Consider the following 57671-nt stretch of genomic DNA (forward strand, 5'->3'; position numbering starts at 1 on the left):
TCGGCACGGTGACGGGCGCATTGGGCGGCATCGGCGGCGGCTCGAACCCGCTGGCACCGGTACAAGGCGTCGTGAACCAGGTCACGGGCACGCTCGGTAGCGGCAACCCGGCCGGCGCACTGACCGGTGCACTCGGCACGGTCACTGGCGCACTGGGCGGCATCGGCGGCGGCTCGAACCCGCTGGCGCCGATCCAGAGCGTCGTCGACCAGGTCACGGGTACGCTCGGCAGCGGCAACCCGGCCGGCGCACTGAGCAACGCGGTCAACACGATCACGGGCACGCTCGGCAACGTCGGCGGCGCGGGAAGTCCGCTGGCTCCGGTGCAGGGCGTCGTCACGCAGCTCGCCGGCACGCTCGGCGGCGCGGGAAGCCCGCTGGCGCCGGTGCAAGGCGTCGTGAACCAGGTCGTCGGCACGCTGTCCGGCGCCGGTGGCGGTAGCCCGATCACGCCGATCACGAACCTCGTCAACGGCCTGCAGAACGCGCTGCCGACGGGCGGCAACGCAGCCGGCGCGCTGACCGGCGCACTGGGCTCGGTGACGGGCGCACTCGGCAACCTCGGCGGCTCGAACCCGCTGGCGCCGGTGCAGGGCGTCGTGAACCAGGTGGTCGGCACGCTCGGCAACAGCAACGCGGTCGGCACGGCCACGAATGCCCTGGGCAACGCGGTCGGCTCCGTCGTGGGCGCGCTCGGCAACCTCGGTGGCTCGAGCCCGCTGGCGCCGGTACAGGGCGTCGTGAACCAGGTGGTCGGTACGCTCGGCAACCTCGGCGGCTCGAACCCGCTGGCGCCGGTGCAAGGCGTCGTGAACCAGGTCGTCGGCACGCTGTCGGGCGCGGCGGGCAGCAACCCGATCGCACCGATCACGAACCTCGTGAGCGGCCTGACGGGCGGCAGCAACCCGGCCGGCGCACTGACCGGTGCGCTCGGTTCGGTGACGGGCGCACTCGCGAGCGGTCCGGCGGCCCTCGGGCAGGCGGCCGGCGCGCTGTCGGGCGCGGCCGGTTCGACGGCAGCGGCGGGCGGCAGCCTGCTCGGCTCGGGCGCGAACGCGGCCGGCGGCACGGCGGGCGCAGTCGGCTCGCTGCTGACGACGGGCGCCAACGCGACGGCGACGGTCGTCAACGCGGTCGGCACGACGGTGGGCACGACGCTCGGCTCCGCGCCGGGCCTGTCGGTCACGCCGCACTCGGGCAACAGCGCGCCGGGCAACCCGCTCGCGCCGGTGTCATCGCTGCTCCAGTCGCTGACGGGCGCACTGCCGAAGTAACCGGCCGCGCACGCACGGCGGAGCCGGATCGGCCGCCGTGCGCGACGGGCCGCACAACGCGGCATGACAGCGATGTCATGCCGCGTTGTCTTTTGGCGTCCCTTTTTTCTTTCGTCGCACGAATGGCTTCCGCCGCCGAAGACGACGCTCGCCGGCCGGCGTGGAATAACCGGTCGCCTCCATCCGTTTACATACCGAATCCCGGCAGCGCCGGCCGGCGGGATAATGGTCGAGACGAAGCCGATCATCCCGGCCGGTGCCGCCGTGTCGCGATGCCGTGTCAAGGAGAAAGGGCATGAAACGGATACTCGTCGCCGCCGCGCTGACGGCGTCAATCGTGCGGCCGGCCGCCGCGGAACCCCCGCGCGCCGGCGACGGAAAGCTGGTCGACGAAGATCACATGACGCTGTACGTGTTCGATCGCGATGCGCCCGGCAAGAGCGCGTGCGACAGCGGGTGCGCGGCGAACTGGCCGCCTGCGCTTGCCGACGCGTACGACAAGGCAACCGGCGCGCTGAGCCTCGTCGCGCGTGACGACGGCAGCAAGCAATGGGCATACCGCGGGCGCCCGCTGTATCGCTGGAAGCTGGATCACAAGCCCGGCGACGCGGGTGGCGACGGGGTCGGCGGCATGTGGCACGTCGCGCGTCCGTGACGACGGGCGGTGGGGTGGTGCGCGAGGCATCCTGATGAGCTACGAATCGGATCTGCTGGTGTGGTTGCCGCATCTCACGCGTTATGCGCGTGCGCTGACGGGTGACCGGGCCTGGGCAGACGATCTCGTGCAGGACACACTCGAGCGTGCGCTGAACCGCCCGCCGCGCGACGGCGGCAACCTGCGCGCATGGCTGCTGACGCTGCTGCGGCACCGCTTCATCGACCAGTTGCGCGCACGGCACGAGATCGCGGTCGACGATGCGACGGCGCCGTGGCAGACGATGGCCGCACCGGCCGGCGAAATCGGCGGGCTGGTGCTGCGCGACGTGCAGCGCGCGCTGTACCGGCTGCCGGTCGAACAGCGCGAGGTGCTGTTGCTGGTCGCGCTCGAGGAATTGAGCTATCGCGATGCCGCGGAGGTGCTCGGCGTCCCGGTGGGGACGGTGATGTCGCGGCTTGCACGGGCGCGCGGGCAGATGCGCGCGCTGTTGTCCGACGAGCCGCCGGCGCACGGCATGGCTGCATTACGGGTGATCGGGAAGACATGATGGACGATCCGCACAAGCCTTCGAACGAGCGGGACGACGATGCGTCGGCGCAGCTGCTGTCCGCGTTGCTGGACGGCGAGCTGTCCGGGCACGAGCGTCGCGAGGTGCTCGAGCGCGTGCTGGCCGATCCGGAGGAGGCCGAACGATTCGCGCACTATCGGGCGCAGCGCGACGCGCTGCAGGCACTGTTCCCGCTGCCGGCCGCCGCGCCCGCGCTGTTCGTGCAACGCCGTGCGCCGCGCCGGCGCGGGATCGCCTATGCGTTCGCGGGGCTCGCGGCCGGGCTGCTGATCGGTGTCGCGCTGCATGCGGGCTGGGTGGCGTTCGGCGGTGAACCGGCGTTCGCCGCACGCGCGGATGTCGCCTATGCGACGTACGTGGCCGACCGCGACCATCCGGTCGAGGTCGGTGCGGGCGATCCTGACCATCTCGTCGCGTGGCTGTCCGCGCGTCTCGGGCGGCCCGTGCATGCGCCGTCGCTCGACGAATACGGTTACCAGTTGCTCGGCGGCCGGCTGCTTCCCGGCGAAGCGGGGCCGGCCGCGCAACTCATGTACCAGCGCGCGGACGGCGCGCGCGTGACGCTGTACATGACGGCCTACGACACACGACGTCTCGCGCCGCAGGCGATGTCGGCCGGCGACCGCTACACGTATTTCTGGTCGGATCGCGGGATGGGTTACGCATTGTCCGGCCAGGGCGACGAACGGCGCCTGCGCGAACTCGCGATCGACGCATGCGGCGAACTCGGCGGCCCGACCGACGCGTGGAAGGGGTGACGCGCGCGCCGCCGCCGGCAGGGAGCAGGTGATGAAGACGACGATGACGAAGCGGCGCGTGCCGATGCTGGTGCTGGCGGCGCTCGCCGCGGGCACCGCGCTTGCTCAGGCGGACGGCGATGCGCCGCTGCGCGTGCCGGTCGACGCCGACGGCGTGCAACGGGTGGCGATCGTCGGCGGCAGCTATTTCTTCCGACCGAACCACGTGATCGTGCGGGCACACGTGCCGGTCGAGCTGACCGTGTCGGCCGAGCCCGGCCTGGTGCCGCACAGTTTCGAAATCGATGCGCCGCAGGCCGGCATCGCGGTGCGCACCGAACTCGGCACGACGCCGAAGACGTTTCGGTTCACGCCGGCGCAGCCGGGCCGGTTCGCCTACTATTGCACGCATCGGCTGCTGTTTTTCAGCAGCCATCGCGAGCGCGGGATGGCAGGCGTGCTCGATGTCGAGGCGGCGCCGTGATCGCCGCGTTGCTGGCCGCGAGCCTGATAGGAGCGAGCATGACCGCCGATCCCGTGACCGTTGCGCAGGCGCATTTCGACCACGTCCGCTCGTACCGCGCGACGATCCGCTCGTCCGCGCGCGGCGGCGAGCATACCGAAATCCATTACGCGTACTTGAAACCCGGCTTCGTCCGGATGGATTTCGTGTCGCCGCATCACGGCGCGGTGCTCGCGTACGATCCCGGCGACGGCAAGGTGCGGTTGCGTCCGTTCGGCGTGCATGCGCCGCCCGCGCTGACGCTGTCGCCGTCCAATCCGCTCGTGCGCGACCGCAGCGGCCATCGGGTCGACCGGTCGGACGTCGGCGAGCTGCTGCGCAACGTTCATGCGCTGCAGGAAGGCGGCGCGACGGTGACCGAAGGCGAGGAGGCCGTCGGCGGCCGGACCGCGCTGCGCGTGTCGGTCACGGGCGCGCCCGCGCACGCGGTCGACGGCGTGCATCGCTACCGGCTGTGGCTCGATACCGAGGACGGCTTTCCGCTGAAGGTCGTCAGCTTCGCGGACGATGACGACGTGCCGCTCGAAACCGTGACGCTCGACGACATCGAAATCGATGTCGCGTTTCCCGAACGCTTCTTCGCGCCCTGAGTGGTGTGCTGACTCGTGCCCGTGACGGGCATGCCGGAGGCTGCATGGCGGAATACCGGTTCTCGACGACCTGGCGCGTGGACGCGCCGCTCGCGGCGGTGTGGGACGCGATCTACCAGGTCGACCGCTGGCCCGCCTGGTGGAAGGGTGCCGTGAGCACCGTCGAGATCGAGCCGGGCGACGCGCGTGGCGTCGGCGCGCTGCACCGTTATACATGGAAGGGGGCGCTGCCGTACCGGTTGACCTTCGACATGCGCGTGCGGCGCGTCGAGCCGCCGCATGTGCTCGAAGGCCGTGCGAGCGGCGCGATCGAAGGCGACGGATGCTGGTCGTTCGTCGCCGACGGCGCACGGACGATCGTGCGCTACGACTGGCACATCCGCACGCACGTGCGTTGGATGAACCGGCTGGAGCCGCTCGGTCGCCCGCTGTTCCGCTGGAACCACGACGTCGTGATGCGCGAAGGCGCGAAGGGGCTCGCGCGGCTGCTGGGCGCGACGGTCGAGACGGAGGGCCGGATCTTCCGGCCGTTGTCGGAGGCGGGCTGCGCCGATGCCTGAACGTGGGTGAACGCGAGTAAGCGCGAGTAAGCGCGAGTAAGCGCGCGTCGCGACGGCCCGCGCCGCTCAGCGCGCATACGCCATCACCGCGCCATCCACCACCAGCGCGACACGTTCGCCGACGGCCGGACACCGGTGTCCCGGCACGCGTGCGCGCACGCGTACGTCGCCATCGGCATCGAGGCGCACGAGCACGTCGGCGTCCTGGCCCGCGAACTGCGCGGCTTCGACACGCGCCGTATGGCCGCGCGCCGCGTCGCCGTGCGTGACCGGCACGATGCCGATCTGCTCGGGACGCAGCATTGCGTCGGCCGGCCCGTCGGGCAGCGGCGCGACGAGCGGCAGGTCGCCGAGCGCGCAGGCGATGCGCAGGTTGCTCACGCGGCCGGCGAGCAGCACCGCCTGCCCGACGAACGACGCGACGTCGCGCGTGACGGGTTGCCGGTACAGCGTCTGCGGCGCGGCCGTCTGCACGAGCCGGCCGTGCCACATCACCGCCACTTCGTCGCCGAGTGTCATCGCCTCGGGCTGGTCGTGCGTGACGAGCACCGAAGTCGCGCCTGCCGCGGCGAGCGCATCGGCGACCGCGCTACGCGTTTCGTGGCGCAGCGACGTGTCGAGCGCGGAGAACGGTTCGTCGAGGATCACGAGCGACGGCTCGGGCGCGAGCGCACGAGCGAGCGCGACGCGCTGCTGCTGTCCGCCGGACAGTTGCTGCGGCGCACGGCTCGCATACGACGCGGGCAGCCCGACCATCTCGAGCAGTTCGTCGACGCGATGATGGCGCCGCCGCGCCGCGCGCGGCAGCCCGAACGCGATGTTGTCGGCCACCGACAGATGCGGAAACAGCGCGCCTTCCTGCGGCACGTAGCCGATCCGGCGCTGTTCGGGCGGCAGGTGCAAGTCGGGCGCGGCCACGCGGCGGCCATCGATTTCGACGGTGCCGCGCTCGGCGCGCTCGAAGCCGCACAGCACGCGCAGCAGGGTGGTCTTGCCGCTGCCGGACGGGCCGAGCAGCGCGAGGCGCGAGCCACGCCGCACCGTGAGATCGACGTCGTGCAGGACGGTATGCGATCCGAACGATTTCGACAGGCCGTGGATGCGTAGTTCGCTCATGGGCGGTTCCGGGGAAAAAGGGCGGCGCTCAGTCGCGCACCGACGCGCGGCCGAGCAGCAGGAACAGCAGTCCCGACGCGCCGAGCGACAGCGCGACGAGCAGTGCCGCGTAGGGCGCCGCGGCGGCGAACGCAAGCGTCGCCGTATCGCTCCACACCTGCGTCGCGAGCGTGCGGGTGCCGATCGGCGACAGCAGCAGCGTCGCGTTGAGTTCCGTCACGACCGAGATGAACACCATCGTCGCGGCCGCGCCGAGGCCGGGCGCCGCGAGCGGCAGCACCACGCGCGTGAGCGTCGCGCGCCAGCCGAGCCCAAGCGAGCGGGCGGTTTCCTCGAGCCGGACCTGCACGTGCGACAGCGCGGCGCGCACGCTGACGACCGCGAGCGGCAGGAACAGGATCGCGTACGCGGCGACGAGCGCCGGTGCGCTCTGGTAGAGCGGCTGCAGCAGCCGCACGGTGATCGACACGATCGCCAGCGCGACGACGATGCCCGGCACGCCCTGCACGGTCATCGCGGTGCGCTCGAGGAGCGTCGCGACGCGGCCCGGATAGCGAACCAGCAGGAACGCGAGCGGCAGCGCGAGCAGCGACGTGACGGCTGCCGCCATCAGGCCGTAGCCGGACGACGCGAGCGTGGCCTGCCACAGCAGTTCGGGCGACACGTCGGCCGGCGTGACGGCGGCCGCGCCCTGTTGCGTGAGCCAGTAGCCGATCATCGCGAGCGGCACGCCGAGCGTCGCCGCCGCGAGCGCGGCGAACGCGACCGTGACGGGGCCGCGCAGACGGCCGAGCGGATAACGCATCGCGACGCGGCGCGCGGCGCGGTGCGTATGACCGTAGCGCGCATGGCCGCGAGCGCGAGCCTCGATCGCGAGGCACAGCAGGCACAGCGCGATCAGCACGCAGCCGAGCAGCGATGCGCCGCCGCCGTCGAACGCGGTGCGGTATTCCGCATAGATCTCGGTCGTGAAGGTGCGAAAGCGCAGCAACTGGAATGCGCCGAACTCGGACAGCACGCCGAGCGCGACGAGCAGCATCCCGCCGCACAGCGCGGGGCGCAGCTGCGGCAGCACGACGCGGAAGAAGGTATGCCACGGCGAGCAGCCGAGCGTGCGTGCGCTTTCCTCCAGCGCGGGGTCGAGTTCGCGCAGCGCGGCGGCCACCGGCAGGTAGACGAGCGGGAAGTACGCGGAGCTCAGCACGATCAGCGCGCCGAGGAAATCCTGCAGGTCGAGGCTCAGCGACACCCACGCATAGCTCGTGATGAACGGCGGCACCGCGAGCGGCGCGGCCGCGAGCGCGGTCCACAGCGGCCGGGCGGGCAGGTCGGTGCGCTCGATGAACCACGCGAGCGCCGTGCCGAGCAGCGTGCACGCGAGGGTCGCGGCGAGCGTGATCGACAACGTGTTGACCAGCAGTTCGCCGACGAGCGGGCGCCACAGCAGCGCGATCGCATCGTCGACGCCGAAGGTGGCCGCGCGGTACAGCGTGAAGCCGAGCGGCAGCAGGATCGCGAGCGGCCCGCACGCGGCCGCGGCGACGAGCGCGCGTGACGGGCGGCGCCGTGTCGCGGTGGGCTCGCCGTCGCGTGCGGTGCTCGCCGTGCGCGACACGGCGTCGCTCATGGTCAGAGCAGGCCTGCCTGGCGCAGCAGCTTGCCGGCCTGGCTGTCGTCGCCGAGCTGTTCGAACGACAGCGCCGGCGGGCTCAGTTCGTTGAACGGCTTCAGGATCGGATCGGGCGCGACGCCCGGATGCAGCGGATACTCGAAGCTGATATGGCCGCCGGCCATCAGTTTCTGCGCGCGCTCGCTGACGAGATACGCGACGAACTTCTGCGCTTCCGGCTGGTGCTTCGAGGCCTTCAGCACCGCGGCGCCCGACACGTTGACGGCCCCGCCGACGTCGCCCTTGCCGAAGTGATGGATCGCGCTGCGGGTCGACTTGTCGCCGAGCTCGGCGTGCAGGCGGTCCCAGTAGTAGTTGTTGATGATGCCGGTCAGCACGCCGCCGCGGTTGACGGCTGCCGTCACGCCTTCGTCGTCGTCGAAGATCTGCGCGTTGGCCTTCAGGCCCTTCAGCCATTGCAGCGTCGCGGCTTCGCCGTGCAGCGCGAGCACCGCGCTCACGAGCGGCAGGAAGTCCGCGTCGCTCGGCGCGACGCCGACCTTGCCCTTCCATTCCGGCTTCGCGAGATCGAGCAGCGAAGCGGGCAGCTGCTGCGGCTGGATTTTCGCGGTGTTGTAGACGAGCACGTTCTCGCGCGCGAGCACGCCGACCCAGTTGCCGTCGGCCGGGTTGAAGCGCGCGGGCACCGACTGCAGCGTGGCGGCGTCGGTCTTCGCGAACAGGCCCTTGCGATCGAGCAGCACGAGCTCCGGCGAGTTCTCGGTGAAGTACACGTCGGCCGGCGTGCGGTCGCCTTCCGCGACGAGCTGCGCGGCGAGCGCCGGGCCTTCGCCCGAGCGCACCTTCACGGTAATGCCGCTCTGCGCTTCGAAGTCCTTGACGAGCTGGTTGACGACCTGCTCGTGCTGCGCGTTGTACAGCGTGAGCGTCGCGGCATGTGCACGCGCGGCGTGCAGCGCGCCGGTCAGCATCAGCGCGGCGGCCGCCGCGGAAATCAGGTGCCGCAGCGGGCGGCTAACGGGTGAAGTGTTCATGTGGTTTTCAGCAGGTTGCATCCGGCCGGGCCGGGAAGGTGTGCGTTGGCTTGCGTGGCGTGTCGTCATGCCTCGAACAGCGCGGCGCCGATGTACGAACCCGGTTGCGCGCCCGGCGGGCACGCGAAGATCGCGCTGCCGACGTGCGTCGTGAACTGGTTCATGATGTCCAGCTTCGCGAGCTTCTCGTTGATCGGAATGAAGCCCTTGCGCGGGTCGCGCTGGTGCGCGACGAACATCAGCCCCGCGTCGTACTCGGTCTGCTGGCGCCACGGCGGCCAGCGCTCGATGTAGAAGTTCGTGCTGTCGTTGTACGAGTACGCGCGGCGCAGGATCTGCGCGCCGTTGTTCAACTGCGGCGACGCGAGGCGCGCGTGCGCGTTGTCGGGGATCACCGGGTTGCCGTCCTTGTCGGCCGCGTCGAGATCGAGTGCCTCGAACTCGTGCTTCTGGCCGAGCGGCGCGCCGCTGTACTTGTGACGACCGACCACCTGCTCCTGGAAGCCGAGCTCCGTGTTGTCCCAGTGCTCGAGCGTGATGCGGATCCGGCGCACGACCGTGTAGGTGCCGCCGTTCATCCATGCCGGGCCTTCGCTGCCGGCCCATACGAATTCATCCATCGCGGCCGGGTCGGACATCGGCGGATTCATCGTGCCGTCCTTGAAGCCCATCAGGTTGCGCGGCGTCTCGCCGGGCTTGCCCGACGTGAAGCCGGCCTGGCCCCAGCGCATCTGCGCGGCTTTCGCGCCGAGGCGCACGAGCTGGCGCACCGCGTGGAACGCGACCTGCGCGTCGTCCGCACACGCCTGGATGAACAGGTCGCCGCCGGTCTTTTCCGGCAGCAACTGGTCGCCGTTGAAGCGCGGCAGGTCGACGAGCGCGGCGGGCCGATGCTTCGCGAGGCCGTAGCGGTCCTTGCCCGCCAGCGCGAACATGCCGGGGCCGAAGCCGAACGTGATCGTCAGGCGCGCGGGGCCGAGGCCGAGCGCGTCGCCTCCGTCCGCCGGCGCGACGTCGTCGGCGCCCGTCGCGGCGAGCGGCAGTGCGGTATCACCGCGCGTCATGCGCGCGGCGGCGTCGGTCCACGTTTTCAGCAGCGTGATGACATCCGCGCGCTGGGCCGTCGTCAGGTCGAGCGCCGCGAAATACGCGTGGCGCTGCTGCGGCGTCGCGATGCCGCTCTGGTGCTTGCCGTAGAACGGCTCGACGCCGTCGTGCGTGGAAGCGGGCGCGGGTTCGGCGGCGGGCGCACCCGCGGCCTGCGCGGCCGGGATCGACGCCGCCGCGAGGCCGGCGGCCACCGCGGCGCTGCCCGCCTTCAGGAAGCTGCGCCGCGCGGGGCGTGGTGGCTGGTTGGAATCGTCTGCCATGATGGGCTCCCTTACTTCGCGAGCAGCAGCGTGTTGACGTCGTCCGCGACGTAGTAGAAGCCGTCGCCTTCAGGCGTCATGGCGATGCCGAACAGGTTGCCGTTTCCGGGGGGCGATTGCGCCTTGTCGGTATTGATCCAGCGCGCGTAGATCTGCTTGCCGGCGACCGGATCGATCTCGACGACCTGGCCGTTCTGCGCGTTGGTCGCGAGCAGGTGGCCGTTCGGCGCCGTCGCGAGTGCGAGCGGGCGGCGCAGGAAGCCGTCGGCGGTGACTTGACGGCCGACGCCCGCGCTGGTGTCGCGCGTGAGCGGGTCGTCGATCTCGACGATGCGGTTGCCGATCGCGTCCGACACGTACAGCTTCTTCTGGTCGCCCGACAGCGCGAGGCCGGTCGGGCCGACCAGGAACACGCCCTTGTCGGCCTGCGCGCCGAGGCCGCTCGCGACGACCGTTTCCTGCTTGATCACGGGCGGCTTGCCGGCCGGCACGTCGAGGTCGAGACGCAGTACCGTCGCCTGCTTGTAGACGGGCGGATTGCCGTCCGCGCCGCCGACGCCGAAGCCGGCCATGCTGACGAACAGCGTCGCGCTGTCGCCGCGGTCGACCACGGCCATGTTGCCCCACGGGTCGTTGATGTTCGAGGTCGACCACGTCGACGCGATCTTGCCTTGCGGATCGAGCACGATCAGGCAGCCGGCGCCCTTGGTGTTGGTCGTGCCGTCGTTGCTCGGCGTGCTGCCGACGATCACCCAGCCGGATTTCAGCATCGTCATCGCCGTCGACAGGCCGACGCCGCCCGGGCAGGCCTTCAGATCGCGCGGAATCGACGCGAACAGGCTCAGCTGCTTCGTCGACGGGCGGTAGTCGACGATCGTGCTGCCGGTGCCCTGCAGGTTCGCCGCGTTGTTGAAGTTGTCGACGAGCACGTCGCCCGCCTGGATCGTGCCGGCCGACACCGGCGCGACCGCGATCGCGTACGGGTTCTGGTCGCCGTTGTCCGGCACCGTGTTGACGAGCGTGGTGTGGCGATGCACGGTCTCGAGGAAACCTTGCGGCTCGGCGAGTGCGCCGGCGGCGGCCGTCAGCGCGGCTGCGGCCAGTGCGCCCGTCGCGAGACGGCGAAGCGGGGCGGATGGATTCATGTGGGGCTCCTGGGGAGCGCGCCGTCCGGGCGGCGCGCGAAAATGGTCGGCGTGGGCGCGTCGCTCAGAACGTGATCGTCGTCCGCGCGCCGAGCACGAACGTGTTGCGCAGCGGCTGGGTCGGGTCGCTCGGGTTCTGGCCGGCGCCGGCATTGAACGTGTACTGCGCATCGGCCTGGACGATCCACCACGGGTTGACCTGGTACTGGTAGGTCGCCTCGAGCGTCGTCTCGCGCGTGCGCACGCCGTACGGGCCGGTCGCGAACGTCCGCGCGCTCTGGTCGAGGTCGGTCACGTGGTTGCCGACCTGGATGTACGTGACGCCGAGGCCGACGCTGTCGTTGTCGCGGCCTGCGAACGGCGCCTTCAGCACGATCCCCGCGTTGGCGGAGAAGCTCACCAGGTTGCGGTCGCCCGGCGCGCCCATCACGCGCGCAAACACGCCGAGGCTGCGCGGGCCGGTCGGGTCGGGGCGCCAGATCATCTGGTCGGCCACCGCGTAGAAGCTGTAGTTGCCGTGACGCTGCTGCGCGTCACCGTTCGACGCGGGATCCGCGAGCGACAGCCCGTCGGTGCCGACGTTCTGGTCCGCGAAGCGGCCGTTGTGATACCAGACGCCGATCTTGTAGGTACCCGGCAGCCCGTTCGAGCGGCCGGTGTCCATTTCGCCGTCGGACGGCTGATTCAGCGCGTACTGCAACTCGCCGATATAGAGCGCGCCGTTGTGCAGGTTGAAGTTGGTGCCGCTCAGGTTGCTCGGGTTGTTGCCGAGCGGATCGCCGTCGAACACGCCCGCGAGCGCGGTGAGTTTCGGCGTGATCTGCGCGCGTACGCGCACGCCGAGGCCCGCGAGCGGATACGCGGGGCCGCCGTTCGGCAGGTCGTAGGACGGCAGCGCGGGCCAGCCGAACATCGTGTTGACGAACGTGTTCGCATACGTGCTGACCATGAATTCCTGGTCCAGGCTCTGCTGGCCGATCTTCACGTCGACGCGCTTGTCGAGGAACGACTGCTGGTACCACAGCTCCCACAGGCGCGTCGTGCCCTGCGCCTCGATGCCGCTCGCGGTGTTGAGCGTGCCGAGGTTTCTCGTGCTGAGGTTGGTGCCGTGGATCTGCAGCGCGCTGACGTTGAACGTGCCGCCCGGCAGGCCGATCGCCTTCTGCGTGTCGACCGTCAGGGTGGCCGTCGTCAGTCCGTTGTACGCGCCGCCGCGGTTCAGGCCGCCGCGCAGGTTCGCCAGGTATTCGCTGGTTTCGGTGATCTGCAGCGTCGCACCGTACTTGCCGAGCCACGGGCGGATGCCGCCCATGTCGCCGAGCAGGCTCTGGCGCGTCCAGATGCCGGTCCACATGTTGGTCGGCTTCGCCTGGATCGCCAGGTCGGCCTCGGGGGCTTCCGGTTGTGCGTCGACCGGCACGTCGGCGAACGCCGCGCCGCTCGCGAGCGATGCGTACGCGAGGATGGCCGCGCAGGCGGCGGGGCGCATCCGGGCACGGGCGCTGTCTCCCTGGAACGATGCAAACTTCATATCAAATCCCTGGTTCTAATTAGTGTGGAGTCCTGCTTGTCGGTCGCTGTCCGGACGCTCGGCACCGATCGGCCAGGGCATGAAGATGAACGCAACGCGGCGCATCGTAGGAGTGTCGAATGGGAATGTCAATGTAAACGAGAATGATTCGCATCTATATTACTGAATGTAATCCACCTCCTTACGGATGGGGCCTGACACGTGTTTAGTGCCGAGGTAAACCGTAAATATCGCTGTAATGAAAATGAATGCTTCGATGCGAATCGATGAATCCTCGGGGCGGGGCGCAGGCGGCAACCGGCGGGCGCCGGATGGCGTGTGCCGGCGGACGGAATCGACGCCGCTACGGAATTTATCGAGTGATGCCGCCGATCGCAGGAACTCCGTGCTTTCCCGGTGTCCAAACGGGGCTGGATGGGATTCCGGGGCCGCGCGGCCCCGCCGGCAAGGCCGGGTGGCGCTTGTCGGGGTTTGTTTTCAAAGGGTTTTTTGTCGGATCCACGTGCTTTTTGCGCCTCGTCCCCGCCCCGAAAATTCGTCCGGTTCCCCTTCTTGAATTTGTCAAAACCCGTCCATATAATTAGCACTCGCTGCACGAGAGTGCTAACAATTCTCTGCCGGGCGATAAGCCGGGCAGATTCCCTAAGCGTTCTTCAATCTCAGTCAAGAGAGGAGTGAATATGAACCTTCGTCCTTTGCACGATCGCGTGATCGTCAAGCGCCTGGATCAGGAAACCAAGACCGCCTCGGGCATCGTGATCCCCGACGCCGCTGCTGAAAAGCCGGACCAGGGCGAAGTCCTGGCCGTCGGCCCGGGCAAGCGCGACGACAAGGGCGCCCCGATCGCGCTCGACGTGAAGGTCGGCGATCGCGTCCTGTTCGGCAAGTACGCAGGCCAGACCGTGAAGGTCGACGGCAGCGAACTGCTGGTCATGCGCGAAGAAGACATCATGGCCGTGGTCAACGCCAAGTAAGCGTCCACCGACGGTACATATTCCCAAGAATTCAAGGAGTTAGAAGATGGCAGCTAAAGACGTCGTATTCGGCGATTCCGCCCGTTCGAAGATGGTCGAAGGCGTGAACATTCTCGCCAACGCAGTCAAGGTCACGCTGGGTCCGAAGGGCCGCAACGTGGTGCTCGAGCGCAGCTTCGGCGGCCCGACGGTCACCAAGGACGGTGTGTCGGTCGCGAAGGAAATCGAGCTGAAGGACAAGCTCCAGAACATGGGCGCGCAAATGGTCAAGGAAGTCGCTTCCAAGACCAGCGACAACGCAGGCGACGGCACGACGACGGCAACCGTCCTCGCGCAATCGATCGTTCGCGAAGGCATGAAGTACGTCGCATCGGGCATGAACCCGATGGACCTGAAGCGCGGCATCGACAAGGCAGTCGCAGCGGCTGTCGAAGAGCTGAAGAAGATCAGCAAGCCGTGCACGACCAACAAGGAAATCGCACAGGTCGGCTCGATCTCGGCGAACAGCGACACGTCGATCGGCGATCGCATCGCTGAAGCGATGGACAAGGTCGGCAAGGAAGGCGTCATCACCGTCGAAGACGGCAAGTCGCTGGCTGACGAACTCGACGTCGTCGAAGGCATGCAATTCGACCGCGGCTACCTGTCGCCGTACTTCATCAACAACCCGGAAAAGCAAGTCGCCGTCCTCGACAACCCGTTCGTGCTGCTGCACGACAAGAAGGTGTCGAACATCCGTGATCTGCTGCCGGTGCTCGAGCAAGTCGCGAAGGCTGGCCGTCCGCTGCTGATCATCGCTGAAGACATCGAAGGCGAAGCGCTCGCAACGCTGGTCGTCAACAACATCCGCGGCATCCTGAAGACCGTTGCGGTCAAGGCGCCGGGCTTCGGCGACCGTCGCAAGGCGATGCTGGAAGACATCGCGATCCTGACCGGCGGCCAGGTGATCGCGGAAGAAACCGGCCTGACGCTCGAGAAGGCAACGCTGGCAGAACTGGGCCAGGCGAAGCGCATCGAAGTGGGCAAGGAAAACACGACGATCATCGACGGCGCAGGCGAAGCCGTGAACATCGAAGCACGCGTGAAGCAAGTGCGCGCGCAAATCGAAGAAGCGACGTCGGACTACGACCGTGAAAAGCTGCAAGAGCGCGTGGCCAAGCTGGCTGGCGGTGTTGCAGTGATCAAGGTTGGTGCCGCGACCGAAGTCGAAATGAAGGAAAAGAAGGCACGTGTCGAAGACGCACTGCACGCAACGCGCGCAGCTGTGGAAGAAGGCATCGTGGCAGGTGGTGGCGTTGCGCTGATCCGCGCTCGCACCGCGATCGCAGGCCTGACCGGCGCTAACGCCGATCAAAACGCCGGCATCAAGATCGTGCTGCGCGCAATGGAAGAGCCGCTGCGCCAGATCGTCACGAACGGCGGCGAAGAAGCCAGCGTCGTGGTGGCGGCAGTTGCTGCAGGCCAGGGCAACTACGGCTACAACGCAGCGACGGGCGAGTACGTCGACATGGTCGAAGCCGGTGTTGTCGACCCGACCAAGGTCACGCGTACCGCACTGCAGAACGCAGCGTCGGTTGCAGGCCTGCTGCTGACGACGGACGCAGCTGTTGCTGAACTGCCGAAGGAAGATGCACCGATGCCGGGCGGCATGCCGGGCGGCATGGGCGGCATGGGCATGGACATGTAATCGACTTCGGTCGATGGTGTCCGGAGCGCGCAGCGATGCGCGTTCCAGCCAAAGAAAAAGACCCGCAGCGATGCGGGTCTTTTTTTATGGGCGCGTGGATTTCGATGCAGGCTGAAAGCGGGCGGCTGATACTCGATGTGAGCCCGTCCCCTGTGCTATTCGCGCGCGATGACCAACGCGTAGTAGGGTCGCTCCTTCACGACGAAACGGGGATTGGCGGAGAGCGTATTCACTGCCGGGGCGTAGCGTGCGCGAGCTTGGGCCAGCTCTGCCGATGACGGTGGCCATTGATGTGCATTCCATAGCAGGTCGACGTAGCTGATGACCACGGCGCGGGCGCTGCGATCCGCGAGGGTGCGTTCGATGTTGCCGGCGAGCGTCGTCGTGTCGGACACGAACAGTGTCGAGATGGATGCGGGCCAGTGCGCCTGGGCCAGCGCAACGTTCTTGTCGCCGCCGATGTTGTAGGTGCGTGTATTGGATGCAGCGGCCAGATAGGCGGCGAGAAAGTCGTTGCCCTGGGGGAAAAACGCGGTGATGCCATCCTTCGGGGCATCCTGCCGGAAGTCGGCGACGATCGACTGGTCGAGCTGCGCGAACTGATCGCGGAAGCGCAGCGGCGCATGCAGCAGCACCTGATGTTCGTAATGGCGGACTTCGGAATACGCGAGCCCTGATTCCGGATTCGGGAGGTTGGACGCCATCACCAGGCCCAACAGCCACCACGCGGCCTTGTTTCTGTCGCGACGCGACAACTCCGCGATCAGCAAGACGAACAATGCCCAGAATGCCAGAACGGTCAGGGCGGACCATCGATACGACGCGCGCATGTTCCTGAAGCCCGGTACGTGCGTGGACAGATAGGCCGTTCCGGTGGGCGCGACTGCATACTCGGGCGGCATCGTGGCCTGGAAGTTGCCTGCAGCCCGGTCGGCATCGGGCCGCACGGAATGGACTTTCAATGACGGCCCGAGCGCGAGGTACGTTGCAAGCATGCCAAGCACCAGCAGCGGAACGCCATGGGTCTTGTTGTTCGACAGCGCGAATCCGGCCAAGCCTGCCATGGCGATGGGGGCGATGAACGTCGTGACCCACACGGAGGCGTCGCCGAAGTAGGCCGAATCGCTTCTCGGGGTGCTGACGCGGAGTACATCCCATATCCCCAGCAGTCCTTGGGTTGGCCGTACGAGCATGGTGATGTCGACGCCGAAGCCGCGGAATACGGACAGCGGATCTGCGGTGAAGCTCTGCGTGCCGACGAATTGACGGTAAAGCACGAACGCGAGTCCGAAGCCCGCAGCATAAATCGGCATGCCGACGCCAAGCAGGCGTACCCTGCGGCCACTCGAGCGCTTGAGGCCGCCCGCATACTGGACGAGTGCGCCGAAGGCGAACATGACGAACGTATAACCGTCGGTAAAGACAGCTAGGCATGCGACTGCCACAAGGGCGAGCGCCGATATCGCGATCGTCCGTGTGCGTTGTGCGTCGATCGCTTCGCAAAGCCGGTGCGTCGTCCACAGATAAAGCGGCAACAGCGCGATCCCGATCGACAGCATCGAATAGCCGGAGTGCGCCCATATGACCGGCATGGTCGCCCACACCACGGCCAACGCCAGCGCGTATCGCGCGGGGGCGCCCAGAGCCGATGCATAGCGTTTCGAGCCCCACATCGCGAGCGCCAAGAACAGCAACGTGGTCGTGCTGTAGGCGTCGGCGGGGTTCAGCGGCGTGGCCGCAAGCACGGCGCTTTCCACCAGCGCGCCTGATAGGCCGAACGCAATCGGCGCGGGGGCGGGGAGGCCGAAATTGTGGGCGAAGATCGATGGCCAGCCGCTGTTCACGAAGGATTGGGCGAACGACGAAATCCACAATGCCTGACCGAGTGTCGGAAGGGCGATGAATGGCACGGCCCCGTAGATGACGGCGACAATCGATAGTGCGACTGCGAACGGCAGCGACTCGCGCACGGTTGATCCAAACGGACGCTGGCTTGTTGGAGTGGTACGCATATCCGGGTCAGTGCGGGGGCCTGGGCGCCAGGGCGGCGCCGACAAAGAACATCAAGTCGCCGGCTACCGTCACCAAGCGGCCGAGGACGATAGCGGTGATGAGGTCCGCTTGTCCGACGACACCATGCATCAGCCAGTACAGGACGGCTTCGCGAACGCCCACGCCCGCGGGTGCGCCGGGAGTGACAAGCCCGGCGAGCCAGGCAATGACGTAGGCACCGCATACGGGCAACCAGAATGCGGCACCGTGCGTGTCGATCTTCGCGTGCTGCATCGTGATCGCCAGCAGGGCGCTGAAGATCAGCCCGGACACGAGCAGAAACACTGCATACAGCGATACCGCCCGGGCAACGCAAAGGGACCAGCGGGCACGGATGCCCGACACGGCAATGGCAAGCACGCCCGCGAACGCAGCGATGGCGGTTGCCGTACCGATCGCCGTCCATTTGAGCGGTGCCGCCATCAGTGCAAACGGAAGGGCGGTCGACGCGATGACCGCGAGTTCCCATCCGATCGATTTGGCAACGGGCCATGCAGGCAGGCCTGCAGCGACGCAGATCGCTTGTCGGCCAGCGAGATGGAAAATGTTGCCCGGCGTATATTTGGCAAGCTGCGAGACGCCGTACGTCCTGATCGCCCAGAGGCGCGACGGCGTGACCCCTTGGTGGGTGAGCAACTGCCGCCAGGCGAGTGCAAGCAGCAGGCCGCAAGCCCCGTAACCGGCACTGAGTGTCGCTACGGCCCCCCAGGTAACGGCCGAGAAAGTGTCGAGCGAAAGCTGGCGGCTGTACTCGACAAGCTTCGTTCCGACGAAGATCGTGCCGAGTGCGCCCAGCGCGCTACCGGCGAGGTGTATCCAGCGCCGTTGCTGCTTGCCTAACTTCACTACCGTGCGGCGCTGTGAGGGCGGCAAAGCAACATCGTCCACGGCAACGGGGTGCGCACGCACAAGATGTCGAAGCGCGTGGAAACGAATTCGATGAATGCCCGTTTCGACCAGCGCTGTATGTGGCCGGGCGTGTTCCCGAGTGCGGAGATATATTTGCCTCGCGCGAGATTCATCGCGCTCCAGACCGGTTCGCGCGGAACGCTGAAAATCACGTGGCGAGCGCCGAGCGTCGCGATGTTGCGCAGCGCGACTTCCGGCTGCTCGAGATGTTCCAGGACTTCGCAACAGACGACGAGATCCGCTTGTATGTCCTGAGCACCGACCCGATAGACGTCCTGACGGGAGAAATGCGCCGGGTCGACGCACTGCGTCACGGCGTTCTCCTGTGCCAGCTCGATCACGCGAGCAGAAAAATCGCTTCCCGTGGCCTGAAGGCCCTGCTGTCGCCACCGCAGGACCCAGTAGCCCTCGCCACAGCCGATTTCATGGATCGACGACGGCGCTGCCTGCGTCACGAAATCGGTCAACGCGTCGTCGAATCCTCGCATGAGGCGCCGCACGATCGGATTCGTCGAGCCGTACTTGTCGTAGTTGTTGCCAACGACGATGCCCTGTTCGGCCATGCCGCCCGACATCTTCATCGAACGACCCCGAAGGCGCGCGTGGTTTCCTTCTCGACTGTGGCGACCTGGCTGCGGTCCGCTTGTGTCTGTTTGGCCGGGACAGCAGGATCCCGGTCCGTTTGCATCTGCTTGACCGCGAAACGTACGTCCTCGAGCAGCTTGCGGTTGGTGGACAGGAGGTCTGCAACGATGGCGATCAACAGCGTCTGGAATCCGGCGCCGACGAGGATCGATGCAAGGATGAGGGACTGGACGTGCCCGGTGCCGTTGCCGGTCGCCCAGAAGTAGACGAAGCGCAGTCCGGTCAGTACACCCGTGCCGAACAGGATCGCGCCGAGCGTGCCGAAAAACGCGGCGGGCCGATAGATGACGAAGATCCTGAAGATTGTCTGGGCCGATTGCATCACGTACGAGCGGATGCTTTTGACTAGGCGCGACGGCCTCAGGAACCCGTTGACGCGGATGGGCACCGAGACGATCGACATGTTGCGCTGGCCTGCCTGGATGATCGTCTCCAGGGTGTAGGTGTAATCGCTGAATACTGTCAGGCGTTGGGCGGCATGGCGGCTGTAGGCGCGGAAACCGCTCGTCGTATCGGGAATCTCGGTGCGGCTGACTGCACGAACTACCCAGCTACCGATTTTCTGCAGCGATTTTTTGATCGGCGAGAAATGATCGATTTCGTCGATCGGCCGTGACCCGACGACGATATCGGCTTCACCCGCATAAATAGGCCGAATGAGCGCTGGAATATCGGCTGCATTGTATTGGTTGTCGGCGTCGGTATTGACGATGACATCGGCGCCGCGTTTCAGGCAGGCTTCGAGTCCGGTCGTGAACGCGCGCGCGAGGCCCTGGTTGCGTGGATGTCGGACAATGTGGTCGACACCGGCGGCGCGCGCTACATCGACTGTCGAGTCGGTGCTACCGTCGTCGACGATCAACCATTCGACCCTATCAAAACCCGGCACTCGGCGAGGCAGTGCCGCCAGCGCAATCGGCAACGTCGCGGCCTCGTTGAAGCAGGGGATTTGAATAATTAATTTCATCGCCTGTGAGAGATAAATTCGCCCCCACGCCGCCGGATTTCAAATCTTGAAAAAAACGATATCGTGTTTGGCGAACGTCGATGAAATATAAATCAAAATGAAATGGCAAAAAATTACGACAAATTACTTTCCATGATCGATCGTGGGCGGCTAAACGCCGTGCCGACGGGATCGGAAGCACGCCGGTTCTTCGCGGTATTGTCAGTGCCGACGGGCGGATCGACCCGTTGGTCGATGTGGCGGTGCATACGGTATGTCTTTTCTATTGTAATCAAATGTTTCAAAAACTGCGGCCGAGCGGCGGGCGTCGCGTAGTCGGCAGCGCCGGGCAGAGAGGGAAGGAAGCAGGCGACACGTTGGATGCTGCGCTGCACCTGATGACGAAGGGCGTCGCGGATTGGAGGGGCGTTGATGCGAGCGCGCAGGCGCGGCCGGCGGATCTTCCGGTGTCGGAGCAGGGGCGCCGACGCACGAAGATCCGGCCGTTGGCTCAGTGTCGGGCAATTCTTGGCGCGCTTTTGCTGCTTTCCGTCGTCGGACGCAGCCGTTGCTGAACTGCCGAAGGAAGAGGCATCGATGCCGGGCGCATGGACATGGGCGTCGGTCGATGGTATCTGGAGCGCACAGCGACGCGGGTCTTTTTTATGTGCGCGCGGATTTGGGCGTGTCAGCGGGGTGGCTGAAGAGGTTGCGCCCAAGCCGGCACAGCAGGTGCGACGGCGGGGTGCCCCGCCGCGTCCGCCTCAATGCCGGTGCGACGTCCTCGGCACCGGATCGGCTTTCACGGCCGGCGGCGTATCCGAGTCCTCGTTGCTGCGCGCCCAGAAGAACCGGTCGGGCAGGTACGCGCCCATGCCGGGCCGGAACGCGTCACGCACGGCCTGGTACAGGTATTCCTGCGCTTCGCGAACCGCTTCGGGCGGCTCCTGGCCGTTCGCGAGTAACGCCGCGATGGCCGCGCCCAGCGTGTCGGTGATGCCCATCAGCCGGTGCGGCGAGCGATCCCACATGTCCTCGCGGAGCTGGCCTTCCTCGCCGTACAGCGTGTTGACGAGCCGGTGCGAGCCCGTCTCGGACGACAGGATGTACTCGCAGCCCTGCGACAGCAGGTGCGAGACGGCCGCGTCGAGATTCGGCGCCTCGGCGTCGCCGTCCGGCTGCGCGAGCGCGATCAGCGTCGCGTAGTCGGCGACCAGCAGCGTGGTTTGCGGCGCCAGCAGGTCGGCGATCGATTCGCGCAGGTCGTCGGCTGCGAGCACGTGCTCGTCGTCGAGCGTGAAGTCGGGCGCGAGCACGAGCGGCACGCCGTCGTAGTCGGCGACGACCTCGGCAATCGCGCTCACGACCTCCGCGCGCGTCGCCGCGCCGATCTTGAACGCCGCAACCGGCATGTCTTCGAGCAGCATGCGCGCCTGGGCGGCGACCACATCGGGATCGAGGCCGGTCACTTCGTCGCAGGCGGCCGAGTCGCGCACGGTGTAGCCCGTCAGGACGGACACGCCGTGACAGCCCATGCTCGCCAGGGTCAACAGATCGGCTTGAATGCCAGAGCCGCCGGTGGGGTCGGACAGGCCGAAGGTGAGGACGATCGGAGGGGCGTTGCTGGACATGTAAAAATGGGGCAAGAGAAAAACGGGAAAGCGACGGACGTGCGGACGGCGAGGCGAAATGGGCGTTTTCGGCCCTGTGTTGCCCGGCAGGCCGCACTTTTCAGCCATTATGCGGCGGAATCCGGCCCGCACGACGGATTTTTTAGCGCAGCGCAACGTAGTCGCGTTACTCCAGCGCGATTGCTAGGCAGTCCGGCCCCGACACGGTACCATCATGGCTCCCGAATTTACCGACTTTCCCGACGCGGCTTAAGATGGAATACAAGAGCTGGATGTGCCTGATTTGTGGCTGGATTTACGACGAAGAAGCCGGGCTGCCGGAAGAGGGCATTGCCCCGGGCACACGCTGGGAAGACGTCCCGATCAACTGGACGTGTCCTGAATGCGGCGCCCGCAAGGAAGACTTCGAGATGGTCCAGATCTGACCGGACCCTTGGCCCACGGACACACCGCTCAGGCCTCGCATCGGCCCGGCGCTCGCGCGTCGAGGCTCGCGCGAGCGACTTGACGATGACAGGCGCGCGTGTCCATGAGGCCCGAACCGGCGAACGTTCCCCACCCTGACGCACTGCCCAACCCGCGCGGCGGGGCCGTGCGCGCGGCCGACGCATGGCTTGCGGCGGCCGCCGACGCTTTCGAGCATCGCGACGACGCAGCCGCACCGCTGTCCGCAGCGGCGGCCGTGCTGGCGGAAGCCGGCTGGCTGCCGGCCGCGCGTTTCGCGGGGCAGCTGTCGGCCGCCGTGCCGCTCGTCGCCGCCGAGCCGACCTCGGCCGGCTGGCGTGCCGCGCTGCGCGATTTCCGCGCGGCCGTCGCACGCCACAACCTGCGCGAGCTCGCCTGCTCGCCGGTTCTCTTCGAACATTTCCGTGCCTTGCGTGCGCAAAGCGCCGCCGACCTGCGCGCGCAGGCGCCGCTCGACGCGCTCGCGCTCGTCGGCCGCGCGGTGCCGCCCGCCACGTTGCGCGCGCTGCCCGACGCGTTCGCGACCCGGATTCGTGCCCGCTACGAGCAGGCGCTGCTCGGTGTGCTGCGTGCGGAACACGGCGCGCCCGATGCGGCACTCGACGAACTCGACGCGATGCTGGCCGCGCTCGCCGGCGACGATCCCTACGATTTCTGGCGGCTCGCGGCCGCGTGCGTGCGCGCACTGCGCGCCAGCGGCGCGCCCGAGCTGAAGCGCTTTCTCGCGCGCACGAACCTGCTGCTCGGCGAGCACGCGCAGGGCCGGCGCAGTGCGCCGCCCGAACTCGTGCGGGAGACGGTGGCGCTGCTGTGGCGCGATTTCGCGCTATTCGGCGCCGCGGCCGAGGATGTCGCGCTCGTCGACGTGCTGCACGACTACGGATTGACGGTCGACTGGCATGTCGCCGGTACGCCCGCGTCCGAAGCGCTGTGGGAGGCCGATGCCGCCCGGGCCGAGCACGACGCGGTTGCCGCCGCGCCGACTCGCGCACTCGGCGTCGTGACGGTCAATGCGCATGCCTATGAGGATTTCCTGCAGACGGCCGATGCGTCAATGGTCGACCTTGCTGCCGATCCGGCGAGAGCCGACGCGGGTGCCGCATGGCATGCGTCCGGCGCCGCTTACCGGGTCGGCACGGCCGCGTGCGCGCTCGGGCTCGGCCACGCGGCGCTGCTGGCCGACACGCTTGGTCTCGCGTGGCGGCGTGCGGCGCACGGCGTGCCGCTCGCCGACGGCGGCCTCGATGCGCACGGCCACGCGTCCGACATGCTGCGCGCGGCGCTGCTGAAGATTGCGGCTGGCGTTGCGCCGCCGGACCTCACGGCGGCGTCCGGCGCGCTCGGCGCGGCGCTCGGCCGGGCGTGACGAAGAAGGGGGCGAACACGCGCCGGCGGCCCTTGCCGTGCGGGCCCGCAACACGCTGCCGACAGCGCCCGCGCGCGTGTTAGAGTGCCGTGTGATCCGTGCGCGCCGTTGCCAGCGCGGTGCGGCGTTGCTTGTTGATCGCGGCCCGGTCAGGCCGCGGCGTCTTTGCTAAAATTCAAACCATGTCAAAGCCTTCCGATCGCATCAATCTCACCAACCAGTTCCTGATCGCCATGCCGAACATGGCCGATCCGACGTTCTCGGGAACGGTGGTCTATCTTTGCGATCACAGCGAGCGCGGTGCGCTCGGCCTCGTCATCAATCGTCCTACCGACATCGACCTCGAATCGCTGTTCAACCGCATCGACCTGAAGCTCGACATCGAGCCGCTGCTGCACATCCCGGTGTACTTCGGCGGCCCGGTCCAGACCGAGCGCGGTTTCGTGCTGCACGAGCCGGTGGAGGGCGCGAGCTACAACTCGTCGATGTCCGTCGAGGGCGGGCTGGAGATGACCACGTCGAAGGACGTGCTCGAGGCGGTCGCGACGGGCACCGGCCCGAAACGCTTCCTGCTGACGCTCGGCCATGCGGGCTGGGGCGCAGGGCAGCTCGAGGAAGAAATTTCCCGCAACGGCTGGCTGACCGTGGCCGCCGATCCGCGCATCGTGTTCGACACGCCGGCCGAAGAGCGCTTCGAAGCCGCACTCGGCCTGCTCGGCGTCAGCTCGTCGATGCTGTCCGGCGAAGCAGGGCACGCATGAGTGGCGCGAGCGCGCGCGATGCGACGCTCCTCGCGTTCGACTACGGCGAAAAACGTATCGGCGTCGCGGTCGGCAATGCGCTGACGCGCTCGGCCCGCGCGCTCGTCGTGATCCAGAACCTGAACCGCGAACACCGCTTCAAGGCGGTCGGCGACCTGCTGGCCGAATGGCGGCCGGACGCGCTCGTCGTTGGCCTGCCGATGCATCCGGACGGCACGCCGCACGACATGACGCAGCAGGCGAAGCGCTTCGGCAACCAGCTGAACGGCCGCTTCGGGCTGCCCGTCACGTGGGTCGACGAGCGCTATTCGTCGGTCGAGGCCGAGGCCGGGCTGCGCGAGCGCAACGTGCGCGGCCGCGCACGGGCCGACATGCTCGATGCCGAGGCCGCGCGCGTCATCCTTCAACAGTATCTCGATCAATTGTCCGACCATGAGCACCATTGACGCCGAGGCGCTTTACCGCGTCCTGCTCGACCAGATCCGCGCCGCGTACGGCACGGCTTTCGCCGAACCGGGCGGCCCGCGGCTCGCCGGCATTCACAGCGGCGGCGCATGGCTTGCCGAGCGCCTCGCGCGCGATCTCGGCGCGCCGGCGTTCGGCGTCGTGAACGTCGCGCTGCACCGCGACGATTACGCGAAGAAGGGGCTGCACAGCCAGGCCAGCCCGACGTCGCTGCCGTTCGAGGTCGACGGCGCGCGCATCGTGCTCGTCGACGACGTGCTGTTTACCGGGCGCACCGTGCGCGCGGCACTCAACGAGCTGTTCGACTACGGCCGTCCGGCCGCGGTCGAGCTCGCGGTGCTCGCCGATCGCGGCGGCCGCGAGCTGCCGGTCGCCGCGCGCTTTGCGGGCGGCGCGCTCGACGTGCCGGCCGGCGCGACGCTCGTGCTCGCACGCGACGATGCGCAGTTCACGCTGCGCGTCGAGGCGCACGGCGCCTGAACGACACGCGAACCGTATCCCGGGCCGCTGGTTTGCACCGCGGCCCGTTTGCATAGTTGGAATCACGCACACCATGACCACCGACACCACTGGCCGCACCGGCAATCCTGCTGCGGCCGCGAGCCCCGACCGGTTCCGCTACGGCTTCCTGAAGGGCAACCCGCAGCTCACGAAAAACGGCGAGCTGAAGCACCTGCTGTCGATCGAGGGCCTGCCGCGCTCGATCGTCAACCATATCCTCGATACGGCCGAGCAGTTCGTCAGCGTGACGGACCGTGAAGTGAAGAAGGTGCCGCTGCTGCGCGGCAAGTCCGTGTTCAACCTGTTCTTCGAGAACTCGACGCGCACGCGCACGACCTTCGAGATTGCCGCGACGCGCCTGTCGGCCGACGTGCTGAACCTGAACATCAATGCGTCGTCGACGAGCAAGGGCGAATCGCTGCTCGACACGATCAACAACCTGTCGGCGATGCATGCCGACCTGTTCGTCGTGCGCCATGCGTCGAGCGGCGCGCCGTACCTGATCGCCGAGCACTGCGCACCGCACGTGCACGTGATCAACGCCGGCGACGGCCGCCATGCGCACCCGACGCAGGGCCTGCTCGACATGTACACGATCCGTCACTACAAGCGCGACTTCACGAAGCTGCGCGTGGCGATCGTCGGCGACATCCTGCATTCGCGCGTCGCGCGCTCCGACATCCACGCGCTCACCACGCTCGGCGTGCCGGAAGTGCGCGCGATCGGCCCGCGCACGCTGCTGCCGGGCGGGCTCGAACAGATGGGCGTGAAGGTGTTCCACAACCTCGACGAAGGGCTGAAGGGCGTCGACGTGATCATCATGCTGCGCCTGCAGAACGAGCGGATGAGCGGCGCGCTGCTGCCGTCCGCGCAGGAATACTTCAAGACCTGGGGCCTGACGCCCGAGCGCCTCGCGCTCGCCGCGCCCGACGCGATCGTGATGCACCCCGGCCCGATGAACCGCGGCGTCGAGATCGATTCGCAGGTCGCCGATGGCCCGCAGTCGGTGATCCTCAACCAGGTCACGTTCGGCATCGCCGTGCGGATGGCGGTGATGGGCATCGTCGCCGGCAATAGCGACTGAGCCCGCTTTCGCGCCTCCTTATTCACGCAATCAACGCATTCACAGACAGCGCATGAAGATTCATATCAAAGGCGGCACGCTGATCGACCCGGTCGCCGGCACCGAGCAGCAGGCCGACGTATTCGTCGCGGACGGCAAGATCGCCGCGCTCGGCACGGCGGCGCCGGCCGGTTTCAACGCGGACAACACGATCGACGCGGCGGGCCTGATCGTCGCGCCCGGCCTCGTCGACCTGTGCGCGCGGCTGCGCGAGCCCGGCTACGAGCACAAGGCGACGCTCGCGTCCGAGATGGCCGCGGCCGTCTCGGGGGGCGTCACGACCCTCGTGTGCCCGCCGGATACCGACCCCGTGCTCGACGAGCCGGGCCTTGTCGAGATGCTCAAGTTCCGCGCGCGCAACCTGCACCAGGCGAACGTGCATCCGCTCGGCGCGCTGACGGTCGGCCTCAAGGGTGAGGTGATCACCGAGATGGTCGCGCTGACCGAGTCCGGCTGTGTCGGCTTCACGCACGCCAACGTGCCGGTGCGCGACACGCAGGTGCTGCTGCGTGCGCTGCAGTACGCGAGCACCTACGGCTACACCACGTGGCTGCGCCCGCAAGACGCCTTCATCGGTCGCGGCGGTGTCGCCGCGAGCGGTGCGCTGGCGTCGCGGCTCGGGCTGTCCGGCGTGCCGGTCGCGGCCGAGACGATCGCGCTGCACACGATATTCGAACTGATGCGCGTGACGGGCGCACGCGTGCACCTCGCGCGGCTGTCGTCGGCGGCCGGCCTCGCGCTCGTGCGCGAGGCGAAGGCCGAGGGGCTGCCCGTGACCTGCGACGTCGGCGTGAACCACCTGCACCTGATCGACGTCGACATCGGCTACTTCGATTCGCAGTTCCGGCTCGATCCGCCGCTGCGCAGCGAGCGCGATCGCGAAGCGATTCGCGTGGCGCTCGCCGACGGCACGATCGATGCGATCTGCTCCGACCATACGCCGGTCGACGACGACGAGAAGCTGCTGCCGTTCGGCGAAGCGACGCCGGGCGCGACCGGGCTCGAGCTGCTGCTGTCGCTGACGCTGAAGTGGGCCGACGAGACGCGTACGCCGCTCGCGCAGGCGCTGCGCCGCATCACGTCCGCACCGGCCGACGTGCTGAAGCTGCCGGCCGGCCGCCTTACCGAAGGCGGCGCGGCCGACCTGTGCGTGTTCGACCCGCGCGCGCACTGGCGCGTCGAGCCGCGTGCGCTGAAGAGCCAGGGCCACAACTCGCCGTTCCTCGGCTACGAACTGCCGGCCACCGTGCGCGCGACGCTCGTGGCCGGGCAGGTCGCGTTCGAGCGCCACTGAACCACGCCGGACTATCGCCATGATTGCCATTCGCAAGCTGCGTCTCGTCTTTCACCTGTTGCGCGGCATGGCGATCGTCGCGCTGCGTTTTTCGCACGTCACGCCCGCGCGCCGCGCCGAGCTGATACGCCGCTGGTCGCTCAAGTTGCTGCGGATCTGCGGGATGCGTCTCGTCGTCCATAACGACAGCGCGCGGCTCGACGCGAGCGCGCTCGTGGTCGGCAATCACGTGTCGTGGCTCGATATCTACACGGTCAACGCGTGGCGGCCGACGCCGTTCGTGTCGAAGGCCGAGGTGCGGCAGTGGCCGGTGGTCGGCTGGCTCGCCGAGAAGCTCGACACCGTGTTCCTGCAGCGCGAGAAGCGCACCGAGGCGATGCGCGTCATGCACGAGATGGCCGAGCGCCTCCGCAACGGCGGGCTGATGTGCGTGTTTCCGGAAGGGACGACGACCGACGGGCAGGAGTTGCTGCCGTTCCACGCGAACCTGTTCCAGGCCGCGGTATCGGCCGGCTGCGCGGTGCAGCCGATCTGCCTGATGTACGAGGACGCGCACGGGCGGCAGTCTGTCGCACCGGCCTACACGGGCGAACTGGCGCTTGGCACGTCGCTCGACATGGTGCTGCGCGGCGGCCCGCTCGTCGCGCACCTTTACGTGTGTGAACCGATCGCGCCGGGGGGCGACCGGCGGGCGACGTCCGCGGCGGCGCGCGATGCGATCGGGGCTGCGCTCGTGAAGCTGCAGGCGAACGTCGGCAAACCGACGGCCGAGTCGCTCGCGGAGCTGGCCAAACATGCCTATCCTGCGACCGAGGTTGGCGCCGGCGCGGCAGGGCATGAGGCGGCCGACGCACCGGTGCCGGGGCGCGAGGGTTGACTCGCTTCCCGGTCCCGCGAATCAGTCCGTAATCACTCGCCGCCCGGCGCGCGGCACGCTTCGCACTGCACCTGCGTGACCGTGCGCTGCGCCGGATCGGCCGTCAGCCGCACGGCCGACAGCTGGTTACCCCACACGCACCCCGAATCGAGCGCGACGACGTTCTCGCGCACCATCAGGCCGAGCGCGGCCCAGTGGCCGAACACGACCGTCACGTCCTCCGTGCGGCGCCCCGGTACGTCGAACCACGGCAGGTAGCCGGGCGGCGCGCTGTCGGGGCCGCCGTTCGCCTTGAATTCCATCGCACCGTCGGGCGTGCAGAAGCGCACGCGCGTGAACGCGTTGAACGCGACGCGCATCCGGTCGCGTTTTTTCAGGTTCGGACTCCACTGGTTCGGCTCGTTGCCGTACAGCTTCTGCAGCGTGTCGCGCCAGTCGGGCGCGCGCAGCGCGCGCTGGAGTTCGTCGGCGAGCTCGAGCACGAGCGTGGCATCCCACTGTGGCAGCACGCCCGCATGCACGAGCAGCATCCCGTTCTCCGCATGCACGAACGGGCGGTGGCGGACCCAGTCGAGCAGCGCATCGGCGTCGGGTGCGTCGAGGATCTCGCCGATGGTGTCGCCCGGGCGCTCGGTGCGCAGGCCGGCGGAGACCGCGAGCAGGTGCAGGTCGTGATTGCCGAGCACGACGGTCGCGCGCGGGCCGAGATCGACGAGTGCGCGCAGCGAGGCGAGGGAGTTCGGTCCGCGGTTGACGACGTCGCCGGCGATCCACAGCGGCGTGTCGGCGGGGGCTGAAAGCTTTTCGAGCAAAGACTGGAAAGCGGAATGACAGCCTTGGATGTCGCCGATGGCGATGGGGGGGTGGGTCATGAGAGGCAAGTTGTTACAAATCTTGGCGCGAGACGGAAAAAGGGATGGTTGCCGGAATGTGGCCCGGGCGTGTTTGTGGGATTTTAACGTATTGATTTGAATCGAAAATCTTAAGATTTTGCGGGTCTGGCACACTGTATCAAGTTGTTAGCGACGTGGCCTTTGGGCCGTGTCGCTTCTTATAATCGACCGCTTCGCAACAAAATTAGCATTTCATGACTTTGACGGTTACGGTCAGCAGTTAGAATGCCCGCCTTAGGGGCGCGCACGGTGACGTTGCCGCGTTCAGAATTCGTGGCGGCTCGGGCTTGAGGCCCGCCATGTATGACTAGAGGGGGCCTCATGATCCTGGTGACGGGCGGCGCGGGTTTTATCGGTGCCAATTTCGTAATCGACTGGCTGCGTCAATCCGACGAGGCCGTACTCAATGTCGATAAACTGACCTACGCAGGCAACCTTCGTACGCTTCAATCGCTGAACGGAAGCTCGAAGCACGTATTTGCCCGCGTCGACATCTGCGACCGTGCGGCGCTCGACGCGCTGCTTGCCGCACATCGGCCGCGCGCGATTCTGCATTTCGCGGCGGAAAGCCATGTCGATCGCTCCATTCATGGTCCGGCCGAGTTCGTTCAGACCAACGTGGTCGGTACGTTTACGCTGCTCGAGGCTGCGCGTCATTACTGGAGCGCGTTGCCCGATGCGGAACGAGCGGCCTTCCGTTTCCTGCACGTGTCGACCGACGAAGTGTTCGGTTCGCTGTCCGCCACCGACCCGCAGTTCTCCGAAACGACACCCTATGCGCCCAACAGCCCGTACTCGGCGACGAAAGCGGGCTCCGATCACCTGGTGCGTGCCTATCATCATACGTACGGCCTGCCGACGCTCACGACGAATTGCTCGAACAACTATGGTCCGTATCAGTTCCCCGAAAAGCTCATTCCGCTGATGATCGCGAATGCACTCGCCGGGAAGCCGTTGCCCGTCTACGGCGATGGCCAGAACGTGCGCGACTGGTTGTACGTCGGCGATCACTGCAGCGCGATTCGCGAAGTGCTCGCGCGCGGCACACCCGGCGAGACCTACAACGTCGGCGGCTGGAACGAAATGACGAACCTCGACGTCGTGCATACGCTGTGTGATCTGCTCGACAACGCGCGACCCATGGCGCAAGGCTCGTATCGCGACCAGATCACGTACGTGAAGGATCGCCCGGGGCACGATCGCCGTTATGCGATCGACGCGCGCAAGCTGGAGCGTGAGCTGGGCTGGAAGCCGGCCGAGACGTTCGCGACCGGCCTCGCGAAGACCGTCGCCTGGTATCTCGAAAACCAGGCGTGGTCTGACGAGGTGGCTTCGGGCGAATACCGCAAGTGGGTCGAGACCAACTACGCAGAGCGCGTTTGACAGGAGTGGCGATGGCACGCAAGGGCATCATTCTCGCCGGCGGTTCAGGCACACGGCTGTATCCGATTACACACGCGGTATCGAAGCAGTTGCTGCCGGTGTACGACAAGCCGATGATCTACTACCCGCTGTCGACGCTGATGATCGCGGGTATTCGGGACGTGCTGATCATCTCGACACCGCAGGACACGCCGCGCTTCGAGTCGATGCTCGGTGATGGCAGCCAGTGGGGGATGAATATCGCGTATGCGACGCAGCCGTCGCCGGACGGACTTGCGCAGGCGTTCGTCATCGGCCGGACCTTTGTCGGCAACGATCCTTCGGCGCTCATTCTCGGCGACAACATTTTCTACGGGCACGATCTCGCGAAGCAGCTCGAGCGCGCGAACGAGCGCGACGCAGGCGCGACCGTGTTCGCCTATCACGTGCACGACCCCGAGCGTTACGGCGTGGTGGAGTTCGATCGGAACTTCCGCGCGCTGTCGATCGAGGAGAAGCCCGCGCAGCCGCGTTCGCAGTATGCGGTTACCGGGCTGTACTTCTATGACAACCGCGTGTGCGACATCGCGGCAGACATCAAGCCGTCGGCGCGCGGCGAACTGGAAATCACCGACGTCAATTCACGGTATCTCGCGGACGGTGCATTGAATGTCGAGATCATGGGGCGCGGCTATGCGTGGCTCGATACAGGCACGCACGATTCGCTGATCGAGGCGGCGACGTTCATCGCGACGCTGCAGAAGCGTCAAGGGCTCGTGGTCGCGTGTCCCGAGGAGATCGCGTACCGCCGCAACTGGATCGACGCGGAGCAGGTGCTGAAGCTGGCACAGCCGCTCGCGAAGAACGCCTACGGACAGTATCTCCGGAACCTACTCACTCACCAGGTCGCATGGCAATCCACGTAACGACAACGGCACTGCCCGAAGTCAAGCTCATCGAGCCGAAAGTCTTCGGCGACACGCGCGGTTATTTCTACGAAAGCTTCAACGGGCGCGAGTTCGCGCAAGGCGTCGGGGCCGACGTCGAATTCGTCCAGGACAACCATTCGCGATCGACGAAGGGCGTGCTGCGCGGGCTGCATTACCAGATCGAACATGCGCAGGGCAAGCTCGTGCGCGTGATCGAAGGCGAGGTATTCGATGTGGCGGTGGACATTCGCCGCAGCTCGCCGAATTTCGGGAAGTGGGTCGGCATGGTTCTGTCGGCGGACAACCATCGTCAGCTTTGGGTGCCGCCCGGTTTCGCGCACGGTTTCGTCGTGTTGTCGGCGGCCGCGCAATTCCTTTACAAGACCACCGATTACTGGTTTCCCGAGCACGAGCGCAGCATCATCTGGAACGACCCGGAGATTGGAATCGCTTGGCCGATCGACGGCGAGCCGGTCCTGGCATCGAAGGACGCGGCCGGCAAGCGTTTGAGCGAATCCGACGTCTATGCGTAAAGGCGACACGAACGCCTCACCGACGATCCTCGTGACGGGCGTGAACGGGCAGGTTGGCTTCGAGCTGTTGCGGACGCTGCAGGGGCTCGGGCGTGTGGTGCCGTGTGACAGGTCGACACTCGATCTGTCCGATCTCGAGCGCGTGCGCACGTTCGTGCGGGACGTGAAGCCGTCCCTGATCGTCAACCCTGCCGCGTATACCGCGGTGGATCAGGCAGAGACCGACGTCGATGCTGCACGCCGCCTGAATGCCGACCTGCCGCGTGTATTCGCGGAGGAGATGGCGCGCAGCGGCGGTGCGCTCATTCACTATTCGACCGACTACGTGTTCGACGGTACGAACACCGAGGCGTATACGGAAACCGATGCGACGAATCCCGCCAACGTTTATGGCGCGACCAAGCGTGACGGCGAACGGGCGATTGCGGCGACCGGGTGCGCGCATCTGATTCTGCGAACGAGCTGGGTGTACGGCCGGCGCGGCAGGAACTTCCTGCTGACGATGCTGAAGCTGGGTGCCGAGCGCCCCGAACTGCGGATTGTCGCGGACCAGGTCGGTGCACCGACGTGGTCGAAGACGATCGCCGCCGCGACGTCGCACATCGTCGCGCAGGGCACGGCATCGATCGGGACCGACTGGTGGGCGCGCCGCTCCGGCGTCTATCACCTGACCTCGGCCGGCGCGACGTCGTGGTGCGGTTTCGCCGAAGCCATCTTCGCGGTCGCCATGGCATCGCATGCACCGAAAATCGTGCCTATTGCGTCGAGCGACTATCCGACGCCGGCAAAACGGCCTGCGAATTCGAGACTGGCGATGGACAAGCTGGGCGCGACGTTCGGACTGCGGATGCCTGACTGGCGCGATGCGCTGGCGCTGTGTCTAGCCGAATGATCCTGTCCCGGAGCGGGCTGATCGTCTGGCGGGCGAAGCCCGGATGGCGGTCGCGGAGGCCGGCTCTCGGCCAGGAGGGCGTTGCCAGGCTTGACGCAGCGACCGTTCTGGTGCGTTCGGCGAGTTTTAAGTGACCGATTGGTAACGCTCGGGTACGTGACCCGGTGGTTTGGCTGCCGATCAGGATCGAGCAGGGGCACGACGGTCGCGCTGCGTGCGCGTTCGGGCCTTGTCTGGCGGCCGTCCCGGGTCAACCGCCGTTTTCGGTGGGAGTGGTGCCGGCTATAATTCCGTTCCGGCCGGGTCTCGCATGACCGGCTGGCAACCATGCCGGCCGGTGTATGGATGTAAGTGGCGAAGGCGTTGGCTTCGCCAGCGAATACTAAATGTGGAGTGAATGTGATGTTAATCCCCGTCATCCTGTCCGGTGGTGCCGGTACGCGACTTTGGCCCGTCTCTCGCGAAGGGCATCCCAAACCGTTCATGAAGCTCGCCGATGGCGAGAGTCTGCTGCTGAAAACCTACCGTCGCGCTGCCGCGGCGGTCGGCGGCGGTGACGACGCCCAGAGCGGAGAATTGCTGACGGTCACCAACCGCGACTACTACTTCATGAGCAAGGACGAGTTCGTGAGCGCGGCGCTCGGCGAACAGCGGCCCGGCGTGTTCATGCTCGAGCCGGCCGGTCGCAACACGGCGCCCGCCGTGGCAATGGCAGCGCATCATGTCGCTGAAAAATACGGGCGCGACGCACTGATGCTGGTGCTCGCGGCCGATCACCTGGTGCAGGACCAGAAGGGTTTCGTGGCCGCTGTCGCGAGCGCAGCCGAACTGGCGAAGCAGGGCCGGCTGGTGACGTTCGGCATCGTGCCGACGAGCCCGGATACCGGCTTCGGCTATATCGAGGCAGGCGAGCCTGTCGGAGCCGGTCGAGCGGCGCTGCGCTTCGTCGAGAAGCCGGATGCAGCGAAGGCGGCCGAGTACCTGGCGGCGGGCAACTATCTGTGGAACTCGGGCATGTTCTGTTTCAAGGCCGGCGTCATTCTGGACGAGATGGCCCGCCATGCCCCGGACGTCGCCGCGGCCGCCGAAGCATGCTGGGCGGCGCTGCAGGAAGCCAACAAGACGTCGACGCAAATGCTCGAGATTCCCGCCGAATCGTTCGAGAAGATGCCCGACATCTCGATCGACTATGCAGTGATGGAGCGCTCGTCGAACGTGGCGGTGGTGCCCGCCAGCTTCGGTTGGAGCGACATCGGCTCGTGGGGCGCGGTGCGCGACCTGGTCGAGCCTGACCAGGACAGCAACCGGGCCGTCGGCGATGCGATCTTCGTCGATAGCCGCAACATGTACGTGCAGACGCAGGATCGCGTCGTGGCGTCGGTCGGCGTGGCCGACCTGATGATCATCGATACGCCCGACGCATTGCTGGTCGCCCATCCTGACCGCGCGCAGGATGTGAAGCAGGTGGTCGCCCGGCTGAAGAAACGTAATCACGACGCGTACAAGCTGCACCGCACCGTGAGCCGCCCGTGGGGTACCTACACGGTGCTGGAAGAGGGGCCGCGGTTCAAGATCAAGCGGATCGAAGTCAAGCCGGGTGCGAGCCTGAGCCTTCAGATGCACCACCATCGCAGCGAGCACTGGATCGTCGTGAGCGGGATGGCCAAGGTCGTCAACGGCGATCAGGAGATTTTCGTCCGGACCAACGAGTCCACCTATATTCCTGCGGGGCACAAGCACCGCCTCGAGAATCCGGGTGTGCTGGACCTGGTGATGATCGAGGTGCAGAGCGGCGAGTATCTGGGAGAGGACGACATCGTTCGTTTCCAAGATGTATACGGGCGGGCTTGATGCTGGGCATGCTGAGAGCCCTGTGGGCCTATCGCGGCTTCATCCTGGGAAGCGTCAAGCGGGAATTTCAGTCCAAGTACCGTAATTCCCTGCTGGGCGCAGCATGGACCGTCCTCAATCCGCTTGCGATGATCGTCGTTTATACGGTGATCTTCTCGCGTGTCATGCATGCCCGGTTGCCCGGCGTGGACAGCACCTTCGCGTACAGCGTTCACCTGTGCGCCGGCGTTCTGCCATGGGCCATGTTCGTGGAAGTCGTCAGCCGAGGGCAGACTGCTTTCATCGACAACGCCAACCTGCTGAAAAAGCTGAGCTTTCCGCGGCTGTGTCTGCCGGTGATCGTGGTCGCCAACGCGCTGGTCAGTTTCGTGATCGTCTTCGCGCTGTTCACTGCATTCCTGGTGATCACCGGGAATTTCCCCGGCATTTCGTATCTCGCGATTTTTCCGGTGCTGCTGGTGATGACGCTGTTCGCGATCGGCCTTGGCGTTACGCTGGGCGTGCTGAATGTATTTTTCCGTGATGTCGGGCAGTTCTTCGGAATCGTGCTGAATTTCTGGTTCTGGCTGACGCCGATCGTCTATTCGGTCAACATTCTGCCGGATAGCGTGAAGTCCGCGATGCGATTCAATCCGATGGCGCCGGTGATCCAGTCGTTCCAGGTCGTACTGGTGCAGCGCGTATGGCCGGACTGGCAGGCGCTCTGGCTGCCGGCCGTGTTGGGTATCGTCCTGTGTCTTTTTGGCCTGGGCCTGTTCCGCAAGCATGCGGGCGAAATGGTGGATGAACTCTGATGGGCACCATTACCGTTACCAATCTGGGCAAGGCCTACAAGCAGTACCCGACACGCTGGTCACGTCTCGTCGAGTGGATGGACCCGCGTCGCAAGGAGCATCACAAGCTGCACTGGGTGCTGCGCGACGTGAATTTTTCGGTGCGCGCCGGCGAGGCGATCGGCATCATCGGCATCAACGGCGCGGGCAAGAGCACGCTGCTGAAAATGATCGTCGGGACCACGCAGCCGACTGTTGGCAGCGTGTCGATGACCGGGCGCGTCGCTGCACTGCTGGAGCTCGGGATGGGGTTTCATCCGGACTTCACCGGGCGCCAGAACGTGATGATGGCCGGTCAGTTGCTGGGCTACAGCGTCGACGAACTGACCGCGATGATGCCCGAGATCGAAGCGTTTGCCGAAATCGGCGAATACATCGATCAGCCGGTGCGCGTGTACTCCAGCGGCATGCAGATGCGTCTCGCGTTCAGCGTCGCGACGGCTCGACGGCCCGACGTGTTGATCGTCGACGAAGCGCTATCGGTCGGCGATGCGTATTTTCAGCACAAGAGCTTCGACCGCATCCGCGAGTTCGGCAAGAAGGGCACGACGCTGTTGATCGTTGCGCACGACAAAGCCGCGATTCAGGCAATCTGCGACCGCGCGATCCTGCTGAATGCGGGGCGGCTGGAGATGGAGGGGCCGCCCGAAGCGGTCATGGACTACTACAACGCGATGCTGGCCGATCGTGAGAACAGTGAGGTCAGGCAGGAAAAGCTGGACAGTGGTGCGGTGCAGACCGTTTCCGGAACCGGCGAGGCACTGATCGACGAGGTTACGCTGCTCGATCGGTCAGGCCAGCCCGTCGAGATCATCGGCGTCGCGCAGCCAGTCGCGTTGCGCGTCAAGGTCAAATGCGTCAAGGCGATTCCCGAATTGGTCGTCGGGTACATGATCAAGGACAGGCTCGGGCAAACGGTGTTCGGAACGAACACCTATCACCTGAAGCAGGTGCTGGTCGATCTTGCCGAAGGCCAGATAGTGGAATTGCTTTTCGAATTCACGGCGAACATCGGCGTGGGCAGCTACTCGGTTGCCGTTGCACTGCATACGGGCGATGCGCATCTTGCAAATAACTACCAGTGGCGCGATCACGCGCTGGTGTTCAACGTCGTGAACATAAAGATGGATGATTTCGTCGGTGTGGCGTGGCTGCCGACGACGGTGAGGAGTTTGCCGTAGTGGACAGTTTTTATCGTGCGTTCGAGGACCGGCATCGCGGGTCGCGAGATCTGATCAAAAGCCGGCTGGCGAAGTACGCGGCGTTCTTTCAGCCGCTGGCGGCGTTGCACCCCGGCGCGATGACGTTCGATGTCGGGTGCGGTCGCGGCGAGTGGCTGGAACTGATGATCGAAGCCGGTTTTGTCGCGTCGGGTGTGGATCTCGACGACGAAATGCTTGAAGCGTGCCGTGAGCGAAATCTACCGGTATCGAAGGGCGACGCGATCGAGCATCTCGCGACGCTTGACTCGGACAGCCATGCGCTGATCTCGGCTTTTCACGTCGTCGAACACGTGAGCTTCGAGCAATTGAAGACGCTCGTGAGCGAAGCGCTGCGCGTGTTGAAGCCCGGTGGCCTGCTCATTCTCGAGACGCCCAATCCGGAAAACATCGCTGTGGCGACGTGCAACTTCTATATCGATCCGTCGCACCAGAAGCCGGTGCCTCCGATGCTGCTCTCGTTCGTTGCCGAACACGCTGGGTTCGATCGCGTCAAGGTCGTGCGTCTTCAGGAGCCCGAGGTATTGCGCGACGCGAAAACGAAGGTTCACCTCCTGAACATCCTCGGTAGCGTGAGTCCCGATTACGCGATCGTTGCGCAGAAGGCGGCCAGTTCGGCGCAAGGCGCGTTCGACGCGGCATTCGATGCCGATTACGGCCTGACGATCGATGTCCTTGCGGATCGCTACGAAACACGGCTGGCCTCGAATCTTTCTCATGTCGACGCGAGGGTGGAGCGTGCGGAGGAGGCGCTGCGGCTTTCCGCAGAGCGGTGGAGCGAGCTGGTCGACCGGCTGCAGACGGTGACCGAGCAGTTGAAGTTCGCAGAGGAGCGCTATCAGCGCGTCGAAGAGCGAAACCGGCTGGCTGACGAGCGACGCCAGCTTGTCGACGAGCGCAGCCAACTGGTCGAGGAGCGAAACCAACTGGTCGAGGAGCGAAACCAACTGGTGGACGGAGAGCGCCAGCATGTCGAGCGCCAGGTACTCGAATTGCAGGCACGCCTCGAACAGGCCGAGGCCATGATGCATCAGGCGAATGCGCAACTGCATGCGATGTATCACAGCACGTCGTGGAAAATCACCCGCCCGCTTCGGATCGTCGCGCTCGTGCTGAAGGGGCAAGGGAAGACGGTTTTCAAGGCCGGACTCAAGCGCGTCATTCAGCAGACTGCACGATTCGGCGACGAGCACCCTTCGTTCAGGCGGTTCGCCGTTTCCGTGCTCAACCGTTTTCCCGGTCTCAAGCAACGGCTGATTCCCGTTGTTTCCGGGACGGTGCGTCCCTATTCCGCACGACCCGACGTGCCGCCGGAGAGTCTGAGTCCGCGCGCGCAACAAATTCATGCTGCATTGGCATTTGCAGCGAAGAGCTACAGCAAGAAGGAGGGGGCGTAATGCGGATCGTCATCGATATGCAAGGTGCGCAGAGCACCGGTTCGCGCAATCGAGGCATCGGCCGTTACACCCAGGCGATTGCAAAAGGCCTGGTGCGCAATCGCGGAGAGCACGAGATCTTTCTGGCGCTGAGCGACCTGTTTCCCGAGACCATTGAGCCCATTCGCGAGGCGTTTTCACATGTGCTGCCGCTCGAGAACATTCGGGTCTGGCACGCCGCAGCCCCTGTTTCGCACGTTGAAAAATCGAACGATTGGCGGCGGCATGCGGCGGAACTGGGATTCGAGTCGTTCCTGTGTACATTGAAGCCGGATTTCATCTATGTCACGAGTTTGTTCGAGGGGCTTGGCGACGATGCGGTCACGAGCGTCCATCGACTGCAGCACGATATTCCGGTCGCGGTCACGCTTTACGACCTGATTCCGTATATCAACCCCGATCCGTACCTGAACAATCCGGTCATCAAGTCCTGGTATCTGGAGAAGGTCGACCATTTGCGCCGGGCTGATTTGTGGCTGGGTATTTCGGAGTCCTCGCGTCAAGAGGGCATCAAGTACCTGGGGCTGCCCGCAGACTGCTCGATCAACATCGGCACCGACGCAGACGATGCATTCCAGTCCATCGACGTTTCCCCGGAACGGGAAGCGACGTTGCGCAAGCAATACGGGCTGACGAAACCGTTTGTCCTGTACACCGGCGGCATCGATCACCGCAAGAACGTCGAAGGCCTGATTCGGGCCTATGCGCTTTTGCCTGAAGCGGTACGACGTGATCACCAATTGGCGATCGTGTGCTCGGTGCAGCCCGCGAATCGGCAGGAACTCGAGCGCTTGGCACAGCAGCATGGCCTGAGCCAGGGCGAGGTGGTGCTGACAGGCTTCGTGCCGGACGAGGATTTGCTGTATTTCTACAACCTGTGCACGCTGTTTGTGTTCCCGTCGTGGCACGAGGGTTTCGGTTTGCCCGCATTGGAGGCGATGCGCTGCGGGGCGCCCGTCATCGGCGCCAACACGTCCAGCTTGCCGGAAGTCATCGGTTGGGATGATGCATTGTTCGATCCGCATTCCGACGCGGCGATTGCCGACGCAATCCGTCGCGGTCTGACCGATGCGCCGTTCCGCGAAGCATTGATTCGGCACGGGAAAGAGCAGTCGCGCCGCTTCTCGTGGGATGAAAGCGCACGCCGCACCATTGCAGCCATGGAGCAGTGGCATGTTCGGGGCAAGCAGCCCGCGCATCGACAGGAGTCGCGGCGCCCGAAGCTCGCCTATGTTTCTCCGCTGCCGCCTGCTCGCACCGGCATAGCGGACTACAGTGCCGAACTGCTGCCTGAGCTTGCGCATTTCTACGATATCGATGTCATCGTCGATCCGGATACCGCCGGGAATCCGCAGTTCGATGGCGTGATGGTAAGGTCTGCTCAGTGGTTCCTTGACCATGCCGGCTTGTATGACCGTGTGGTCTATCACTTCGGCAATTCGTCCTTCCATCGCTACATGTTTCCGCTTCTGGATGTCATTCCCGGAGTGGTGGTCCTGCATGACTTTTTCCTGTCGGGCATCGTTGCGGAAATGGACGGCCAGGGATGGCGGCCGGGTGGCCTGTCGCAGGCGTTGTATGAGGACCACGGCTACGCCAGCCTGGCCGAGCGCCATCAAAAAGCGGATCCGGCGGATGTCGTCTGGAAGTATCCGTGCAGCCTGGAGGTGATTCAGAAGAGCCTGGGCCTGATCGTCCACTCCGGGAATTCGAAGCGCCAGGCCATGCGCTGGTATGGCGGCGACCTTGGCGACTGGGTCGAAATTCCCCACATGCGAGACAACGATGTCGACCTCGACCGGGCTGGCGCGCGCGCCGCACTCGGTATTGCGGAAAGCGACTATCTGGTCTGTGCATTCGGATTGCTGGGGCCGATGAAGCTGAACCTGCAATTGCTGAAGGCATGGGCTGCATCGTGTCTGGCAAAGGACGCGACCTGTCATCTGGTGTTTGTCGGCGAGAACAATCCGGGGCAATACGGGCAGGACGTGTCGCGCCTGATCCGCGAGCTCGGTTCGACCGCCAACGTGCGGATCACGGGCTGGGCGGATATTTCGATTTTCCGCCAGTATCTCGCGGCTGCCGACGTCGGTGTGCAGTTGCGAACCCTGTCCAGAGGTGAAACGTCCGGCACTGTGCTGGATTGCATGAATTACGGCAAGGCCGTCATCGTCAACGCGAATGGCAGCATGGCCGACCTTGACGACGACGCCGTATGGAAACTGCCAGACGCATTTACCGAGCCGCAACTCGTCGAGGCGCTGGAAACCTTGCGCACCGATACCGAGTTGCGGACGAAACTGGGTCGTACCGCGCGGGAGCTCATCGTGAGCCGCCACGCTCCGGATCTGTGTGCGCAAGCGTATCGCGATGCAATCGAGCGCTTCCATGTTGCAGGGTTGGCGCATCCCGCGATACTGGCGCGCGCAGTCGTCGCAGAGGCCGGCGCAGCCGAGGACAACCAGTTGCAGCAGGCCGCGGCGGCCATGGCCCGGAACGTTGTGCCGCGCAATGCGAAGCGGCAACTGCTGGTGGATATCTCCGAGCTCGCTCAACACGATGCGAAAAGTGGCATCCAGCGGGTGGTGAGGAGTCTTGTCAAGGAATGGCTGGAGCATCCCCCCGCCGGGTTCAGGGTGGAGCCGGTTTATGCGACGGCGGCGCAGTCGTATACTTATGCCCGCCGATTCACCGCCGAGCTGATGGGTTTCGAAGACGCGTGGCTGCATGACGCGCCTGTCGATTACGGGCCCGGCGACATCTTTCTCGGCCTGGACCTCGCGCCAGAGCTCGTGCCTGCGCAGCGGGCGTTCTACCAGAAGCTCCGGCACCAGGGCGTGCAGGTCAAGTTTGTCGTGTACGACCTGCTGTGTATTTTCCTGCCCCAATATTTCGGTCCCGGCGTTGCCGAGAATTTCGCCAAGTGGCTGGACGTCGTCGCGGAGAGCGACGGTGCGTTCTGCATTTCGGAGGCCGTCGCGGGCGATCTGGCTCGATGGATGGCGCAACATGCGCCGGAGCGCGCAGCCCGCTTCGCGATCGACTGGTTCCACCTGGGTGCGGATATTCAAAATTCCGTCGCATCGACGGGGCTTCCCGCCGATGCCGGGAACTTGCTGGCGACGCTGAAGAAATCACCGTCCTTCCTGATGGTCGGGACGCTGGAGCCTCGCAAGGGGCATGCGCAGATCCTGGATGCATTCGAACGGCTGTGGCAGGAAAATCGGCAGGTCAACCTTGTCCTGGTGGGCAAGCAAGGCTGGTTGGTAGGGGATCTGGTCCCGCGGCTGAAGAGGCATCCGGAACTCGGCCGGCGCCTGTTCTGGCTGGAGGGTATCAGCGACGAATATCTGGAAGCGCTTTACGCCGCATCGTCGTGCTTGATCGCCGGCTCATACGGAGAGGGCTTCGGCCTTCCGCTGATCGAGGCGGCTCAACACGGGATTTCCATCATTGCCCGGGATATCCCCGTGTTTCGGGAAGTCGCGGGAGATCACGCCTATTATTTCTCCAGTGAGACCGGGCAGGATCTGGCCGTTGAAATCAACGCCTGGCTGGAACTTGAAAGCAGGGGGCAGGCGCCTTCGTCCGAAGGCATGGCTTATTTGACCTGGGCCCAAAGTTCTCGCGACCTGGCGAAGCTTTTTACAAAAAGCGCATCACTTTCGTAAGGAAAGAGCATCACTATGAAGACAGTCATCATCACCGGCATCACCGGCCAGGACGGCGCCTATCTCGCCGAACTCCTGCTCGACAAGGGCTACACCGTTTACGGTACCTATCGTCGCACCAGCTCGGTGAATTTCTGGCGTATCGAAGAGCTGGGCATCGCCAAGCATCCGAACCTGCACCTGGTCGAATACGACCTGACCGACCTGTCGGCGAGCATTCGCCTGCTGCAGACGACCGGCGCGACCGAGGTGTACAACCTCGCGGCGCAGAGCTTCGTCGGCGTGTCGTTCGACCAGCCGGTCACGACCGCCGAGATCACCGGCGTCGGTCCGCTGAACCTGCTCGAGGCGATCCGCATCGTCAATCCGAAGGTTCGCTTCTACCAGGCAAGCACGTCCGAAATGTTCGGCAAGGTGCAGGCGATTCCGCAGATCGAATCGACGCCGTTCTATCCGCGCAGCCCGTATGGCGTGGCGAAGCTGTATGCGCACTGGATCACGGTGAACTACCGCGAGAGCTACGACATCTTTGGTTGCAGCGGGATCCTGTTCAATCACGAATCGCCGCTGCGCGGCCGCGAATTCGTCACGCGCAAGATCACCGATTCCGTCGCCAAGATCAAGCTCGGCCAGCTCGACGTGCTCGAACTGGGCAACATGGACGCGAAGCGCGACTGGGGCTTTGCGAAGGAATATGTCGAAGGTATGTGGCGCATGCTGCAGGCCGACGAACCGGATACGTTCGTGCTGGCCACGAACCGTACCGAAACCGTGCGCGACTTCGTGCGCATGGCATTCAAGGCGACCGGCGTCGACCTCGAATTCAAGGGCAGCGATGTGAACGAGATCGCCGTCGATGTCGCAACCGGCAAGACGGTGGTTCGCGTCAATCCGAAGTTCCATCGCCCGGCCGAGGTCGACCTGCTGATCGGCAATCCGGAGAAGGCGAAGCAGAAGCTGGGCTGGGAGCCGAAGACAACGCTCGAGCAGCTGTGCGCGATGATGGTTGAAGCGGATCTGCGACGCAATGAACTCGGCTTCTCGTTCTGACGTGCCGCGCGCGCTGGTCACGGGGCTCGGCGGCTTTACCGGCGACTATCTGGCGCAGTCGCTGAGGGCGGCTGGCTATCGTGTATTCGGCACCGCGCACGGTGCCGAAGCGATCGGGTCCGACATGTATCGGGTGGATCTGTGCGACCGCGCGGAACTGGCGAAAGTCGTCGCCGACGTACGGCCGGACGTGGTCGCGCATCTCGCCGCGATCGCGTTCGTCGCGCACGGTGACGCCGACGCGATCTATCGCACGAACGTGGTCGGCACGCGCAACCTGCTGGAGGCGCTTGCTAACCAGGAAAGCCGTCCGAAAGCGGTTTTGCTCGCCAGCAGCGCCAACATCTATGGCAACGCGGCGGTCGAGGTCATCGATGAATCCGTCGAGCCGAATCCGGCGAACGACTACGCGGTCAGCAAGCTGGCGATGGAGTACATGGCGCGCCTCTGGCACGACAAACTGCCGATCGTCGTTGCACGCCCGTTCAACTACACGGGCGTCGGCCAGTCGCCGCAGTTCCTGCTGCCGAAGATCGTCGGCCATTTCCAGCGCGGCGAGCGCGTGATCGAGCTCGGCAACATCGATGTCGAGCGCGATTTTTCCGATGTGCGCCGCGTGGTGGACGCGTACCGGCGCCTGCTGCAACTCGCGCCTGCCGGCGGCGTGTTCAACGTCTGCTCCGGCCGGGCGGTGTCGTTGAAGTCGGTGATCGCGCTGATGGAGCAGATCGCCGGCTACTCGATCGAGGTGCGCGTCAATCCGGCTTTCGTGCGCGCGAATGAAGTGCGCCGATTGCAGGGCGACGGCACGCGGTTGCAGGCCGCAGTCGGGCCGCTCGAGGATATTCCGCTGGAAAGCACGCTGCGCTGGATGTTTGGCGGAGGGCGTGGGTGAAGGTAGGTTTCGGCACGACTGCGCTTGCCCGGAGCAGTGCGCATGGCGGTGTTGACGGCATCGGTTCGTATACGCGCGAATTGGGGCGGGCGCTGCTGGCGCGGGGCGGGATCGGCCTCGTTCCCGCGGGCTTCGGTGCGGTTGTCGGCAACGATGTGTTTCCGGGGGCTCGGCCGCCGGTCAATCTCGGTCGGCATGAGGTCGCGACGGTGCTGGGCGCGGTGACACCCTGGACGTCCATCGACGAAAGGGCGCTGCGCGCAGAAAGCGTGGACGTGTTCCATGCGACGGATCACCTGATTCCCAAACTGTCTTCGGCACCGGTCATCGCGACGCTGATGGACGCAATTCCGCTGTCGCATCCGGAATGGACGACGATCCGACTGGCGGCGCTGCGCCGCTGGTTACTGCGCCGCTCGGGAACCTGGGCTGATCATGTGATCACGATTTCCGATTATTCGAAGCGGGAAATCGTCGAGCATTTCGGCATCGCGCCGGAACGGATTTCCGTCGTTCCGCTGGGCGTGCATCCTCGTTTCTTCGAACGGATCGATCAGGCCGAGCGCGCCGAAGTACTGAAGCGGCTTGGCTTGCCGGCGCAATTCTTCCTGTGTGTGGGGACGCTGCAACCGCGGAAGAATCTCGAGCGGGTACTCGACGCGCACGCGGGCTTGCCGGCGGACCTGCGCCGTGCGATACCGCTGGTCATCGTCGGACGCGCCGGGTGGGGCTGCGAGCAACTCGTCGCGCGTTTGGGCGCGGGAGGTGACGGCAACGTTCGCTGGCTCCAGTATCTGCCCGATCACGACGTGCGCGCGCTGATGCAGTCGGCCAGCGCGCTCGTGTTCGCGTCGCTGTGCGAAGGTTTCGGGCTGCCTGTCGTGGAAGCCTTCGCGTCGGGATTGCCGGTCGTGGCGTCCAGCACGACATCCGTTCCCGAAGTCGCGGGCGATGCGGCGATTCTGGTCGATCCGTCTCGTACCGACGAGATAGCGGACGGCATGAGAATGATCGTCGAGCAGGAGGGCAAGGCCGATATGCTCCGCGGAGCCGGACTCGCGCGTGCGCGGGAACTGAACTGGTCGGCATGCGCCGAGAAGACGGTGGCCGTGTACGAAGCCGTTCTGCGCGGGACGCGTTATTCATGAGTCAATTCGCTTCGAGGAGCGTCGCGTGAAGTTGGGGGTGGATATCACCTGGATGGTGGGCAATTACCGCGGCATGGGGCGCTACGCGCGACAACTGGTGGAGCCGGTCAGCGCGTCGGTGCTGGGCCTCGGTCCCAGCGGCGTGCATGCGGACGACTGGCCGTGCGTCAGCGCAGGGCGCGGCTTCTTCCCATGGTGGGAGCAGGTCGAGTTGCCGCGCCGGTGCCGTGAACAGAAGCTCGACTATTTGCTGTGTCCGTACAACACGGGGCCGTTGCAATCCACCGGCAACACGCGGATCGTCGCGGTCGTCCATGACCTGATCTACCTGAAGCCCTGGAATGTGCTGCCGCCGGCGCGATCGCTGTATCAGACCGCCGGGCGCATCTATCGTCGCCAGGTGGTGCCGAGGCTCGTGCGTCGGGCCGACGCCGTGTTGACGATCTCTCGGTTCACGCAGCGGGAGCTGATGGAGCGGTTCGGGTTGCGTGAGGCGGACGTCCCCGTCATTCCGTGCATGATTGCGGATGACTGGTTCGCGCCGCCGGTGAGTCAGGTTGCGCGCGAGCCTTACTTGTTCACGGTCGCGGGGGAGGCGCCGAGCAAGAACGTCGATCGGCTGTTACAGGCCTTTGCCGTGGCGCGCCCCGCACTCGGTGACGATGCACGGCTGAGGATCGCAGGGATCAAGTCCGACCATCACACCCATTTCCTCGCACGGGCGGACGCACTCGGGCTGACGGGCGTCGTCGAACTGCTTGGCTATGTGTCGCGGGAGGAGTTGCGCGAGCATTACCGCCGAGCCCGCGCATTCATTTTTGCGTCGTTGTTCGAAGGGTTCGGAATTCCGTTGCTGGAGGCGATGGCCTCGGGTACGCCCGTCGCGTGCAGCAACACGACGTCGATGCCCGAGATCGCTGGTGAGTGCGGCCTGCAGTTCGATCCCTATTCGGTGGAAGATATGGCGGAACAGATCCGCAGGGTGTGGGACGACAGCACGCGATTCGACGTGGCGGCCGGTGCCGGGATGGACCGCGCACGCACCTTCTCAGCATCGGCCGTTCGTCCTTCGATTCAGGATTTCTGGGCGCGTCTGTCATGAGCCAGGACAGGAAGAAGCTGCTGGTGCTGACGCCCCGGTTTCCGTATCCGGTAATCGGCGGCGACAAGCTGCGGATCTATCACCTCTGCCGCGTATTGTCCCGCCATTACTCGCTGACGCTGCTGAGTCTGTGCGAGAGCGACGAAGAGATGCACGCCGCGTTACCCGACGATGGCGTGTTCGACCGGGTCGAACGGGTCTTGCTGTCCCGTCGGCGATCCTACATCAACACGCTGCTCGCGCTGCCCACGCGCACGCCGCTGCAGGTGGCGTACTACCGGAGTCGCGCATTTGCGGCGGCCGTATCGCGATTGCTGCCGTCGCACGACGGCGCATTCGTGCATCTCGTGCGCTGCGCGGAGTATGTCCGCCGGTCGGACAAGCCGCGCATCCTGGAAATGACCGATGCGATCTCGCTCAACTACAGCCGCGTGAAGCAGTTGAAGAAAGCGCGCGGGTTGAAGTCGCGTGTGTTTGGCATCGAGGCGAGGCGCCTGCTCGACTACGAGCGCACGATCGTCGACGATTTCGACCTGTCGGTGCTGGTTTCCAGGACCGACCGCGATTACCTGTTTCCCGGCGCGTCCGCCGGGAAGGTGATGGTGTGTTCGAACGGCGTTGATCTGTCGAACTTGCCGTATACCGCACGCAGCATGGCGAGCCGCATCCTGGTTTTCATCGGCGACATGCGCACCGTCCAGAACCAGGACATGTGCCACTTTTTCGCCGAAGCGGTGCTGCCGTTGCTGCGCAAGCGTGCCGACTATCGCTTCCGGATCGTGGGGTCCATCGCCCCCGCGCTGGCCGAGCAGTTTCGCGCGTACGACGGCGTCGACGTGACCGGCCGGGTCGAGTCAGTCGCGCAGGCCGCGGCCGACGGCGCGATCGGCGTGTGCCCGATGCGCATCGGCGCCGGCGTGCAGAACAAGATTCTCGAGTACATGGCGCTCGGGTTGCCTGTCGTCACCACGTCGCTCGGGTACGAGGGCTTGGGCGCGGAAAGTGGCCGGGATCTGCTGATCGCCGATACGCCGGGAGAATTCGTCAGTCGTATCGAGCGGCTCGTCGCCGACGAGCCCGCGGCGGTCGAGATGGCTGGGCACGCGCGCGCCTTCGTCGAGCGCGAGCACGGATGGGAGCGGATGATTGCGCCGCTCGTTGACCGCATCGGTGCGTTGCTGGCCTGAAGGAAGGCCCGTCCGCTTTGCGCGCTACCGCGCGAGACGGGCGGCCCCGGTTTGGTTGTGGCGCGGCGGCAAGGTTACAATGGCCGCGCAGGCACGATATGCCCCCGGATGCCAGCCGGGCGGCGCCGATCGATGACGGCGCCAGCGATCGGCCTTCTCCCTGTCTTCGAGATCCTGACGTGTTCGTTTTCGTCCCCCTTGCAGTTCCCCCGTGCCGGTCGTGCGCGGATAGTCGTGCGCATTGGCAGGCGTTGCCTGCGTGCGCCATCCGAGGTTGCACACCGCTTCGCCGAGCCGTCAGCCCGCAAGGCCGGAGATGGCGATGACTCATCTCGTCATCACCGGCGCGAATGGTTTCGTCGGCCGGGCAGTCTGCCGCCGCGCGCTGGCAGCCGGGCATACGGTGACCGCACTGGTACGGCGCCCCGGTGGCTGCATCGACGGCGTGCACGAGTGGGTGCACGCCACCGCCGATTTCGACGGCCTGGACGAAGGCTGGCCGGAAGGTCTGGCCGCCGATTGCGTGATCCATCTCGCCGCCCGCGTGCACGTGATGCGCGACGAGTCGCCCGACCCCGATGCCGCGTTCGACGCCACTAACGTCGCTGGTACCTTGCGTCTCGCGCAGGCGGCACGCAATCACGGCGTACGCCGCGTCGTGTTCGCGAGCAGCATCAAGGCGGTCGGCGAGGGCGACGGTGGTGTGCCATTGTCGGAAGCGACCGAACCCGATCCGCAGGATGCTTACGGCCGTTCGAAACTGCGCGCGGAGCGGCAACTCGCGCAGTTCGGTGCGTCGGCAGGGCTCGACGTTGTCGTCGTGCGACCGCCGCTCGTCTACGGGCCGACCGTCCGTGCCAATTTCCTGAGGATGCTGGACGCGGTCGCGCGCGGGATGCCGTTGCCGCTCGGAGCCGTGTCGGCGCGGCGCAGCATCGTATTCGTCGAAAACCTTGCCGACGCGCTGCTGCACTGCGCCATCGATCCGCGCGCGGCCGGCGAATGCTTCCATGTTGCCGACGACGACGCGCCGTCGGTCGCGGACCTGTTGCGCCTCGTCGGCGATGCGCTCGGCAAGCCGGCACGCCTGCTTGCGGTGCCGCCGGCCCTGCTGCGCGTGGCTGGCAAGCTGACCGGCCGCAGTGCGGCCGTCGATCGCCTGACGGGCAGCCTGCAGCTCGACACGGGCCGGATCAGGCGCGTGCTCGACTGGCAGCCGCCCTATACGACCCGCCAGGGCCTCGAAGCGACCGCCGCATGGTATCGTTCGCGCGATACACGAAAATAAGGCCACATGCTTCTCGCGAACCCCACCTGGCTCACCGCAGCTGCGGTGGCCCTGGCCGCCGCACTCGCTTCGACGACGATTCTTCGTACGTTGCTTGCCACCGGCCTGGCCTGGCGCCTCGCAACCGATATTCCGAACGACCGTTCGCTCCATACGCTGCCGACCCCACGCGTCGGCGGATGGGGCATCGTGCCGGTGTGCGTTGTCGCATTGCTGGCGCTCACGCCGCGACTGTGGCTGATTGCCGCCGCCGCCGCAGGGCTGGCCGCCATGTCGCAGATCGACGACCGGCGCGGGCTGCCGGCCCGCGTGCGGTTCTCGGCGCACCTTGCGGCAGTCGTCGCGCTGATCGTCGTGTTTCCGGCCGACGCGCCTTGGTGGCTGCTCGCCGGCGTGGGTTTCGCGATGGTCTGGCTGACGAACCTGTACAACTTCATGGATGGCGCCGACGGCCTTGCGGGCGGCATGGCGCTGTTCGGCTTCGGCGGATACGCGGTCGCGGCGCTCGATGGCGTCCATGCGTCGCCCGATCTTGTCGTGGCTGGCGCGGCGGTTGCCGGTGCGGCGTTGGGTTTCCTGCTGCTCAACTTTCATCCGGCACGGCTGTTTCTCGGCGATGCCGGCTCGATTCCGCTCGGATTCCTGGCTGGCGCGCTGGGCTACTGGGGCTGGCGTACCAACGCCTGGCCGATCTGGTTTCCCGCGATGGTGTTCGCTCCCTTTATCGTTGACGCATCTGTAACACTTTTGAGACGTCTGTTACGCGGAGAAAAGTTCTGGCAAGCGCACCGTGAGCACTATTATCAAAGGATGGTTCGATCGGGCGTCAGTCACGGTCGGACCGCTCTATATTGGTACCTCATCATGCTCGCGGGCATAATTCTCGCCGTGTGGGCAAAGGGCCGCCCCGAACTGCAGCAGTGGCTGTCGTTCTTCGCTTGGTACGGCGTCCTGGCATGCTTCGGATGGTTGATCGACATGCGTTGGCGCCGGTTCCAGGCAGCCGCCGAAAACAACTCTTGAGGTTTCCTGCCGATGTTGCGATCCAAAGCATCGTGGCTGTCGCTGAGTGCTTTCCTGTTCGACCTGACGGCGGTCATCGCCGCATGGTTGTTCGCTTATCTCGTTCGTTTCAATGGCAGCGTTCCGCATGATTTCCTGAGCGGTGCGCTGATGGCGCTCACGTGGGTGCTGCCCGTCTACGCGCTGATGTTTCGCGGGTTCGGCCTGTATCGCGGGCTTTGGGTGTTCGCGAGCCTGCCCGACCTGATGCGCATCGCGAAGGCGGTGGTCGGCGGCGGTGTGATCGTGATGATCGGCGCCGTGATGTTCCAGCCGCAGCCGATCATTCCGCGCTCGGTGCTGCTCGTGTCGCCCCTGATGCTGTTCCTCGCGATGGGCGGCGCACGCGCGCTGTATCGCGCGACGAAGGAGTATTACCTGTACGGCGGGCTCGTCGGGAAGGGCAAGCCGGTGCTGGTGCTCGGTGCCGGTACGGCCGGCGCGAGCCTCGCGCGCGAACTGTCGCGTTCCGGCGAATGGCGCCTCGTCGGCCTGCTCGACGACGACGTCGTAAAACAGGGCCGCGAAATCTACGGCCACAAGGTGCTGGGCTCGTTCAACGACCTCAAGCACTGGACCGACGCAATGAAGGTCGAATACGCAATCATCGCGATTCCATCGGCGTCCGTCGAGACGCAGCGTCGCGTCGCGACGCTGTGCGTGCGGGCCGGCGTGAAGGCGATGGTGCTGCCGTCGCTGACCGCGCTGATGCCAGGGCAGGGCTTCCTGTCGCAGGTGCGAAACATCGATCTCGAGGATCTGCTCGGCCGCGATGCCGTGACGATCGACACGCCGCACGTCGAGGCGCTGCTGCGCGGCCGCGTCGTGATGGTGACGGGCGCGGGCGGGTCGATCGGCTCCGAGCTCTGCCGGCAGATCCTGCGCTTCGCGCCCGCGCAACTCGTCGCGTTCGACCTGTCCGAGTATGCGATGTACCGGCTGACCGAGGAGTTGCACGAGCGCTTCCCGGATCTCCCGGTCGTGCCGATCATCGGCGACGCGAAGGATTCGCTGCTGCTCGACCAGGTGATGTCGCGTCATGCGCCGCACATCGTGTTCCACGCGGCCGCCTACAAGCACGTGCCGCTGATGGAGGAGCACAACGCCTGGCAGGCGCTGCGCAACAATGTGCTCGGCACCTATCGCGTGGCCCGCGCGGCGATCCGCCACGATGTGCGTCACTTCGTGCTGATCTCGACCGACAAGGCCGTCAATCCGACCAACGTGATGGGCGCGAGCAAGCGCTTGGCCGAAATGGCCTGCCAGGCGTTGCAGCAGACGAGCGGGCGTACGCAGTTCGAGACGGTGCGCTTCGGTAACGTGCTCGGCAGCGCGGGCAGCGTGATCCCGAAGTTCCAGCAGCAGATCGCGAAGGGCGGCCCGGTCACGGTCACGCACCCGGAGATCACGCGCTTCTTCATGACGATCCCGGAAGCATCGCAGCTGGTGCTGCAGGCGTCCAGCATGGGGCATGGCGGCGAGATCTTCATTCTCGACATGGGCGAGCCGGTGAAGATCGTGGATCTCGCATGCGACCTGATCCGCCTGTACGGTTTCTCGGAAGAGCAGATTCGGATCGAGTTCACCGGGCTGCGGCCCGGCGAGAAGCTCTACGAGGAGTTGCTGGCGGACGACGAGGCGACGACGCGCACGCCGCATCCGAAGCTGCGGATCGCGCGGGCGCGGGAAGTGCCGGACAATTTCCTCGACGAGCTGCTGCCGTGGCTGATGCAGCATCGTGTCCTGCCCGATGACGAAGTGCGGCGCGACCTGCGGCGCTGGGTGCCGGAATACCAGACGGCCGTAGCTCCCGTGTTGCAGAGTGTCCCGTCGGTGCGTGCGGCATCGAACGGGTGATACCGTCCCGGGTGGTGAACAGTGCCGCAAGACGAAAAAAGCGCCCCGCGGGGCGCTTTTTTCATGCCGGGCCGAGAACGGCTCAGCGACTGGGCCGGTGCTTGCGCACCACCATCCACCTCGGCGCGCGGAACCGCACGATGCTGAGGTACAACCACACGTAAGTCAGCGCGAACAGCACGACGAACACGAACAGGTGCACCGTGTGCCGCCAGAACAGCGTCGCGGGTATCACCGCGACGAGGCAAAGCAGCCACAGGTACGGCGACGTCAGCGAATTGCGGCGCGTCAGGTCGTGCGCGTGCTTCGTGCCGACGGCCCAGCGCATCAGCCGCTTGTACACGAGCATGTGCAGGTGCACGCCGTCCGGAATCCCGGGCGACATCCCGCGGATGAACTTCTTCCGGTAGATCGAAAAGCAGGTCTCGAAGATCGGGTACATGAACAGCAGCACCGGGTACCACGCGGACACCTCGCGGTTGCGCATCACGAGCATGATCGCGAGTTCGGCGAGCATAAAGCCGATGAAATACGCGCCGCCGTCGCCGAGGAAGATCAGCCCGGCCGGGAAATTCCACAGGAAGAAGCCGAGCACGGCGCCCATCATGATGATCGAAGCGGACATCACGACCGGATCGTTCACATGGAACGCGACATACGCGAGCGATGCGAACATCATGAAGCTGACCATCGACGCGAGCCCGTTGAAGCCGTCGATGATGTTGATCGCGTTCGCGAGCGCCGCGACCGCCAGCACCGTGATGAACGCCGAAATGACCACGTAGCCGAGCAGGAAGTCGAGCGGCGGCACGCTGATGCGCTTGACCGCGATGCCCAGCAGCCAGAACGCCAGCGCGGCCGCACCCATCGTGCAGAGCAGCCGCGCGCGCGGCGACACGCGCTTGGTCAGATCCTCGACGAGGCCTGACAGGAACGCCGGCATTCCGCAGGCAACGATCCCGAGAATGCTGCCGGCGATCGTCGGATAGCGCCGGGACAGGATCAGCGCGGCAATGACGACGCCCGCGAGGATCCCGATGCCCCCGACCCGCGGCACGGGCCGCACGTGGAATTTCTGCACGCCGGCCAGGTCGCTGTCGATCGAGAATTTCTCGTGAAGGTGCGCATAGCGCACGATGAACAGCGTGACGAGCAGGGAGACGATGAAGCCGGACGCGAAGCTGAGCATGGGATCGCTCGAAAAATGGACAGCGGATTATACAAAACCGCGCGGGTTGCCCTCCTGCCATCGCCAGTGGTCGGCACACATTTCTTCGATGCCGAGCGTTGCGCGCCAGCCGATGATGTCGGCCGCGGCCTGCGGGTTCGCGTAGCACTCGGCGATGTCTCCCGGGCGGCGCGCGACGAGCTCGTACGGCACCGGGCGGCCCGATGCCTTCTCGAACGCACGCACGACTTCCAGCACGCTGTAGCCCTGGCCCGTGCCGAGGTTCACGACGAAGCTCGCGTCGCGCTTCGCCAGTGCGTCGAGCGCGGCGATGTGCCCCTTCGCGAGATCGACGACGTGGATGTAGTCGCGCACGCCGGTGCCGTCCGGCGTCGGGTAGTCGGAGCCGAACACGCGCAGCTTTTCCAGCTTGCCGACCGCAACCTGTGCGACGTACGGCATCAGGTTGTTCGGGATGCCGGCCGGATCCTCGCCGATCAGCCCGCTCGCGTGCGCGCCGACCGGGTTGAAGTAGCGCAGCGTCGCGATCCGCCACGTCGGGTCCGAGACTTCGAGATCGCGCAGGATCTGCTCGGCGATCAGCTTCGACTGGCCATACGGGTTCGTCGCGGACAGCGGGAACGATTCGTCGATCGGCGAGCGCTCGGGCACGCCGTATACGGTCGCGGACGAGCTGAACACGAACTGCCTGACGTTGCGCTCGCGCATCACCTTGAGCACGGCGAGCAGGCCGCCGATGTTGTTCTGGTAGTACTCGAGCGGCTTCGCGACCGATTCACCGACGGCCTTGAGCGCCGCGAAATGGATCGTGCCGGTGATCGGGTGTGCATCGAATACCTTGGCGAGCGCGGCTTCGTCGCACACGTCGACCTGATGGAACGCGGGCGTCTTGCCCGTGATCCGCTCGATGCGGCGCACGGATTCGGCCTTGCTGTTGACGAGGTTGTCGACGATCACGACGTCGTAGCCGTTGTCGAGCAGCTCGACGGCCGTGTGCGAGCCGATGTAGCCCGCGCCGCCGGTGACGAGGATGGTGCCTTTAGCGGTCATTGCAGATGCGCTCCTTCAGAGTGTGAATCCGGTCAACGAATGGATGGTCTCCCGATAGCGCTCGACGACCTGTTGCTCGTCGAACTCCGCCGCGACCTTTTGCCGGCCGCGTGCGCCCATCGCTGCCCGGCCTTCCGGTCCGAGCGCGATCATGCGATTCAGTTGCTCCGCGAGGCTCGCGCTGTCGCGCACGCGGCACAGGAAGCCCGTGTCGCCGTCGGCGACGACGTCGCGGCAGCCCGGCACGTCGGTCGCGACGATCGGGCGGCCCATCGCGGACGCTTCCATCAGCGTGCGCGGCACGCCTTCGCGGTACGACGGCAGCACGACGCAGTCGGCCGCCGCGATATGCGGGCGCACGTCGTGCGCTTCGCCGAGATACTCGATCACGCCTTCGCCGACCCACGCATCGACGTCCGCGCGGCCGATCGCGCTTGGATTGTCGACGCCGAGCGGCCCGAGCAGCTGGAAGCGCGCATTCGGGAAGCGCGCGCGCACGATGCGCGCGGCCTCCACGTATTCGCGCACGCCCTTGTCCCACAGCAGCCGGCCGATCAGGATGAAGACGGGCGCGTCGCCGGTGGGCAGCGGCACGGGCGCGAACTGTTCGAGATCGACGCCTTCGCCGTGCAGCAGCCGCGCGCGATCGGGATGCGCAAGCAACTGTTCGTCGGTGAAGGTCGCGAGATCGTCGCGGTTCAGGAACCACACTTCACGCGGGAAGCGGAACGCGAACCGGTACAGGCGCTTCGCGACGCTTGCCGCTCGGCTCTTCTGGATGAAAACGTAGCCGAGCCCGGTCGTCACCGCGATCGACGGCACGCGCGCGAGCCACGCGGCGACCGAGCCGTAGATGTTCGGCTTGATCGTGTAATGGAACACGAGATCGGGCTTCAGCGCGCGGTAGTGACGCACCAGCGCGGCGAGCGTGCCGAGATCCTCGCGCGGGCTCGTGCCTTTCGAGGCAACCGCGAGCGCCACGTAGCGGCAGCCCATCTGCTCGAGCAAGGGCACCGTGCGGTCGTGCGGCGCAATGACGATGACCTCGGCGCCGCGCGCGACGAGCGCACGGATCAGCCCGTGGCGATACGTGTAGATCGCCCAGGCCGTGTTGCAGACGAGCGCGATGCGCAGCGGGGAGGTGACGGACATGAAAAAAAGAATAAATAAAGCGTCGAAATTGCCGAAAGGGCCGGATGCGCGTCAGGCGGACGGCCGCGCGGCGAACAGCGTCTGCTTGATCCGCTGCAACGTGCGATACGGCGTCACGAAATGCAGCAGGTTCTTGGCGAGGCCGGCCCAGTCGTACGGGTTCAGCGCGTTGAAGTGGCTCAGCAGCAGCGTGAGCGTCGACACCAGCTGGCGCCGGCGCTTGGTCGCACTGATCCCGCCCTCGTTCAATTCGTAATAGAGGCCGAGTTCCGGCAGGTTCGCGCAATCGTAGCGTTGCATTAACCGTAAAAAAAGATCGAGATCCTCGGCCGCACGGTATTTCGCCCGATAGTTCCCCACTTCCCGCACGGCGTCGATGCGCAGCATCACCGACGGATGCACGAGCGGCGAGCGCAGGAAGCGCGTGCGGCGCAGCGTGCGCGGATCCGCGGGCGGGGTCAGCATGAAGCGCGGCTCGCCGGCGCGGGACACGACTTGCGTCCACATGCCGACGCAGGCCACGCGCGGGTGGGCGCCGAGATACGCGCGCTCCTTCGCGAGGCGCTGCGGCGCGGCGAGATCGCCCGCGTCGATGCGCGCGGCATAGCGGAAGCCGCGCGCGGCGAGCGCGTCGATGCCGGCCGCGAGCGCACGCTCGATGCCGCCGTTCTGCGGCATGCGCAGCACGTCGATCATGAGGCCGGGCAGGTCGGGCGCGACGATCGGCGGCGTGCTGCCGTCATCGACGATCAGCACGTGCACGGGCGTGTCCTCGCGAAACGATGCGAGGGTCCGAACGACGTCGTCGTGCCCGTTGTAGGCCGGCATCAGCACGGCCACGTCGTCGAGCGGGGTCGGGCAATCAGGGGACGTCATGGTCGCAGCTTGAAACGGATGTAATAAAAATTGACGGCGGCGGCGGCCAGGTAGCCGGCCGCCAGCCCGACGAGCGCGCCGTACAGGCCGAGCCGCGGGATCGCGAACAGGTTGACGAGCGCCGCGATCGCGAGCGCGAGCAGCCATTTCGACAGCAACACGAATTTTGCTTGATATTTGAGAACGATAAGATTGCCTATCGCCTCGATGCCGGCGGGCACCGACAGCCAGACCGCCCAGCGGAAGATGTCGACCGAGGCTTCGTAGCCGTGGCCGAACACCTTGCCGACGATCAGCGGGGCGGCGGCGTCGAGCACGAGCGCGCCGGCCGTCATCAGGCCGGCCGTCATCGCGATCAGCCGGACGATGTTGCGGCGCAGCCGCGCGATGTCCTGCACGCGGTAGACGAAGGCGGGCGCGATCGTCTGCGCGAGCATCAGCGCGAGCGTGATCCAGTTCTCGTTGAGCTGCTGCGCGGCCGAGTAGCGGCCGAGATCGGCGAACGAGACGTGACGCTCGAGCATCAGGCGGTCGAGCTTCAGGAACAGGTACATGCAGATGAGGCCGAGCCAGAACACGGTGCCGGCCGTTGCAAAGTGCCTGAACAGCGGTTTGTCGAACGTCCAGCCGAGCGCGCCGCCGTTACGATGCCGGTAGTACAGCAGCAGCGCGAAGCCGATGGCGGCCGCTTCGAGCGCCCACAGCCACGCGAAGCGGGCGGGGCCCGCGGCCGCGCGGACCAGCAGCCAGACGAGCAGCGCCTTCACCAGCGCGGTGACCATGCTGGTGACGAGCTGCGGCTTGCTGTAGGTCATGCTCTGCAGCCACGCGTTGATGACGCCGACGAGCGGCTCGCGGAACACCATCGTGACCGCGAGGCCCGCGAGCATCGCGCCGACCAGCGGATCGAAGGCGCCCGCTGCGATCGCGATCCAGGTCGCGACGAGCGCGGCGACGGAGACGGCGATGCGCAGCGCGAATGCGCTGCCGAGCACCGCGCCGAGCTGGGCGGGCGGGCGCTGGACGATGGTCGGGACGAGGATTTCCGCGCCGCACACCCAGGTGAGCGGCGCCAGTACGAGGAGGAGCGTATTCGCATACTGCCATTTGCCGAACACATCTGGCCCGAAATAACGGGCCAGCAGGCCGCTGATCGCGATCGCGACGCCGATCTGCGTGAGCCGCTCGAGCCCCAGCCAGACGAGATTCGCGACGGCCTTCGCGACGTCCGGGTTGCCGAAGCGCTTCAGCATGCGCGGCAGCGGCGTGCGCGCGAGGCGGCCGGCAGGGCGCCCGGGGGCTGCAGGTTGGCGGCGACGGGACGGCTAGGCATTAAAATGGGCGGTATGCGCGTCATCAAAACCCGCGATTATAAGTGGGATCGGGGTCGCTCCCGCCGTTCCGCGCCAGCGGTTTCACGCCGTGCCGGGCCGCATGTATCATGCGCGGCACCGGCGAGCGGCGGCCAGGCAAGCCAGACATTTTTCCATGCACGCAACTGAGAGAAGAGAATCGATGATCTCCCAATCCATCTTCAAGGCATATGACATTCGTGGCGTGGTCGGCAAGACGCTCGACAACGACACCGCGCGCGGGATCGGCCGGGCATTCGGCAGCGAAGTGCGTGCGCAGGGCGGCGATGCGGTCGTCGTCGCGCGCGACGGCCGCCTGTCCGGGCCGGACCTCGTCGGCGCGCTGGCCGACGGCCTGCGTGCGGCGGGCGTCGACGTCGTCGACGTCGGCATGGTGCCCACGCCGGTCGG

52 protein-coding genes and 1 pseudogene (1 of these 53 running past the window's edge) are annotated in these 57671 nt (G+C 66.0%); 35 read left to right on the forward strand and 18 right to left on the reverse strand.

Features of this window, described 5'->3' with window-relative positions; genetic code table 11:
• The 7 genes and pseudogenes from QZM35_RS36170 to QZM35_RS36200 form a co-directional block, all read left to right on the forward strand.
• Positions 1-1274, forward strand: a pseudogene (locus QZM35_RS36170) (hypothetical protein); the annotation flags it as partial.
• A 295-nt stretch (positions 1275-1569) separates the two neighbouring features.
• Entirely contained in the window at positions 1570-1929 is a 360-nt protein-coding gene (locus QZM35_RS36175) for a hypothetical protein (RefSeq protein WP_089424641.1), read from the forward strand.
• 34 nt (positions 1930-1963) lie between these two features.
• Positions 1964-2479 carry a sigma-70 family RNA polymerase sigma factor gene (locus QZM35_RS36180; protein ID WP_301777687.1) on the forward strand — a complete coding sequence of 172 codons (516 nt, stop codon included), beginning with the start codon at positions 1964-1966 and terminating at the stop codon, positions 2477-2479.
• Complete coding sequence (locus tag QZM35_RS36185) at positions 2476-3258, forward strand: anti-sigma factor (RefSeq protein WP_089424642.1); 783 nt, start codon at positions 2476-2478, stop codon at positions 3256-3258. The genes QZM35_RS36180 and QZM35_RS36185 overlap by 4 nt, the downstream gene beginning before the upstream one ends.
• 43 nt (positions 3259-3301) lie before the next feature.
• Complete coding sequence (locus QZM35_RS36190; protein WP_089425858.1) at positions 3302-3721, forward strand: quinol oxidase; 420 nt, start codon at positions 3302-3304, stop codon at positions 3719-3721.
• Entirely contained in the window at positions 3718-4350 is a 633-nt protein-coding gene (locus QZM35_RS36195; protein WP_301777688.1) for a DUF1571 domain-containing protein, read from the forward strand. Before QZM35_RS36190 ends, QZM35_RS36195 begins: the two co-directional genes overlap by 4 nt.
• Positions 4351-4394: 44 nt before the next feature.
• The gene (locus QZM35_RS36200; protein ID WP_089424644.1) at positions 4395-4910 is read left to right on the forward strand and encodes an SRPBCC family protein; all 516 of its coding nucleotides are present in this window, start codon (positions 4395-4397) and stop codon (positions 4908-4910) included.
• 66 nt (positions 4911-4976) lie between these two features.
• Here the strand turns inward: QZM35_RS36200 and QZM35_RS36205 are convergent, their stop codons facing one another.
• From QZM35_RS36205 to QZM35_RS36230, 6 genes are all read right to left on the reverse strand, one after another.
• The gene (locus QZM35_RS36205; protein WP_089430690.1) at positions 4977-6026 is read right to left on the reverse strand and encodes an ABC transporter ATP-binding protein; all 1050 of its coding nucleotides are present in this window, start codon (positions 6024-6026) and stop codon (positions 4977-4979) included.
• Between the two features lie 28 nt (positions 6027-6054).
• The gene (locus QZM35_RS36210; protein WP_301777689.1) at positions 6055-7653 is read right to left on the reverse strand and encodes an iron ABC transporter permease; all 1599 of its coding nucleotides are present in this window, start codon (positions 7651-7653) and stop codon (positions 6055-6057) included.
• Positions 7654-7655: 2 nt separating this feature from the next.
• A complete protein-coding gene (locus QZM35_RS36215) occupies positions 7656-8690 on the reverse strand; it encodes an iron ABC transporter substrate-binding protein (protein ID WP_301777690.1) in 1035 nt (344 codons plus the stop codon).
• A 65-nt stretch (positions 8691-8755) separates the two neighbouring features.
• Entirely contained in the window at positions 8756-10060 is a 1305-nt protein-coding gene (gene efeB, locus QZM35_RS36220; protein WP_301777691.1) for an iron uptake transporter deferrochelatase/peroxidase subunit, read from the reverse strand.
• An 11-nt stretch (positions 10061-10071) separates the two neighbouring features.
• Positions 10072-11205: a hypothetical protein gene (locus QZM35_RS36225; protein WP_301777692.1), complete on the reverse strand. Its 1134-nt coding sequence runs from the start codon at positions 11203-11205 to the stop codon at positions 10072-10074.
• A gap of 64 nt (positions 11206-11269) precedes the next feature.
• On the reverse strand, positions 11270-12736 hold the full coding sequence (locus QZM35_RS36230) for a carbohydrate porin (protein ID WP_301777693.1): 1467 nt from the start codon (positions 12734-12736) through the stop codon (positions 11270-11272).
• A gap of 680 nt (positions 12737-13416) precedes the next feature.
• On the opposite strand from QZM35_RS36230, the gene groES reads away from it, so the two are divergent.
• Positions 13417-13710: a co-chaperone GroES gene (groES, locus tag QZM35_RS36235; RefSeq protein ID WP_039361157.1), complete on the forward strand. Its 294-nt coding sequence runs from the start codon at positions 13417-13419 to the stop codon at positions 13708-13710.
• A gap of 46 nt (positions 13711-13756) precedes the next feature.
• Complete coding sequence (gene groL, locus QZM35_RS36240) at positions 13757-15397, forward strand: chaperonin GroEL (RefSeq protein WP_039361154.1); 1641 nt, start codon at positions 13757-13759, stop codon at positions 15395-15397.
• Positions 15398-15552: 155 nt separating this feature from the next.
• On the opposite strand, the gene QZM35_RS36245 is transcribed toward groL, so the two are convergent.
• The 6 genes from QZM35_RS36245 to QZM35_RS36270 form a co-directional block, all read right to left on the reverse strand.
• On the reverse strand, positions 15553-17367 hold the full coding sequence (locus QZM35_RS36245) for a hypothetical protein (protein WP_089424651.1): 1815 nt from the start codon (positions 17365-17367) through the stop codon (positions 15553-15555).
• A 49-nt stretch (positions 17368-17416) separates the two neighbouring features.
• The gene (locus QZM35_RS36250) at positions 17417-18337 is read right to left on the reverse strand and encodes a hypothetical protein (protein WP_174973407.1); all 921 of its coding nucleotides are present in this window, start codon (positions 18335-18337) and stop codon (positions 17417-17419) included.
• Positions 18295-18939, reverse strand: a complete 645-nt coding sequence (locus tag QZM35_RS36255; protein WP_089424653.1) for a bifunctional 2-polyprenyl-6-hydroxyphenol methylase/3-demethylubiquinol 3-O-methyltransferase UbiG — start codon at positions 18937-18939, stop codon at positions 18295-18297. Before QZM35_RS36255 ends, QZM35_RS36250 begins: the two co-directional genes overlap by 43 nt.
• Positions 18936-19970 carry a glycosyltransferase family 2 protein gene (locus tag QZM35_RS36260; RefSeq protein ID WP_089424654.1) on the reverse strand — a complete coding sequence of 345 codons (1035 nt, stop codon included), beginning with the start codon at positions 19968-19970 and terminating at the stop codon, positions 18936-18938. Before QZM35_RS36260 ends, QZM35_RS36255 begins: the two co-directional genes overlap by 4 nt.
• Before the next feature lie 113 nt (positions 19971-20083).
• Positions 20084-20668, reverse strand: coding sequence for a hypothetical protein (locus tag QZM35_RS36265; RefSeq protein ID WP_301777694.1), 585 nt, complete (start codon positions 20666-20668; stop codon positions 20084-20086).
• A 45-nt stretch (positions 20669-20713) separates the two neighbouring features.
• On the reverse strand, positions 20714-21580 hold the full coding sequence (locus QZM35_RS36270) for a hydroxymethylpyrimidine/phosphomethylpyrimidine kinase (protein WP_089424656.1): 867 nt from the start codon (positions 21578-21580) through the stop codon (positions 20714-20716).
• A 254-nt stretch (positions 21581-21834) separates the two neighbouring features.
• Between QZM35_RS36270 and QZM35_RS36275 the strand changes: the two genes are divergently transcribed.
• The 8 genes from QZM35_RS36275 to QZM35_RS36310 all read left to right on the forward strand — a co-directional run bounded on the left by QZM35_RS36275 (position 21835) and on the right by QZM35_RS36310 (position 28432).
• Complete coding sequence (locus QZM35_RS36275; protein ID WP_004186709.1) at positions 21835-22005, forward strand: rubredoxin; 171 nt, start codon at positions 21835-21837, stop codon at positions 22003-22005.
• Positions 22006-22109: 104 nt separating this feature from the next.
• Complete coding sequence (locus tag QZM35_RS36280; RefSeq protein WP_301777695.1) at positions 22110-23411, forward strand: hypothetical protein; 1302 nt, start codon at positions 22110-22112, stop codon at positions 23409-23411.
• A gap of 182 nt (positions 23412-23593) precedes the next feature.
• Complete coding sequence (locus tag QZM35_RS36285) at positions 23594-24172, forward strand: YqgE/AlgH family protein (RefSeq protein ID WP_011351143.1); 579 nt, start codon at positions 23594-23596, stop codon at positions 24170-24172.
• A complete protein-coding gene (gene ruvX, locus QZM35_RS36290; RefSeq protein ID WP_046545056.1) occupies positions 24169-24618 on the forward strand; it encodes a Holliday junction resolvase RuvX in 450 nt (149 codons plus the stop codon). The genes QZM35_RS36285 and ruvX overlap by 4 nt, the downstream gene beginning before the upstream one ends.
• A complete protein-coding gene (pyrR, locus tag QZM35_RS36295) occupies positions 24605-25117 on the forward strand; it encodes a bifunctional pyr operon transcriptional regulator/uracil phosphoribosyltransferase PyrR (RefSeq protein WP_301777696.1) in 513 nt (170 codons plus the stop codon). Before ruvX ends, pyrR begins: the two co-directional genes overlap by 14 nt.
• Positions 25118-25190: 73 nt before the next feature.
• Positions 25191-26222: an aspartate carbamoyltransferase catalytic subunit gene (locus QZM35_RS36300; RefSeq protein ID WP_006476735.1), complete on the forward strand. Its 1032-nt coding sequence runs from the start codon at positions 25191-25193 to the stop codon at positions 26220-26222.
• 52 nt (positions 26223-26274) lie between these two features.
• A complete protein-coding gene (locus QZM35_RS36305; protein ID WP_301777697.1) occupies positions 26275-27555 on the forward strand; it encodes a dihydroorotase in 1281 nt (426 codons plus the stop codon).
• A gap of 19 nt (positions 27556-27574) precedes the next feature.
• Positions 27575-28432, forward strand: coding sequence for a 1-acyl-sn-glycerol-3-phosphate acyltransferase (locus tag QZM35_RS36310; RefSeq protein WP_089472264.1), 858 nt, complete (start codon positions 27575-27577; stop codon positions 28430-28432).
• Positions 28433-28464: 32 nt separating this feature from the next.
• Here QZM35_RS36310 and QZM35_RS36315 read toward each other — a convergent pair whose 3' ends face one another.
• Entirely contained in the window at positions 28465-29304 is an 840-nt protein-coding gene (locus QZM35_RS36315) for a symmetrical bis(5'-nucleosyl)-tetraphosphatase (RefSeq protein WP_174973413.1), read from the reverse strand.
• A 342-nt stretch (positions 29305-29646) separates the two neighbouring features.
• On the opposite strand from QZM35_RS36315, the gene rfbB reads away from it, so the two are divergent.
• The 17 genes from rfbB (at position 29647) to QZM35_RS36400 (ending at position 51641) form a co-directional block, all read left to right on the forward strand.
• Positions 29647-30708: a dTDP-glucose 4,6-dehydratase gene (gene rfbB / locus QZM35_RS36320; protein WP_089424662.1), complete on the forward strand. Its 1062-nt coding sequence runs from the start codon at positions 29647-29649 to the stop codon at positions 30706-30708.
• Between the two features lie 11 nt (positions 30709-30719).
• A complete protein-coding gene (rfbA, locus tag QZM35_RS36325; RefSeq protein WP_089424663.1) occupies positions 30720-31613 on the forward strand; it encodes a glucose-1-phosphate thymidylyltransferase RfbA in 894 nt (297 codons plus the stop codon).
• Complete coding sequence (gene rfbC / locus QZM35_RS36330; RefSeq protein WP_089424664.1) at positions 31598-32149, forward strand: dTDP-4-dehydrorhamnose 3,5-epimerase; 552 nt, start codon at positions 31598-31600, stop codon at positions 32147-32149. Before rfbA ends, rfbC begins: the two co-directional genes overlap by 16 nt.
• Positions 32142-33041, forward strand: a complete 900-nt coding sequence (gene rfbD / locus QZM35_RS36335) for a dTDP-4-dehydrorhamnose reductase (protein WP_089424665.1) — start codon at positions 32142-32144, stop codon at positions 33039-33041. The genes rfbC and rfbD overlap by 8 nt, the downstream gene beginning before the upstream one ends.
• Positions 33042-33443: 402 nt before the next feature.
• Positions 33444-34892 carry a mannose-1-phosphate guanylyltransferase/mannose-6-phosphate isomerase gene (locus tag QZM35_RS36340; RefSeq protein ID WP_301777698.1) on the forward strand — a complete coding sequence of 483 codons (1449 nt, stop codon included), beginning with the start codon at positions 33444-33446 and terminating at the stop codon, positions 34890-34892.
• Positions 34892-35686 (forward strand): ABC transporter permease, encoded by a 795-nt coding sequence (locus QZM35_RS36345; protein WP_089424667.1) that lies wholly within the window; start codon positions 34892-34894, stop codon positions 35684-35686. Before QZM35_RS36340 ends, QZM35_RS36345 begins: the two co-directional genes overlap by 1 nt.
• On the forward strand, positions 35686-36906 hold the full coding sequence (locus QZM35_RS36350; RefSeq protein WP_089424668.1) for an ABC transporter ATP-binding protein: 1221 nt from the start codon (positions 35686-35688) through the stop codon (positions 36904-36906). Before QZM35_RS36345 ends, QZM35_RS36350 begins: the two co-directional genes overlap by 1 nt.
• Positions 36873-38342, forward strand: coding sequence for a methyltransferase domain-containing protein (locus tag QZM35_RS36355; RefSeq protein ID WP_254600199.1), 1470 nt, complete (start codon positions 36873-36875; stop codon positions 38340-38342). Before QZM35_RS36350 ends, QZM35_RS36355 begins: the two co-directional genes overlap by 34 nt.
• Positions 38342-42052 carry a glycosyltransferase gene (locus QZM35_RS36360; RefSeq protein ID WP_301777699.1) on the forward strand — a complete coding sequence of 1237 codons (3711 nt, stop codon included), beginning with the start codon at positions 38342-38344 and terminating at the stop codon, positions 42050-42052. The genes QZM35_RS36355 and QZM35_RS36360 overlap by 1 nt, the downstream gene beginning before the upstream one ends.
• Positions 42053-42067: 15 nt before the next feature.
• Positions 42068-43102, forward strand: coding sequence for a GDP-mannose 4,6-dehydratase (gene gmd / locus QZM35_RS36365; protein ID WP_089424671.1), 1035 nt, complete (start codon positions 42068-42070; stop codon positions 43100-43102).
• Positions 43080-43997: an NAD-dependent epimerase/dehydratase family protein gene (locus QZM35_RS36370; RefSeq protein ID WP_089424672.1), complete on the forward strand. Its 918-nt coding sequence runs from the start codon at positions 43080-43082 to the stop codon at positions 43995-43997. Before gmd ends, QZM35_RS36370 begins: the two co-directional genes overlap by 23 nt.
• Entirely contained in the window at positions 43994-45145 is a 1152-nt protein-coding gene (locus QZM35_RS36375) for a glycosyltransferase family 1 protein (RefSeq protein ID WP_089424673.1), read from the forward strand. The genes QZM35_RS36370 and QZM35_RS36375 overlap by 4 nt, the downstream gene beginning before the upstream one ends.
• 25 nt (positions 45146-45170) lie before the next feature.
• Positions 45171-46247 (forward strand): glycosyltransferase family 1 protein, encoded by a 1077-nt coding sequence (locus QZM35_RS36380; protein ID WP_089424674.1) that lies wholly within the window; start codon positions 45171-45173, stop codon positions 46245-46247.
• Positions 46244-47434 carry a glycosyltransferase gene (locus QZM35_RS36385; RefSeq protein WP_301777705.1) on the forward strand — a complete coding sequence of 397 codons (1191 nt, stop codon included), beginning with the start codon at positions 46244-46246 and terminating at the stop codon, positions 47432-47434. The genes QZM35_RS36380 and QZM35_RS36385 overlap by 4 nt, the downstream gene beginning before the upstream one ends.
• A 322-nt stretch (positions 47435-47756) precedes the next feature.
• Entirely contained in the window at positions 47757-48722 is a 966-nt protein-coding gene (locus tag QZM35_RS36390; protein WP_089431358.1) for an SDR family oxidoreductase, read from the forward strand.
• 6 nt (positions 48723-48728) lie between these two features.
• The gene (locus tag QZM35_RS36395) at positions 48729-49745 is read left to right on the forward strand and encodes a glycosyltransferase family 4 protein (protein WP_089424676.1); all 1017 of its coding nucleotides are present in this window, start codon (positions 48729-48731) and stop codon (positions 49743-49745) included.
• 12 nt (positions 49746-49757) lie between these two features.
• The gene (locus tag QZM35_RS36400) at positions 49758-51641 is read left to right on the forward strand and encodes a nucleoside-diphosphate sugar epimerase/dehydratase (protein WP_089424677.1); all 1884 of its coding nucleotides are present in this window, start codon (positions 49758-49760) and stop codon (positions 51639-51641) included.
• A gap of 82 nt (positions 51642-51723) precedes the next feature.
• Here the strand turns inward: QZM35_RS36400 and QZM35_RS36405 are convergent, their stop codons facing one another.
• From QZM35_RS36405 to QZM35_RS36425, 5 genes are read right to left on the reverse strand one after another with little or no spacing between them, the layout of a single operon-like run.
• Entirely contained in the window at positions 51724-52830 is a 1107-nt protein-coding gene (locus QZM35_RS36405; RefSeq protein ID WP_089424678.1) for a glycosyltransferase, read from the reverse strand.
• Positions 52831-52857: 27 nt separating this feature from the next.
• Positions 52858-53880 (reverse strand): UDP-glucose 4-epimerase GalE, encoded by a 1023-nt coding sequence (gene galE, locus QZM35_RS36410; RefSeq protein ID WP_089424679.1) that lies wholly within the window; start codon positions 53878-53880, stop codon positions 52858-52860.
• Positions 53881-53895: 15 nt separating this feature from the next.
• Complete coding sequence (locus tag QZM35_RS36415) at positions 53896-55032, reverse strand: glycosyltransferase family 4 protein (protein ID WP_301777700.1); 1137 nt, start codon at positions 55030-55032, stop codon at positions 53896-53898.
• A 51-nt stretch (positions 55033-55083) separates the two neighbouring features.
• Positions 55084-55908, reverse strand: coding sequence for a glycosyltransferase (locus QZM35_RS36420; protein WP_089430707.1), 825 nt, complete (start codon positions 55906-55908; stop codon positions 55084-55086).
• Positions 55905-57161 carry a lipopolysaccharide biosynthesis protein gene (locus tag QZM35_RS36425; RefSeq protein WP_089424682.1) on the reverse strand — a complete coding sequence of 419 codons (1257 nt, stop codon included), beginning with the start codon at positions 57159-57161 and terminating at the stop codon, positions 55905-55907. The genes QZM35_RS36420 and QZM35_RS36425 overlap by 4 nt, the downstream gene beginning before the upstream one ends.
• A gap of 262 nt (positions 57162-57423) precedes the next feature.
• Between QZM35_RS36425 and QZM35_RS36430 the strand changes: the two genes are divergently transcribed.
• Positions 57424-57671: the 5' end (the start) of a phosphomannomutase/phosphoglucomutase gene (locus QZM35_RS36430; RefSeq protein WP_089424683.1), read on the forward strand. The gene runs 1147 nt beyond the window's last position; only the first 248 of its 1395 coding nucleotides appear in the window; it begins with the start codon at positions 57424-57426; its stop codon lies off the right edge, out of view.

Source organism: Burkholderia sp. AU45274 (assembly GCF_030482505.1).
Lineage (GTDB): Bacteria > Pseudomonadota > Gammaproteobacteria > Burkholderiales > Burkholderiaceae > Burkholderia.

Excerpts from the sequence above, each read along its gene's own strand:
- QZM35_RS36350 (WP_089424668.1), top strand. The coding sequence starts at position 35,686 with ATGGGCACCATTACCGTTACCAATCTGGGCAAGGCCTACAAGCAGTAC.
- galE (WP_089424679.1), bottom strand. The coding sequence starts at position 53,880 with ATGACCGCTAAAGGCACCATCCTCGTCACCGGCGGCGCGGGCTACATC.
- rfbD (WP_089424665.1), top strand. The coding sequence starts at position 32,142 with ATGCGTAAAGGCGACACGAACGCCTCACCGACGATCCTCGTGACGGGC.
- QZM35_RS36300 (WP_006476735.1), top strand. The coding sequence starts at position 25,191 with ATGACCACCGACACCACTGGCCGCACCGGCAATCCTGCTGCGGCCGCG.
- QZM35_RS36215 (WP_301777690.1), bottom strand. The coding sequence starts at position 8,690 with ATGAACACTTCACCCGTTAGCCGCCCGCTGCGGCACCTGATTTCCGCG.
- QZM35_RS36385 (WP_301777705.1), top strand. The coding sequence starts at position 46,244 with ATGAGCCAGGACAGGAAGAAGCTGCTGGTGCTGACGCCCCGGTTTCCG.
- QZM35_RS36230 (WP_301777693.1), bottom strand. The coding sequence starts at position 12,736 with ATGAAGTTTGCATCGTTCCAGGGAGACAGCGCCCGTGCCCGGATGCGC.
- QZM35_RS36185 (WP_089424642.1), top strand. The coding sequence starts at position 2,476 with ATGATGGACGATCCGCACAAGCCTTCGAACGAGCGGGACGACGATGCG.
- QZM35_RS36285 (WP_011351143.1), top strand. The coding sequence starts at position 23,594 with ATGTCAAAGCCTTCCGATCGCATCAATCTCACCAACCAGTTCCTGATC.
- QZM35_RS36310 (WP_089472264.1), top strand. The coding sequence starts at position 27,575 with ATGATTGCCATTCGCAAGCTGCGTCTCGTCTTTCACCTGTTGCGCGGC.
- QZM35_RS36345 (WP_089424667.1), top strand. The coding sequence starts at position 34,892 with ATGCTGGGCATGCTGAGAGCCCTGTGGGCCTATCGCGGCTTCATCCTG.
- rfbC (WP_089424664.1), top strand. The coding sequence starts at position 31,598 with ATGGCAATCCACGTAACGACAACGGCACTGCCCGAAGTCAAGCTCATC.
- QZM35_RS36415 (WP_301777700.1), bottom strand. The coding sequence starts at position 55,032 with ATGTCCGTCACCTCCCCGCTGCGCATCGCGCTCGTCTGCAACACGGCC.
- pyrR (WP_301777696.1), top strand. The coding sequence starts at position 24,605 with ATGAGCACCATTGACGCCGAGGCGCTTTACCGCGTCCTGCTCGACCAG.
- QZM35_RS36270 (WP_089424656.1), bottom strand. The coding sequence starts at position 21,580 with ATGTCCAGCAACGCCCCTCCGATCGTCCTCACCTTCGGCCTGTCCGAC.
- QZM35_RS36180 (WP_301777687.1), top strand. The coding sequence starts at position 1,964 with ATGAGCTACGAATCGGATCTGCTGGTGTGGTTGCCGCATCTCACGCGT.
- efeB (WP_301777691.1), bottom strand. The coding sequence starts at position 10,060 with ATGGCAGACGATTCCAACCAGCCACCACGCCCCGCGCGGCGCAGCTTC.
- rfbB (WP_089424662.1), top strand. The coding sequence starts at position 29,647 with ATGATCCTGGTGACGGGCGGCGCGGGTTTTATCGGTGCCAATTTCGTA.
- QZM35_RS36315 (WP_174973413.1), bottom strand. The coding sequence starts at position 29,304 with ATGACCCACCCCCCCATCGCCATCGGCGACATCCAAGGCTGTCATTCC.
- QZM35_RS36370 (WP_089424672.1), top strand. The coding sequence starts at position 43,080 with ATGAACTCGGCTTCTCGTTCTGACGTGCCGCGCGCGCTGGTCACGGGG.
- QZM35_RS36225 (WP_301777692.1), bottom strand. The coding sequence starts at position 11,205 with ATGAATCCATCCGCCCCGCTTCGCCGTCTCGCGACGGGCGCACTGGCC.
- gmd (WP_089424671.1), top strand. The coding sequence starts at position 42,068 with ATGAAGACAGTCATCATCACCGGCATCACCGGCCAGGACGGCGCCTAT.
- QZM35_RS36205 (WP_089430690.1), bottom strand. The coding sequence starts at position 6,026 with ATGAGCGAACTACGCATCCACGGCCTGTCGAAATCGTTCGGATCGCAT.
- QZM35_RS36280 (WP_301777695.1), top strand. The coding sequence starts at position 22,110 with ATGAGGCCCGAACCGGCGAACGTTCCCCACCCTGACGCACTGCCCAAC.
- QZM35_RS36305 (WP_301777697.1), top strand. The coding sequence starts at position 26,275 with ATGAAGATTCATATCAAAGGCGGCACGCTGATCGACCCGGTCGCCGGC.
- QZM35_RS36390 (WP_089431358.1), top strand. The coding sequence starts at position 47,757 with ATGACTCATCTCGTCATCACCGGCGCGAATGGTTTCGTCGGCCGGGCA.
- groL (WP_039361154.1), top strand. The coding sequence starts at position 13,757 with ATGGCAGCTAAAGACGTCGTATTCGGCGATTCCGCCCGTTCGAAGATG.
- QZM35_RS36405 (WP_089424678.1), bottom strand. The coding sequence starts at position 52,830 with ATGCTCAGCTTCGCGTCCGGCTTCATCGTCTCCCTGCTCGTCACGCTG.
- QZM35_RS36275 (WP_004186709.1), top strand. The coding sequence starts at position 21,835 with ATGGAATACAAGAGCTGGATGTGCCTGATTTGTGGCTGGATTTACGAC.
- QZM35_RS36260 (WP_089424654.1), bottom strand. The coding sequence starts at position 19,970 with ATGAAATTAATTATTCAAATCCCCTGCTTCAACGAGGCCGCGACGTTG.
- QZM35_RS36255 (WP_089424653.1), bottom strand. The coding sequence starts at position 18,939 with ATGAAGATGTCGGGCGGCATGGCCGAACAGGGCATCGTCGTTGGCAAC.
- QZM35_RS36340 (WP_301777698.1), top strand. The coding sequence starts at position 33,444 with ATGTTAATCCCCGTCATCCTGTCCGGTGGTGCCGGTACGCGACTTTGG.
- QZM35_RS36420 (WP_089430707.1), bottom strand. The coding sequence starts at position 55,908 with ATGACGTCCCCTGATTGCCCGACCCCGCTCGACGACGTGGCCGTGCTG.
- rfbA (WP_089424663.1), top strand. The coding sequence starts at position 30,720 with ATGGCACGCAAGGGCATCATTCTCGCCGGCGGTTCAGGCACACGGCTG.
- groES (WP_039361157.1), top strand. The coding sequence starts at position 13,417 with ATGAACCTTCGTCCTTTGCACGATCGCGTGATCGTCAAGCGCCTGGAT.
- QZM35_RS36190 (WP_089425858.1), top strand. The coding sequence starts at position 3,302 with ATGACGAAGCGGCGCGTGCCGATGCTGGTGCTGGCGGCGCTCGCCGCG.
- QZM35_RS36400 (WP_089424677.1), top strand. The coding sequence starts at position 49,758 with ATGTTGCGATCCAAAGCATCGTGGCTGTCGCTGAGTGCTTTCCTGTTC.
- QZM35_RS36200 (WP_089424644.1), top strand. The coding sequence starts at position 4,395 with ATGGCGGAATACCGGTTCTCGACGACCTGGCGCGTGGACGCGCCGCTC.
- QZM35_RS36210 (WP_301777689.1), bottom strand. The coding sequence starts at position 7,653 with ATGAGCGACGCCGTGTCGCGCACGGCGAGCACCGCACGCGACGGCGAG.
- QZM35_RS36360 (WP_301777699.1), top strand. The coding sequence starts at position 38,342 with ATGCGGATCGTCATCGATATGCAAGGTGCGCAGAGCACCGGTTCGCGC.
- QZM35_RS36395 (WP_089424676.1), top strand. The coding sequence starts at position 48,729 with ATGCTTCTCGCGAACCCCACCTGGCTCACCGCAGCTGCGGTGGCCCTG.
- ruvX (WP_046545056.1), top strand. The coding sequence starts at position 24,169 with ATGAGTGGCGCGAGCGCGCGCGATGCGACGCTCCTCGCGTTCGACTAC.
- QZM35_RS36425 (WP_089424682.1), bottom strand. The coding sequence starts at position 57,161 with ATGCTGAAGCGCTTCGGCAACCCGGACGTCGCGAAGGCCGTCGCGAAT.
- QZM35_RS36175 (WP_089424641.1), top strand. The coding sequence starts at position 1,570 with ATGAAACGGATACTCGTCGCCGCCGCGCTGACGGCGTCAATCGTGCGG.